This is a genomic window from Pseudomonas sp. JH-2, assembly GCF_036231725.1.
GTDB classification, from domain to species: Bacteria; Pseudomonadota; Gammaproteobacteria; order Pseudomonadales; family Pseudomonadaceae; genus Pseudomonas; species Pseudomonas delhiensis.
The window spans coordinates 1-54,699 of record NZ_JAZAQP010000015.1 but is presented as its reverse complement, the minus strand read 5'-3'; the positions used below and the strand labels follow the sequence as shown (position 1 = coordinate 54,699).

The 54,699-nt window shown below is 66.4% G+C and carries 53 protein-coding genes and 1 tRNA gene; 32 read left to right on the top strand and 22 right to left on the bottom strand.

All coding sequences use genetic code 11. The features are described from left to right. The first annotated feature begins 28 nt into the window (after nucleotides 1-28). The 4 genes from VV867_RS13090 to VV867_RS13075 all read left to right on the top strand — a co-directional run bounded on the left by VV867_RS13090 (nucleotide 29) and on the right by VV867_RS13075 (nucleotide 1,599). Nucleotides 29-283, top strand: coding sequence for a type II toxin-antitoxin system Phd/YefM family antitoxin (locus VV867_RS13090; protein WP_328566606.1), 255 nt, complete (start codon nucleotides 29-31; stop codon nucleotides 281-283). Further along, nucleotides 283-708 (top strand): type II toxin-antitoxin system VapC family toxin, encoded by a 426-nt coding sequence (locus VV867_RS13085; RefSeq protein WP_328566641.1) that lies wholly within the window; start codon nucleotides 283-285, stop codon nucleotides 706-708. Before VV867_RS13090 ends, VV867_RS13085 begins: the two co-directional genes overlap by 1 nt. Before the next feature lie 286 nt (nucleotides 709-994). Then, nucleotides 995-1,309: a hypothetical protein gene (locus VV867_RS13080; protein WP_328566605.1), complete on the top strand. Its 315-nt coding sequence runs from the start codon at nucleotides 995-997 to the stop codon at nucleotides 1,307-1,309. Continuing rightward, on the top strand, nucleotides 1,309-1,599 hold the full coding sequence (locus VV867_RS13075) for a helix-turn-helix domain-containing protein (RefSeq protein ID WP_089392953.1): 291 nt from the start codon (nucleotides 1,309-1,311) through the stop codon (nucleotides 1,597-1,599). Before VV867_RS13080 ends, VV867_RS13075 begins: the two co-directional genes overlap by 1 nt. Before the next feature lie 72 nt (nucleotides 1,600-1,671). On the opposite strand, the gene VV867_RS13070 is transcribed toward VV867_RS13075, so the two are convergent. From VV867_RS13070 to rpsU, 5 genes are all read right to left on the bottom strand, one after another. Beyond that, nucleotides 1,672-1,748, bottom strand: a tRNA-Ile gene (locus VV867_RS13070). A 16-nt stretch (nucleotides 1,749-1,764) separates the two neighbouring features. Further along, nucleotides 1,765-5,499 carry an EAL domain-containing protein gene (locus tag VV867_RS13065; protein WP_328566604.1) on the bottom strand — a complete coding sequence of 1,245 codons (3,735 nt, stop codon included), beginning with the start codon at nucleotides 5,497-5,499 and terminating at the stop codon, nucleotides 1,765-1,767. 119 nt (nucleotides 5,500-5,618) lie between these two features. After that, nucleotides 5,619-7,466, bottom strand: a complete 1,848-nt coding sequence (gene rpoD, locus VV867_RS13060) for an RNA polymerase sigma factor RpoD (protein ID WP_328566603.1) — start codon at nucleotides 7,464-7,466, stop codon at nucleotides 5,619-5,621. Between the two features lie 78 nt (nucleotides 7,467-7,544). After that, the gene (dnaG, locus tag VV867_RS13055; protein WP_328566602.1) at nucleotides 7,545-9,551 is read right to left on the bottom strand and encodes a DNA primase; all 2,007 of its coding nucleotides are present in this window, start codon (nucleotides 9,549-9,551) and stop codon (nucleotides 7,545-7,547) included. A gap of 189 nt (nucleotides 9,552-9,740) precedes the next feature. Continuing rightward, nucleotides 9,741-9,956, bottom strand: a complete 216-nt coding sequence (gene rpsU / locus VV867_RS13050; protein ID WP_003085057.1) for a 30S ribosomal protein S21 — start codon at nucleotides 9,954-9,956, stop codon at nucleotides 9,741-9,743. 203 nt (nucleotides 9,957-10,159) lie between these two features. Between rpsU and tsaD the strand changes: the two genes are divergently transcribed. Beyond that, nucleotides 10,160-11,185, top strand: coding sequence for a tRNA (adenosine(37)-N6)-threonylcarbamoyltransferase complex transferase subunit TsaD (gene tsaD, locus VV867_RS13045; RefSeq protein WP_328566601.1), 1,026 nt, complete (start codon nucleotides 10,160-10,162; stop codon nucleotides 11,183-11,185). A gap of 95 nt (nucleotides 11,186-11,280) precedes the next feature. On the opposite strand, the gene plsY is transcribed toward tsaD, so the two are convergent. Next, the gene (gene plsY, locus VV867_RS13040; protein WP_089392958.1) at nucleotides 11,281-11,850 is read right to left on the bottom strand and encodes a glycerol-3-phosphate 1-O-acyltransferase PlsY; all 570 of its coding nucleotides are present in this window, start codon (nucleotides 11,848-11,850) and stop codon (nucleotides 11,281-11,283) included. 82 nt (nucleotides 11,851-11,932) lie between these two features. Here plsY and folB point away from each other — a divergent pair, with 82 nt between their 5' ends. After that, nucleotides 11,933-12,286: a dihydroneopterin aldolase gene (gene folB, locus VV867_RS13035; RefSeq protein ID WP_089392959.1), complete on the top strand. Its 354-nt coding sequence runs from the start codon at nucleotides 11,933-11,935 to the stop codon at nucleotides 12,284-12,286. Next, nucleotides 12,277-12,813: a 2-amino-4-hydroxy-6-hydroxymethyldihydropteridine diphosphokinase gene (gene folK / locus VV867_RS13030; RefSeq protein WP_328566600.1), complete on the top strand. Its 537-nt coding sequence runs from the start codon at nucleotides 12,277-12,279 to the stop codon at nucleotides 12,811-12,813. Before folB ends, folK begins: the two co-directional genes overlap by 10 nt. 172 nt (nucleotides 12,814-12,985) lie before the next feature. Here the strand turns inward: folK and VV867_RS13025 are convergent, their stop codons facing one another. From VV867_RS13025 to VV867_RS12970, 12 genes are all read right to left on the bottom strand, one after another. Beyond that, nucleotides 12,986-14,227, bottom strand: a complete 1,242-nt coding sequence (locus VV867_RS13025) for a multifunctional CCA addition/repair protein (RefSeq protein WP_089392961.1) — start codon at nucleotides 14,225-14,227, stop codon at nucleotides 12,986-12,988. Between the two features lie 189 nt (nucleotides 14,228-14,416). Next, the gene (locus tag VV867_RS13020; RefSeq protein WP_328566640.1) at nucleotides 14,417-14,926 is read right to left on the bottom strand and encodes a DUF4136 domain-containing protein; all 510 of its coding nucleotides are present in this window, start codon (nucleotides 14,924-14,926) and stop codon (nucleotides 14,417-14,419) included. Nucleotides 14,927-14,984: 58 nt separating this feature from the next. Then, entirely contained in the window at nucleotides 14,985-16,538 is a 1,554-nt protein-coding gene (locus tag VV867_RS13015; protein WP_009615572.1) for a SpoVR family protein, read from the bottom strand. After that, the gene (locus VV867_RS13010) at nucleotides 16,535-17,806 is read right to left on the bottom strand and encodes a YeaH/YhbH family protein (protein WP_058487628.1); all 1,272 of its coding nucleotides are present in this window, start codon (nucleotides 17,804-17,806) and stop codon (nucleotides 16,535-16,537) included. The genes VV867_RS13015 and VV867_RS13010 overlap by 4 nt, the downstream gene beginning before the upstream one ends. 93 nt (nucleotides 17,807-17,899) lie before the next feature. After that, entirely contained in the window at nucleotides 17,900-19,822 is a 1,923-nt protein-coding gene (locus VV867_RS13005) for a PrkA family serine protein kinase (protein WP_109931776.1), read from the bottom strand. Between the two features lie 275 nt (nucleotides 19,823-20,097). Continuing rightward, nucleotides 20,098-20,427: a thiosulfate sulfurtransferase GlpE gene (glpE, locus tag VV867_RS13000; RefSeq protein WP_275627842.1), complete on the bottom strand. Its 330-nt coding sequence runs from the start codon at nucleotides 20,425-20,427 to the stop codon at nucleotides 20,098-20,100. A gap of 13 nt (nucleotides 20,428-20,440) precedes the next feature. Then, the gene (locus VV867_RS12995) at nucleotides 20,441-21,265 is read right to left on the bottom strand and encodes a symmetrical bis(5'-nucleosyl)-tetraphosphatase (protein ID WP_109931780.1); all 825 of its coding nucleotides are present in this window, start codon (nucleotides 21,263-21,265) and stop codon (nucleotides 20,441-20,443) included. Beyond that, nucleotides 21,265-21,645, bottom strand: a complete 381-nt coding sequence (gene apaG / locus VV867_RS12990) for a Co2+/Mg2+ efflux protein ApaG (protein ID WP_089392966.1) — start codon at nucleotides 21,643-21,645, stop codon at nucleotides 21,265-21,267. The genes VV867_RS12995 and apaG overlap by 1 nt, the downstream gene beginning before the upstream one ends. A 28-nt stretch (nucleotides 21,646-21,673) precedes the next feature. Then, on the bottom strand, nucleotides 21,674-22,480 hold the full coding sequence (rsmA, locus tag VV867_RS12985) for a 16S rRNA (adenine(1518)-N(6)/adenine(1519)-N(6))-dimethyltransferase RsmA (RefSeq protein WP_328566599.1): 807 nt from the start codon (nucleotides 22,478-22,480) through the stop codon (nucleotides 21,674-21,676). A 163-nt stretch (nucleotides 22,481-22,643) separates the two neighbouring features. Then, nucleotides 22,644-23,645, bottom strand: coding sequence for a 4-hydroxythreonine-4-phosphate dehydrogenase PdxA (gene pdxA / locus VV867_RS12980; RefSeq protein WP_328566598.1), 1,002 nt, complete (start codon nucleotides 23,643-23,645; stop codon nucleotides 22,644-22,646). Between the two features lie 132 nt (nucleotides 23,646-23,777). Next, entirely contained in the window at nucleotides 23,778-25,070 is a 1,293-nt protein-coding gene (locus VV867_RS12975; protein ID WP_275627839.1) for a peptidylprolyl isomerase, read from the bottom strand. Next, complete coding sequence (locus VV867_RS12970) at nucleotides 25,051-27,855, bottom strand: LPS-assembly protein LptD (RefSeq protein WP_275627838.1); 2,805 nt, start codon at nucleotides 27,853-27,855, stop codon at nucleotides 25,051-25,053. The genes VV867_RS12975 and VV867_RS12970 overlap by 20 nt, the downstream gene beginning before the upstream one ends. Before the next feature lie 126 nt (nucleotides 27,856-27,981). Here VV867_RS12970 and VV867_RS12965 point away from each other — a divergent pair, with 126 nt between their 5' ends. From VV867_RS12965 to VV867_RS12955, 3 genes are read left to right on the top strand one after another with little or no spacing between them, the layout of a single operon-like run. After that, nucleotides 27,982-28,998 carry an aminoglycoside phosphotransferase family protein gene (locus tag VV867_RS12965; RefSeq protein ID WP_328566597.1) on the top strand — a complete coding sequence of 339 codons (1,017 nt, stop codon included), beginning with the start codon at nucleotides 27,982-27,984 and terminating at the stop codon, nucleotides 28,996-28,998. Further along, the gene (murU, locus tag VV867_RS12960) at nucleotides 28,995-29,669 is read left to right on the top strand and encodes an N-acetylmuramate alpha-1-phosphate uridylyltransferase MurU (RefSeq protein WP_109931789.1); all 675 of its coding nucleotides are present in this window, start codon (nucleotides 28,995-28,997) and stop codon (nucleotides 29,667-29,669) included. Before VV867_RS12965 ends, murU begins: the two co-directional genes overlap by 4 nt. After that, complete coding sequence (locus VV867_RS12955) at nucleotides 29,670-30,428, top strand: DnaJ domain-containing protein (RefSeq protein ID WP_275627836.1); 759 nt, start codon at nucleotides 29,670-29,672, stop codon at nucleotides 30,426-30,428. Nucleotides 30,429-30,460: 32 nt separating this feature from the next. Here the strand turns inward: VV867_RS12955 and VV867_RS12950 are convergent, their stop codons facing one another. Next, complete coding sequence (locus VV867_RS12950) at nucleotides 30,461-31,501, bottom strand: alpha/beta hydrolase family protein (RefSeq protein ID WP_275627835.1); 1,041 nt, start codon at nucleotides 31,499-31,501, stop codon at nucleotides 30,461-30,463. A 142-nt stretch (nucleotides 31,502-31,643) separates the two neighbouring features. Between VV867_RS12950 and VV867_RS12945 the strand changes: the two genes are divergently transcribed. The 10 genes from VV867_RS12945 (at nucleotide 31,644) to trpE (ending at nucleotide 43,830) form a co-directional block, all read left to right on the top strand. After that, nucleotides 31,644-34,061, top strand: a complete 2,418-nt coding sequence (locus VV867_RS12945) for a PAS domain-containing sensor histidine kinase (RefSeq protein ID WP_328566596.1) — start codon at nucleotides 31,644-31,646, stop codon at nucleotides 34,059-34,061. Between the two features lie 37 nt (nucleotides 34,062-34,098). Beyond that, nucleotides 34,099-34,728 (top strand): response regulator, encoded by a 630-nt coding sequence (locus VV867_RS12940; RefSeq protein WP_109931797.1) that lies wholly within the window; start codon nucleotides 34,099-34,101, stop codon nucleotides 34,726-34,728. 143 nt (nucleotides 34,729-34,871) lie between these two features. Next, the gene (locus VV867_RS12935; RefSeq protein ID WP_328566639.1) at nucleotides 34,872-35,909 is read left to right on the top strand and encodes an ABC transporter substrate-binding protein; all 1,038 of its coding nucleotides are present in this window, start codon (nucleotides 34,872-34,874) and stop codon (nucleotides 35,907-35,909) included. A gap of 247 nt (nucleotides 35,910-36,156) precedes the next feature. Then, on the top strand, nucleotides 36,157-37,266 hold the full coding sequence (locus VV867_RS12930) for an ABC transporter ATP-binding protein (protein ID WP_089392976.1): 1,110 nt from the start codon (nucleotides 36,157-36,159) through the stop codon (nucleotides 37,264-37,266). 41 nt (nucleotides 37,267-37,307) lie between these two features. Beyond that, on the top strand, nucleotides 37,308-38,366 hold the full coding sequence (locus VV867_RS12925; RefSeq protein WP_275627834.1) for an ABC transporter substrate-binding protein: 1,059 nt from the start codon (nucleotides 37,308-37,310) through the stop codon (nucleotides 38,364-38,366). Nucleotides 38,367-38,540: 174 nt separating this feature from the next. Continuing rightward, entirely contained in the window at nucleotides 38,541-39,788 is a 1,248-nt protein-coding gene (locus VV867_RS12920; protein WP_074984324.1) for an ABC transporter permease, read from the top strand. 13 nt (nucleotides 39,789-39,801) lie between these two features. Beyond that, nucleotides 39,802-40,629, top strand: a complete 828-nt coding sequence (locus tag VV867_RS12915) for an ABC transporter permease (RefSeq protein WP_074984321.1) — start codon at nucleotides 39,802-39,804, stop codon at nucleotides 40,627-40,629. 145 nt (nucleotides 40,630-40,774) lie between these two features. After that, the gene (gene rpe / locus VV867_RS12910) at nucleotides 40,775-41,449 is read left to right on the top strand and encodes a ribulose-phosphate 3-epimerase (RefSeq protein ID WP_275627833.1); all 675 of its coding nucleotides are present in this window, start codon (nucleotides 40,775-40,777) and stop codon (nucleotides 41,447-41,449) included. After that, nucleotides 41,449-42,273, top strand: coding sequence for a phosphoglycolate phosphatase (locus VV867_RS12905; protein ID WP_328566595.1), 825 nt, complete (start codon nucleotides 41,449-41,451; stop codon nucleotides 42,271-42,273). The genes rpe and VV867_RS12905 overlap by 1 nt, the downstream gene beginning before the upstream one ends. Nucleotides 42,274-42,342: 69 nt before the next feature. Next, on the top strand, nucleotides 42,343-43,830 hold the full coding sequence (gene trpE / locus VV867_RS12900) for an anthranilate synthase component I (RefSeq protein WP_109931806.1): 1,488 nt from the start codon (nucleotides 42,343-42,345) through the stop codon (nucleotides 43,828-43,830). A gap of 279 nt (nucleotides 43,831-44,109) precedes the next feature. On the opposite strand, the gene VV867_RS12895 is transcribed toward trpE, so the two are convergent. Both VV867_RS12895 and VV867_RS12890 read right to left on the bottom strand, forming a co-directional pair. Beyond that, a complete protein-coding gene (locus tag VV867_RS12895; protein ID WP_109931810.1) occupies nucleotides 44,110-44,418 on the bottom strand; it encodes a pyocin activator PrtN family protein in 309 nt (102 codons plus the stop codon). 129 nt (nucleotides 44,419-44,547) lie between these two features. After that, a complete protein-coding gene (locus VV867_RS12890; RefSeq protein ID WP_043269263.1) occupies nucleotides 44,548-45,306 on the bottom strand; it encodes an XRE family transcriptional regulator in 759 nt (252 codons plus the stop codon). Between the two features lie 394 nt (nucleotides 45,307-45,700). Between VV867_RS12890 and VV867_RS12885 the strand changes: the two genes are divergently transcribed. The 10 genes from VV867_RS12885 to trpC all read left to right on the top strand — a co-directional run bounded on the left by VV867_RS12885 (nucleotide 45,701) and on the right by trpC (nucleotide 51,919). After that, nucleotides 45,701-45,910 (top strand): TraR/DksA C4-type zinc finger protein, encoded by a 210-nt coding sequence (locus tag VV867_RS12885; RefSeq protein ID WP_009615610.1) that lies wholly within the window; start codon nucleotides 45,701-45,703, stop codon nucleotides 45,908-45,910. A 17-nt stretch (nucleotides 45,911-45,927) separates the two neighbouring features. Next, nucleotides 45,928-46,287: a PA0613 family protein gene (locus VV867_RS12880; RefSeq protein ID WP_109932925.1), complete on the top strand. Its 360-nt coding sequence runs from the start codon at nucleotides 45,928-45,930 to the stop codon at nucleotides 46,285-46,287. 60 nt (nucleotides 46,288-46,347) lie between these two features. Then, nucleotides 46,348-46,827: a GNAT family N-acetyltransferase gene (locus tag VV867_RS12875; protein ID WP_328566594.1), complete on the top strand. Its 480-nt coding sequence runs from the start codon at nucleotides 46,348-46,350 to the stop codon at nucleotides 46,825-46,827. Between the two features lie 280 nt (nucleotides 46,828-47,107). Then, on the top strand, nucleotides 47,108-47,440 hold the full coding sequence (locus VV867_RS12870) for a phage holin family protein (RefSeq protein WP_109931818.1): 333 nt from the start codon (nucleotides 47,108-47,110) through the stop codon (nucleotides 47,438-47,440). A 312-nt stretch (nucleotides 47,441-47,752) separates the two neighbouring features. Next, entirely contained in the window at nucleotides 47,753-47,926 is a 174-nt protein-coding gene (locus tag VV867_RS12865; protein ID WP_089392989.1) for a Com family DNA-binding transcriptional regulator, read from the top strand. Nucleotides 47,927-47,944: 18 nt separating this feature from the next. Continuing rightward, nucleotides 47,945-48,289, top strand: coding sequence for a hypothetical protein (locus tag VV867_RS12860; RefSeq protein ID WP_328566593.1), 345 nt, complete (start codon nucleotides 47,945-47,947; stop codon nucleotides 48,287-48,289). Nucleotides 48,290-48,636: 347 nt separating this feature from the next. Beyond that, nucleotides 48,637-49,002, top strand: coding sequence for a hypothetical protein (locus tag VV867_RS12855; protein WP_328566592.1), 366 nt, complete (start codon nucleotides 48,637-48,639; stop codon nucleotides 49,000-49,002). A gap of 441 nt (nucleotides 49,003-49,443) precedes the next feature. Beyond that, nucleotides 49,444-50,040, top strand: coding sequence for an aminodeoxychorismate/anthranilate synthase component II (locus VV867_RS12850; protein WP_328566591.1), 597 nt, complete (start codon nucleotides 49,444-49,446; stop codon nucleotides 50,038-50,040). Continuing rightward, on the top strand, nucleotides 50,037-51,086 hold the full coding sequence (gene trpD / locus VV867_RS12845) for an anthranilate phosphoribosyltransferase (protein WP_089392992.1): 1,050 nt from the start codon (nucleotides 50,037-50,039) through the stop codon (nucleotides 51,084-51,086). The genes VV867_RS12850 and trpD overlap by 4 nt, the downstream gene beginning before the upstream one ends. Then, the gene (gene trpC / locus VV867_RS12840; protein WP_109931826.1) at nucleotides 51,083-51,919 is read left to right on the top strand and encodes an indole-3-glycerol phosphate synthase TrpC; all 837 of its coding nucleotides are present in this window, start codon (nucleotides 51,083-51,085) and stop codon (nucleotides 51,917-51,919) included. Before trpD ends, trpC begins: the two co-directional genes overlap by 4 nt. Before the next feature lie 221 nt (nucleotides 51,920-52,140). On the opposite strand, the gene crp is transcribed toward trpC, so the two are convergent. After that, nucleotides 52,141-52,788: a cAMP-activated global transcriptional regulator CRP gene (gene crp, locus VV867_RS12835; RefSeq protein WP_043269230.1), complete on the bottom strand. Its 648-nt coding sequence runs from the start codon at nucleotides 52,786-52,788 to the stop codon at nucleotides 52,141-52,143. Nucleotides 52,789-53,147: 359 nt separating this feature from the next. Here crp and VV867_RS12830 point away from each other — a divergent pair, with 359 nt between their 5' ends. Together VV867_RS12830 and speD are read left to right on the top strand one after the other, a co-directional pair. After that, complete coding sequence (locus tag VV867_RS12830) at nucleotides 53,148-53,570, top strand: OsmC family protein (protein ID WP_109934860.1); 423 nt, start codon at nucleotides 53,148-53,150, stop codon at nucleotides 53,568-53,570. Nucleotides 53,571-53,790: 220 nt separating this feature from the next. Then, nucleotides 53,791-54,585, top strand: a complete 795-nt coding sequence (gene speD, locus VV867_RS12825; protein WP_109934859.1) for an adenosylmethionine decarboxylase — start codon at nucleotides 53,791-53,793, stop codon at nucleotides 54,583-54,585. The last annotated feature ends 114 nt before the right edge of the window (nucleotides 54,586-54,699 follow it).

Genomic DNA, 54,699 nt, shown 5'->3' with positions numbered 1-54,699 from the left:
ATTGGTGATTCATGTGGGAGGTGCCGCCATGACCATCACGACCCTATCCAGTCGAGAACTTAACCAGGATGTTACCCGTGCAAAGAAGGCGGCCAAATATGGTCCGGTGTTCATCACGGATCGCGGTAAGCCCGCCCATGTATTGTTGAGCATCGAGGAATACCAGCGGCTTACGAAGCAGCGCCGCAATATTGCCGATTCTCTAGCTATGCCGGACGTTGCGGACATCGAGTTTGAAGCACCGCGTGTGACCATCGGTACCCAGCCGGCTGACTTCTCATGATGTTCGTTCTCGACACCAACGTGGTGTCCGAACTGCGAAAGGTTCGGGCCGGCAAAGCTGACCCGAACGTTGCGGCATGGAGTGAAAGCGTCGATGCCGCCGAGCTTTTCGTGTCCGCCATCACCATCATGGAGCTGGAGCTCGGTGTTCTGTCGATTGAGCGAAAAGACGCCACCCAAGGGGCCTTGCTGCGCTCGTGGCTGGAGCAACATGTGTTGCCGGAGTTCTCTGGGCGAACATTGCCAATCGATACAGCAGTGGCGCAACGCTGCGCCCGGCTGCACGTGCCCGACAAGCGAGGCGAGCGTGACGCGCTCATTGCAGCAACGGCCCTTGTTCATGGCATGACGGTAGTCACCCGCAATGTGGCTGATTTCGAAGCGACAGGAGTGCCTATCCTCAATCCGTGGGAAGCGATGCAATAGAGGCTTATTTTCTTACAGGCAAGGATGAGGCAGGCCAATTGACCTGGTAGCGGGTGCTGCGCCCGCCACTCTCCAGGCCCAGCCGCCGCGCCAGGGAGGCGCGCACCGACTCGACATTTCTTCCAAGGTCGGTGAGCCGAATAAGTGGATCATTCGGCTCATTGGATTAGCCGATTGTGCGAGCTATTCGGCTCAGCGTGCAGGCGGGGCGATGAGTCTTGAAGTCATAGGTATCCGAGTCTATAGTTTCAATGCGCCAATGGCGTACATAAGGGCAAGGGATTGCATGATCTTCATCGAAACGCCGATCTTCACCGAAGACCTTCGGGAGTTGCTCAGCGACGACGAATACAAGCACTTCCAGCAGTACCTGGCAGAGAATCCCCAGGCTGGTGATGTGATCCAGCACACCGGCGGGCTCCGGAAGGTACGCTGGAAGGCGAATGGGAAAGGGCAGTGCGGTGGTGTTCGGGTGATCTACTACCACATGATGGCGGCCCATCAGATTCGGCTGCTATTGATCTATAGGAAAGGTGTGAAGGACGACCTGTCCGAGGATGAAAAGAAAGTGCTCCGCGATCTCAACAAAGGGTGGCAGTGATGGAAAAGAATCTCTTCAGCCGGCTCGTTCAAAGCATGGAGCAGATGAACGAGATCGACCGCGGCGAGCGTCAACCTTCACGCGAGTTCCATGTGGATGCGCTACAGGTCAAAAGCATCCGCCAGGCCACGGGGCTGTCGCAGGCGGCGTTTGCCAAGGCGATCGACGTCGCCCTGGGCACACTGCGGAATTGGGAGCAGGGAAGGCGGGAGCCGGAAGGTCCGGCCAAGGCCTTGTTGAGGGCGATACACAACGATCCCGAGCATGTTATCGCCGCCCTGAAACGCTGAATCTCGTTCCAGGAAACCCGGGCTCGAAAACGTGAAAGCCGCGCAGTGCGCGGCTTTCATGCTTTCGAAGAGTGGTGGGCCCACACGGATTCGAACCGTGGACCAAAGGATTATGAGTCCTCTGCTCTAACCGACTGAGCTATAGGCCCCCAGAAGGCCGGCGGATTATACCGGCGTCCCTTGCGCAGTGCCAATCGGCTGCAGCGGGGTGAGGAAACGGGCTGCGAATTGTTCGGCAGGCAGGGGTGGGCTGAGGGCGTAGCCCTGGACCTGGTCGCAGCCTTCTTCGGCGAGGAAGCGTTCCTGTTCCTCGCGTTCCACGCCTTCGGCGATGATGGTGAGGTTCATGCTGCGGCCCAGGGCGATCACGGCGCGGGCGATGGCGGCGTCGTGGGGGTCGTCGGGCAGGCCGTGGACGAAGGACTGGTCGATCTTGAGGATGTCCAGCGGCAGTTGCTTGAGGTAGCTGAGCGAGGAGTAGCCGGTGCCGAAGTCGTCGATGGCCAGTTGTACGCCCAGGCCCTTGAGGGCGTGTAGGGTGTCCAGGGCCTCGTCGGTCTGGTGCATCAGGAAGTTCTCGGTGATTTCCAGTTGCAGCCTGGGGGCGTGCAGGTTGTAGCGCTGCAGCAGCTCGCGCACCTGGTCGACCACGTCGTGCTGGTACAGCTGGGCGCCGGCCAGGTTCACCGACAGCGGGCCGAAGGCGGCGTGGCTCTGTTGCCAGCGGCTCATCTGCCGGCAGGCTTCTTCCAGCACCCAGGTGCCCAACGGCAGGATCAGCCCGGTTTCCTCGGCCAGGGGGATGAAGCGGTCCGGCGGGATGGCGCCGTACTTGGGGTGGCTCCAGCGGATCAGCGCTTCGGCGCCCACCAGCGCACCGCTGTCCAGGGCCTGCTTGGGCTGGTAGTAGAGCTGCAGCTGGTGGGTTTCCAGGGCGCGGCGCAGTTCGTGCTCCAGGGCCACGCGTTCGTTGGCCTGGAAGGTCAGCTCGCGGGTGTAGAACTCGACGCGGTTGCGGCCCTGGGCCTTGGCCCGGTACATGGCGGCGTCGGCGTTCTTCACCAGGGTGGCGACGTCCTTGCCGTCCACCGGGAACAGGCTGATGCCGATGCTGGCGCTGACGAAGAATTCCTTGTCGTCGGCGACGAAGGCGTGGCTGAAGCAGTTCAGCAGCTTCTTCGCCACGTGCTCGGCATCGCTGGCCTGGTGCAGGCCGGGCAGCAGGATGATGAATTCGTCGCCGCCCTGGCGCGCCACTGTGTCGATGTCGCGCAGCTGTTCGCGCAGGCGCCGGGCGATGGATTTCAGCAACTGGTCGCCGACCGGGTGGCCGAGGCTGTCGTTGATGTGCTTGAAGCGGTCCAGGTCGAGGAACAGCACGGCGCCCAGCTGCTGTTCTTCCTGGCTTTCCTTCAGCGCGGTGGTCAGCCGGGTCTCGAACAGCAGGCGGTTGGGCAGGCCGGTGAGCGGGTCGTGGTGGGCCTGGTAGTCGAGGCGGGCCTGGGCGTACTTGAGCGTGGAGATGTCGGCGAAAACGCCGACGAAGTGGCTGGTTTCGCCGTTGTTGCCCCGCACCGCGCTGATGGTCAGCCATTCCGGGTAGAGCTCGCCGCTCTTGCGCCGGTTCCAGATCTCGCCCTGCCAGTGGCCTTCGGCGTTGAGGTGGTGCCACATGGCGACGTAGAAGCTGCTGTCGTGCTGCCCCGAAGCGAGCAGGCGCGGCGACTGGCCGAGCACTTCGTCCTCGCCGTAGCCGGTGATTTCGCTGAAGGCGCGGTTGACCGCGATCATGCGCTGGCTGGCGTCGGTGATCATCACGCCTTCGGCGGTGCTTTCGAACACGGTGGCGGCCAGGGTGAGCTTTTCCTGCATCTGTTGGCGTTCGGTGATGTCGCGGGCGATGGTCAGCAGGCAGTCTTCGCCGCTGATGACGATATGGTGCGCCGAGAGTTCGCAGAGCCGGGCGGCGCCTTCGCGGGTGCGGATGAAGGCGGTGAAGTCCTGCACCGTCGAGCGTTCGCGGATCATCTGCAGCAGGCGCTCGCGGTCCTGCGGGTCGGCCCACAGGCCTAGCTCCAGGGTCGAGCGCTCGCTGGCGCTCTCGCGGCCATAGCCGGTGATGCGGGTGAAGCCTTCGTTGGCCTCCAGCAGCAGGCCGTCGCGGATGCGGGTGATGAGCATGCCGTCGGGGGAGGCATGGAAGGCCTTGGCGAATTTTTCCTCGGAGGCGCGCAGTTGCTCCTGGGTCTGCTTGAGCTGGGAGATGTTGCGCGCCACCACCACCAGGGCGGGCGTGTCGTCCAGGGCCACGCGCTGGGCCGAGAGCAGGGCGGTGAAGCGGCCGCCGTCGCGGCGATGCAGGCTGATCTCGATGTTGTTGAGGTTCTCGCCCTGCAGGCGTTCGAGCATGCGCGGGCCCATGCCCGGTTCGCTCCAGATGTTCAGCTCGGTGGCGGTCTTGCCCAGGGCCTCGCTGGCGGGGATGCCGACCTGTTGTTCGAAGGTGCTGTTCACCGCCAGCAGGCGCCCGTCGATGCGCCGGGCCAGGACGATGATGTCCGGGCAATGGTGGAACACCGAGGCGAATTTCTGTTCGGACAGGCGCAGCGCCTGTTCGGTGCGCTTGGCCTCGGTGATGTCGATCATCAGGCCGCGCAGGATGAGTTCGTCGCCGTGGTGGATGAGGGTGACGATGTCGCGGATCCACACCACGCGGCCGTCGGCGGCGAGCATCCGGTAGTCCAGGCTGTGGTTGCGCCCGGCGCGGCTCTCGGAGAAGCAGTAGCTCATCGCCTGTTCGGCGTCGGCCGGGTGCAGGGTGCGTTGCCAGAAGCCCGGCGTCAGCCACTCGTGCTGCGGGTAGCCCAGCAGCTCCTGGGCGTGGGGCGAGACGTAGGTGAAGCGGTTTTCCGACAGGCGCATCTCCCAGGCGATGGCGGCCATGCTCTCGACCAGGCCGCGGAAGTGCTGCTCGCTGTCGCGCAGTGCCTGTTCGAGTTTCACCCGTCGCGCCATTTCGCCGCGCAGGCGGCGGTTCATCGCCACCAGGGCGGCGACTATCGCCAGGCTCGCCAGCAGCACCGGCAGGCCGATGGTCAGCAGGTGCCGCGACCAGGCCGGCCGGTTATCCAGCAGGCCGCCGACCCAGGGCGCCTGCAGGGCTTCGACCTCGTCGCCGGTGAGTTCGGCGAAGAGTTTGTCGAGGATGCCGGCGAGCATCGCGTCGTTGCGCGGCACGGCCATGGCCAGTTGGTAGCGGTAGGGCGTCTCGCCGCTGATCTGGATGCCTTCGAGGCGGAGCTGGCGCAGGCTCCAGACGCTGGAGGCGAAGTCGCCGACGAAGGCGTCGACCTGCCCGGTGGCCAGTGCCTGCAGGGCTGCCGCGACGCTGGGCAGGGGCAGCAGGTTGAGGTCCGGGTGCTTGGCGATCAGCAGTTCATGGGGCGCGTAGTGGTCGACCACGCCGACCTTCAGGCCGTACAGCGCCCTCAGGTTTTCCGGGTTGGGGCCATCCCTGCGGGCGAGGATGACGATGGGGAAGTCCAGGTAGGGGCGGGTGAAGGTCAGGTATTCGCTGCGTTCCGGCGTCGCCATGATGCCCGGCAGCAGGTCGACCTGGCCGTCGCGCGCCTGCTGCAGGACCTCGCTCCAGCTGCTCGGCTCGCTGGGCTGCATGCCGACCTGCAGGCGTTCGCTGATCAGTTGCACGTAGCTGGCGGCGAGCCCCTGGTAGTGGCCCTGGTCGTCGCGGAACTCGAAGGGTGGCCAGGAGGCATCCACGCCCAGGCGCAGCTGCGGGTGCTGGCGCAGCCAGGTCTGCTCCTCGGGGGTTAGGGTGAGCGCGCTCGCCTGGGAAGCCCAGAATGCCAGGCACAACAGAACAACCTGCAGACGCGGCATGGAGGGCCTCGATCCGGGGGAGGGATACGCCGAAGTGTAGTCGGGCCCTCGCCGCTCCAGTAGCCCCCTGCCAGTATCCCTGAAAGAAAAACCCCCGGGCTGTGCCGGGGGTTCTTCGATCACTCGTCGAGGAAGGAGCGCAGGTGTTCGCTTCGCGACGGGTGGCGCAGCTTGCGCAGCGCCTTGGCTTCGATCTGGCGGATACGTTCGCGGGTCACATCGAACTGCTTGCCGACTTCCTCGAGGGTGTGGTCGGTGTTCATGTCGATGCCGAAGCGCATGCGCAGCACCTTGGCTTCCCGGGCGGTGAGGCCGGCGAGGACTTCGCGGGTGGCTTCCTTGAGGCTCTCGCTGGTCGCCACTTCGATGGGCGACTGCATGGTGGAGTCCTCGATGAAGTCGCCCAGGTGCGAGTCTTCGTCGTCACCGATCGGGGTTTCCATGGAGATCGGTTCCTTGGCGATCTTCAGGACCTTGCGGATCTTGTCTTCCGGCATGTCCATGCGTTCGCCCAGCTCTTCCGGGGTCGGTTCGCGGCCCATTTCCTGGAGCATCTGCCGGGAAATGCGGTTGAGCTTGTTGATGGTCTCGATCATGTGCACCGGAATACGGATGGTGCGCGCCTGGTCGGCGATCGAGCGGGTGATCGCCTGGCGGATCCACCAGGTGGCGTAGGTCGAGAACTTGTAGCCGCGGCGGTATTCGAACTTGTCCACCGCCTTCATCAGGCCGATGTTGCCTTCCTGGATCAGGTCGAGGAACTGCAGGCCACGGTTGGTGTACTTCTTGGCGATGGAGATCACCAGACGCAGGTTGGCCTCGACCATTTCCTTCTTGGCGCGGCGGGCCTTGGCCTCGCCGATGGACATGGCGCGGTTGACGTCCTTGATCTCGGAGACCTTGAGGTCGACGTTGCTTTCCAGCGCGGAGAGCTTCTGCTGGTTGCGGATGACGTCGTCCTTCACGCGCTCCAGGGCTTCGGCGTATTTCGGCTTGGCCTTGAGCACGCCGTTGATCCAGGATTCGTCGGTTTCCTGGCCGGGGAACAGGCGCAGGAAGTCGGCGCGCGGCATGCGCGCGTCACGCACGCACAGCTGCATGATGGCGCGTTCCTGGCGGCGCACCTGGTCCAAGGCATCGCGGACGCGGGCGACCAGGACGTCGAACTGCTTGGGCACCAGCTTGATCGGCATGAACAGCTCGGCCAGGGCGAGCATTTCCGCGTCGGCCTGCTTGCTGCCACGACCGTGCTTCTTCAGTGCCTTCTTGGTCTTGTCCAGCTGATCGGCGACCAGGCCGAAGCGGCGCGCGGCCTCTTCCGGGTCCGGACCGCCGTCGCCTTCGTCTTCGCTGTCGTCTTCGGACTCCTCGTCCTCTTCCTCGTCATCCTTGGCCTTGGCGCCAGCGCTGTCCTTGAGGTCGAGTTCCACTTCCTCGGCGGGCACCGAACCGTCGTCCGGGTCGATGTAGCCGCTGAGGATGTCGGACAGGCGGCCGCCTTCGCTGACCACCCGCTGGTATTCGGCGAGGATGCCGTCCACCGCGCCAGGGAACTGGGCGATGGCGCTCATGACCTCGCGGATGCCTTCCTCGATGCGTTTGGCGATCTCGATCTCGCCTTCGCGGGTCAGCAGCTCCACGGTACCCATCTCGCGCATGTACATGCGCACCGGGTCGGTGGTGCGGCCGACGTCGCTCTCCACCGCGGCCAGCGCGGCGGCGGCTTCCTCGGCGGCGGCTTCGTCGGTATCGGTTTCGGCCAGCAACAGGGCATCCGCATCCGGGGCTGTCTCGAATACGTTGATCCCCATGTCGTTGATCATGCGGATGATGTCTTCCACCTGTTCCGGATCGGAAATATCCTCCGGCAGGTGGTCGTTGACCTCCGCGTAAGTCAGGTAGCCCTGCTCACGACCACGGCTGATCAACTCTTTGAGACGAGATTGCTGTTGCGCTTTTCCGGACATAACACCCTATCCACTGAAGGTCTTGGCGGGCTGAAATAAGCCGAGGATTATACCAGATTCGAGGCTTCAGGCGCCAGTTCAGCTCTGGGGGCCTGGTGAAGAGGCGTTGCTGAAGTGCTCCCTCAATAGAGCTTTCTCTTCGTCAGTCAGTTCACTGGGGCTCTTCTGCATCACGCTGCGCAGCCGCGCTTCGCGGCTGTTGTGCAGCTGACTGTGTGCAAGTGTAGTAATGGTGTCGCAGAACTGCTTTTCAAGATTGCCCTGGTCGATCAGCCATTCCTTTTCCGCCAGGGCCTGCAGCAGGCGCCCTTGCGGAGTGCCGTGCCAGCGCGCGATCAACTGCATCGAGCGCTGCTTCGGGTTCTTCTGCAGCGCTTCGACGAGCGCCGCCAGCAGTTGCGAGTAGGTCTGCCCTTCGTTGGCGAAATGGCTGGCGTCCTCGACCTTCTGCGCCAGTTGCGGGTGGTGCAGCAGGGTGCGCAGCGCGGTCAGGGTGGGGGATTCGACGCTGATCTCGGTGCGCGGCTGGCGCGGGGCGAAGTCGCCGCGCTTGCCGCCCTTGCCTCCTTTGCCGTCCCATTTGCGCTCGCCTTTCCAGGGCTTCTTGCCCGGTTTGCCACCGGCGAAATCCGACGGCGCCTCGAAATAGCTGGCGCTGTCCTGGTAGCTGGGCTCGCCGTGATCGGCGAAGTGGCCTACATCGTAGTCGCTGTATTCGTGCGCGTGGCTGTCCGCAGCGGCGTTCGGCGTGGCCTGGCCGTGCCCCTGGCCGCCGCTGGCGCGCGGCGCGTTCAACTGGTTCAGCGCCTCGCCGCTCAGGCCGGTGATCTGGCCCAGGCGCTGGCGCATCAGCAGGCGCAGGGTGTTGCCGGGTATCTTCTCCAGCAGCGGGCCGGCCAGGGTCGCCAGGTGCGCCTTGCCTTCCAGGGTGCTGGGGTCGGCTTCCTGCGTCAGCTGCTGGAAGAAGTAGTCGGCCAGCGGCTGGGCCTGGTGGGTCAGGCGCGCGCGGAAGGCGTCGGGGCCTTCGGCGCGGACCAGGCTGTCCGGGTCCTCGCCCTCGGGGAGGAACAGGAAGCGGATCTTGCGGCCGTCCTGCAGGTTCGGCAGGGCCGATTCCAGGGCGCGCCAGGCGGCCTTGCGCCCGGCCTGGTCGCCATCGAAGCAGAACAGGATGTTCGGCACCAGGCGGAACAGGCGTTTGATGTGCTCCTCGCTGGTGGCGGTGCCGAGGGTGGCCACGGCGTTGCGGATGCCCTGTTGCGCCAGGGCGATCACGTCCATGTAGCCTTCCACCACCATGATCTCGTCGAGATCGCGATTGTTCTTGCGCGCCTCGAACAGCCCGTAGAGCTCCTGGCCCTTGTGGAACACCGGGGTTTCCGGGGAGTTCAGGTACTTGGGCTTGTCGTCGCCCAGCACCCGGCCGCCGAAGGCGATCACCCGCCCGCGGCTGTCGCGGATGGGGAAGATCACTCGGTCGCGGAAGCGGTCGTAGCGCTTGCCGCTGTCGGGGTTCTCCACCAGCAGGCCGGCGTCGAGCATGGCCTTGAGCTGCAGGTTGTCGCCGCCCAGGTGCTTGAACAGGTTGTCCCAGCCCGGCGGGGCGAAGCCCAGGCCGAAGTCGCGGGCGATCTCGCCGGTCAGGCCGCGGCCCTTGAGGTATTCCACCGCGGCCTTGCGCGCCGGGTGGCTCTTCAGCGCCTGGCGGTAGTAGTCGGCGGCGGCGCTCAGCAGCGGGTACAGCGGCGAGTCGGTCGGCTGCCGCGGCTTGCCGCGCCGGCCTTCCTCGCGGGGCACGTCCATGCCGGCGCGCTTGGCCAGGTCCTCGACGGCCTGGATGAAGTCCAGATTGTCGTGGTCCATGATGAAGCCCAGCGCATTGCCGCCGGCGCCGCAGCCGAAGCAGTAGTAGAACTGCTTGTCGGGGCTGACCGTGAAGGAGGGTGTCTTCTCCTTGTGGAACGGGCAACAGGCGCTGTAGTTCTTGCCGGTCTTCTTCAACTGGATGCGCGAACTCACCACATCGAGGATGTCGGTGCGGTTGAGCAGGTCATCGATGAAGGATTGCGGAATCAGGCCGGCCATAGACTCGTCGGGACGCAGGATGGACCCAGGCATACACCCAAGGCTGGCTTGGAGTATGGCATTTCATGGGGCGTGAAAAGCAAAAAACTCCGAGCTTCGCCAGGCGCGAATCGGAGTGCGGTGTAGCCTTTCAGGCACTCGCCCGGCGAGTGGGCCGGGCGATGTGCAGAGCGTGCGGCTGAGTCGAACTCAGTACAGGCGCTCGCGGCGGCGCTGTTCGCGCTGCACTTTCTTGGCGTGACGCTTGACAGCGGCAGCGGCCTTGCGCTTGCGCTCGGCGGTGGGCTTTTCGTAGAACTCGCGGCTACGGACTTCAGCCAGTACACCGGCTTTTTCGCAGGAGCGCTTGAAACGACGCAGGGCTACGTCGAAGGGTTCGTTCTCTTTAACTTTGACGGCGGGCATCCAGGTCGTACCTTCAATGATTACCGGGGATTTATCGCGCTCCTGGCAGTAGGCACTGGAGACGGCGGTTTTCAAGGGTTGCGGATATTAACGGTTCGGGCTCAGGAATGCAAAGCCTCCGATCGAAAAACGCTGGTCGGCGTCCGCAGCGGGCGATTATCATCCGCCGCTTCTCATTTGCCCAGAACTGAAGGCTCGAACCCATGCGTGTGCTGGGGTTGGAAACCTCTTGCGACGAAACCGGCGTCGCCCTCTACGACAGCGAACGCGGCCTGCTGGCCGACGCGCTGTTCAGTCAGATCGACCTGCATCGCGTCTACGGCGGCGTGGTCCCCGAGCTGGCCTCGCGCGACCACGTCAAGCGCATGCTGCCGCTGATCCGCCAGGTGCTCGACGAGGCCGGCTGTCCGCCGAGCGGGATCGACGCCATCGCCTACACCGCCGGCCCCGGCCTGGTGGGCGCGTTGCTGGTCGGCGCGTCCTGCGCCCAGGCCCTGGCGTTCGCCTGGGGCATACCGGCCGTCGGCGTGCACCACATGGAAGGCCACCTGCTGGCGCCCATGCTGGAAGAGCAGCCGCCGCGATTCCCGTTCGTCGCCTTGCTGGTTTCCGGTGGCCACACCCAACTGGTGCGGGTGGATGGTATCGGCCGCTACCAACTGCTGGGCGAATCCCTGGACGACGCCGCCGGCGAGGCCTTCGACAAGACCGCCAAGCTGCTCGGCCTGGGCTACCCCGGCGGCCCGGAGATCGCCCGGCTGGCCGAGCGGGGCGCCCCGGGGCGCTTCGTGTTTCCCCGGCCGATGACCGACCGGCCCGGCCTGGATTTCAGCTTCAGCGGCCTCAAGACCTTCGCCCTGAACACCTGGCAGCGCTGCCGCGAGGCGGGCGACGACGGCGAGCAGACGCGCTGCGACATCGCCCTGGCCTTCCAGCAGGCGGTGGTCGAGACGCTGACCATCAAGTGCCGCCGCGCCCTCAAGCAGACCGGCCTGAAGAACCTGGTGATCGCCGGTGGGGTCAGCGCCAACCGCGCCCTGCGCGAGCACCTGCAGAAGATGCTCGGCGAACTCCGTGGCCAGGTGTTCTACGCCCGTCCACGGTTCTGCACCGACAACGGCGCGATGATCGCCTACGCCGGTTGCCAGCGCCTGCTGGCCGGCCAGCACGACGGCCCGGCCATCGACGTGCGCGCGCGCTGGCCGATGGAGTCGTTGCCAGCCGTCTGACGACGGTGAGCCGAAAGCGACGAGCTGTAAGCTGCAAGCGGCGTGGTGCCACTTTTCGCTTGCAGCTTACAGCTTGTCGCTTGAAGCTCTACGCCCTAGAAATGTCTCTCGCGCCCGGCCAGCAGGTCGCGCAGGTTGCCGCGGTGGCGCCAGACGATGAGCCCGGTGAGGAAGGTCATCGGCAGCAGCGCCGCCGGCAGTTGCCAGGCCAGCAGTGGCAGGGTGAGCGGGGTGGCGACCAGCGAGGCCAGCGAGCTGGTGCGGGAGAGCTTGAAGGTGAGCAGCCAGGCCACTGCAGCGAGCAGCGCGGCCGGCGGGTAGAGCGCCAGGAGCATGCCGGCGGCGGTGGCCACGCCCTTGCCGCCACGGAAGTTGAAGTACAGCGGGTAGAGGTGGCCGATCACCGCCGCCACGCCGACCCAGGCCTCCTGCATCGCGCCCAGGCCGAACAGGCGGGCGACGAGCACCGGCACCAGGCCCTTGGCCAGGTCGCCGACGAGGGTGAGGATGGCGGCCTTTTTCCCGGCCAGGCGCAGCATGTTGGTGGCGCCGGGGTTGCCGGAGCCGCCGGCGCGCGGGTCGGCGGTGCCGAACAGGCGACTGAGGAGTACCGCGAAGGACAGCGAGCCGAGCAGGTAGGCGAGGATCGCCAAGAGCCAGACCATGGTTTCCACCGGGGACGAGACTGTCCCCGATTCTAGCGGGGTGGCGTACGCTTGTCGTGCACTGGCCTTGGAGCAGCAGTAAGTGGACAGAGTTTTTATCGAGGGCCTGGAAGTCGACACCGTGATCGGCGTCTACGACTGGGAGCGGGGGATACGCCAGTGCCTGCGCCTGGACCTGGACCTGGGCTGGGACATCCGCCCGGCGGCGGCCGATGACGACATCGCCAAGGCGCTGGACTACGCAGTGCTTTCCGAGCGCATCGGCGAGTTCGCCCGCGATGCGCATTTCCAGCTGGTGGAAACCTTCGCCGAGCGCCTGGCCGCGCTGCTGATGGCCGAATTCGGCATCCAGTGGCTGCGCCTGCGGGTGACCAAGCCGGGAGCGGTCGCCGCTGCTGCCGGCGTTGGCGTGGAGATCGAACGCGGATGCCGCTGACCACCGTCTTCCTCGGCCTGGGGAGCAACATCGAGCGCGAGCGCCATCTGCACGCTGGGCTCGAGGCGCTCACCGGCTTCGTCCACGACCTGCGCTGCTCGCCGGTGTTCGAAAGCGAGCCGGTGGGCATCCGCAGCGGTCCCTTCATCAACCTGGTGGTGAGCGGCGAGACCGAGCTGCCGCTGGCCGAGCTGAGCCTGCGGCTGAAGCACATCGAGGCCGACAACGGCCGCTATGCGCCGGAACGCAAGGGCCTGCCGCTGGACATCGACGTGCTGCTCTACGGCGACCTGCACGGCGAGTTCGACGGCCTGGTGCTGCCGCGCGCCGAGGTGCTGAAGAACGCCTTCGTGCTCTGGCCCCTGGCATTGCTGGCGCCGCAGGTGCTGCACCCGGGGGCCGGCCGTGACTTCGCCAGCCTCTGGGCCGAGGCGGACATCGACCAGCGCCTGTGGCCGGTGCCTTTCCAGTGGCGCGGCACCGAGTTGACGCCGGCGGCGCTGATCGCGGCGCATCCGGCGGTCTGATCCGTAGGGTGGATAACCGTTCGCGGTTATCCGCCGATTGCCCCTGCGCCGATGGTTGGCGGCGGATAACGCTTCGCGTTATTCGCCCTACGGGATCGCGGCCATCCGGTGGTCTGGGGCCGCCTGCTTTTCGTAGGAGCGAGCTTGCTCGCGAACCCTGGGCATATCTGTTCTACAGGTCTGCCTGCGGGGCGTGTGCGGTCTTGTAGGCCTTGAGCGCCTTCAGACGCTCGCGCTTGAGCGCTTCGCCCAGTTCCGCGCCTTTGAAACCTTTCTCCAGCAGCGGTTGCACCGCCACTTCGCGGGCCGCCTTGGCTGCGCCGCGCAGGTAGTCGGCCTGTGGATAAGCGCGCTTTTCCAGGCCGTGGCGGCCGCGGGCGTCCATTTCGCTGGCGGCGATGAATTCCTCGAAGCGCTGTGGCCGGCGGTAGACGTCGAAGGCCTGCAGCAGCTCCAGCAGGGTGTTCGGCCGCAGTTCCAGGGCGCGGTGGGCGTGGGTGTGGTACTCGCCGACCAGGCGCGCCAGTTCCTGGCAGTCGCGCGGCACCTTGAAGCGGGCATTGACCGCGTCGATCAGCGGCAGGCCCAGGTGTTCGTGGGCGATGTGCCGCGGCCAGTCCTCCTGGCGGGTTCGCGCCTTGCCCAGGTCGTGGAGCAGGCAGGCCCAGCGCACCGTCAGTGGCTGGCGGTGCCCGGCGCACTGGCGCAGCACGGCCAGCAGGTGCTCGCCGGTATCGATTTCCGGGTGGTGCTGCGCGGGCTGCGGCACGCCGAACAGGGCGTCGACCTCGGGCATCAGCACGGCCAGGGCGCCGCAGTCGCGCAGCACCTGGACGAATACGTCGGGGCGGGCTTCCATCAGGGCGCGGGAGATTTCCTTCCAGCTGCGTTCGGGCGTCAGCGCTTGCAGCTCGCCGGATTCGGACAGCTCGCGCATTAGCGCCAGGGTCTCGTCGGCGACCCTGAAGCCCAGCGGCGCGAAGCGCGCGGCGAAGCGGGCCACGCGCAGCACCCGCAGCGGGTCCTCGACGAAGGCCGGGGAGACGTGGCGCAGCAGGCGGGCCTCGAGGTCGCGCTGGCCGCCGTAGGGGTCGACCAGCCGGCCGTTATCGTCCTCGGCCATGGCGTTGATGGTGAGGTCACGGCGTACCAGGTCTTCTTCCAGAGTCACGTCGGGGCTGGCGTAGAAGGTGAAGCCGCCGTAGCCGCGGCCGCTCTTGCGCTCGGTGCGAGCCAGGGCGTATTCCTCGCCGGTCTGCGGGTGGAGGAACACCGGGAAGTCGGCGCCCACCGGGCGGTAGCCCTTCTCGAGCATGTCTTCGGCGCTGGCGCCGACCACGACCCAGTCGGTATCGCTGACCGGCTGGCCGAGCAGACGGTCACGCACGGCGCCGCCTACCTTGTAGATCTGCATGAAGCTTTCTCCTGTCAGGGGGATAGCTTCGGGCTTCGTAACGCAGGGGGCAAGCCTGTAGGAGCGCGCCCTGCGCGCGAATCGCGGGCAGGGCCCGCTCCTACAGGGAATTGCGTGGGTGGGGCGGCCGCGCGGATCTCATCCGCGAATCGCGCCGGAACCTCCGGCTATCGCGGACAAGGTCCGCTCCTACGGGGTGGCTTGGGGAGTCTGGCTTATCAGCGCCTCCACCGCGTGGCGCAGCAGTTCGCTGCTGGCATGCGCCGGGCTCAGGCCGGTGCTGACGGTGCCTTCCCAGAGCACCTGGTCCTGCAGGTCGGTCAGGCGCACGCGCAGGGTGCCGGTTTCGTCGCGCAGGCGGTGGATGGCGAGGTAGGGCCCCAGGGCCTGGGGCGGCGGCACGTCGACCTTGAATTCCAGCGGTGCATCGCGCAGGGCCAGCCAGTAGTAGACGCGCAGTTGCGGGGTGCCGGCCTCGCGGTAGCCGCGCTGCTCCAGGCCCTGGCGCAGCCAGGCGTTGATCAGCGGGTAGCGGCTGGCGTAGGGCAGGGCGTCGACGGCGTTTTCCGGGGGCATCAGCTGGAAGGCCTGCAGGCCGGCCAGGCGGCTGTCCGCCGCCTGGGTCACCCGGGCCTGGGGGATCTGCGTGGTGCAGGTCGCGAGAGCGAGGCAGAGCAGGAGGATGGCGAAGAGACGCATGGCGACCTCGGCTGGGCTTGGCGCCATGCTCGGTCCTGCCCCGGGGGCGGTCAACCGATCAAATGGGCGGGATGATCAGGTCCAGCCGCGGGTAGCCGTCCTCGTTCTCGCGTTCACCCTTTGGGGGCATGTGGTGGGTCTGCACGACCTGCTCGCCGTTGAGGGTTTCCAGGTGGATGTCGAAGCCCCACAGGCGGTGCAGGTGCTTCATCACGTCTTCGGTGGACTCGCCCAGCGGCTGGCGGTCGTGCTGCTGGTGGCGCAGGGTCAGGGAGCGGTCGCCGCGGCGGTCGACGTTCCAGATCTGCACGTTGGGCTCGCGGTTGCCCAGGTTGTACTGCGCCGCGAGGGTCTCGCGGATCTTGCGGTAGCCGTCGTCGTCGTGGATGGCGTCGACCAGCAGGTCGTCCTTCTGGTCGTCGTCGAGGATGCTGAACAGCTTGAACTCGCGGATCACCTTGGGCGAGAGGAACTGCAGCACGAAGCTCTCGTCCTTGAAGCTCTTCATGGCAAACTTCAGGGTGGCCAGCCAGTCGCTGCCGGCGATGTCCGGGAACCAGCGGCGGTCTTCCTCGGTGGGTTCCTCGCAGATGCGGCGGATGTCGCGGTACATGGCGAAGCCCAGGGCATAGGGGTTGATGCCGCTGTAGTAGGGGCTGTCGAAGCCGGGCTGGTAGACCACGCTGGTGTGGTACTGGAGGAACTCCATCATGAAGCCGTCGGTGACCAGGCCCTCGTCGTAGAGGTCGTTGATCAGGGTGTAGTGCCAGAAGGTCGCCCAGCCCTCGTTCATCACCTGGGTCTGGCGCTGCGGGTAGAAGTACTGCGCCACCTTGCGCACGATGCGCACCACCTCGCGCTGCCAGGGCTCCAGCAGCGGGGCGTTCTTCTCGATGAAGTAGAGGATGTTCTCCTGCGGCTCGCTGGGGTAGCGCGCCAGTTCCTGTTCCTTGTCCTTGCCGGCGGCGCGCGGAATGGTCCGCCACAGGTCGTTGACCTGGCGCTGGATGAGTTCCTCGCGTTCCTTCTGGCGCTGCCGCTCTTCCTCTGCGGAGATGGGGTAGGGCCGCTTGTAGCGGTCGACGCCGTAGTTCATCAGGGCGTGGCAGGAGTCCAGCAGGTCTTCCACCGCGTCGATGCCGTAGCGCTCCTCGCACTGCATGATGTACTGCTTGGCGAACACCAGGTAGTCGATGATGGAGCTGGCGTCGGTCCAGGTGCGGAACAGGTAGTTGCCCTTGAAGAAGCTGTTGTGCCCGTAGCAGGCGTGGGCGATCACCAGCGCCTGCATGCACTGGGTGTTCTCCTCCATCAGGTAGGCGATGCAGGGGTCGGAGTTGATGACGATCTCGTAGGCCAGGCCCATCTGCCCGCGCTTGTAGTTCTTTTCCGTGCTGAGGAAATGCTTGCCATAGGACCAGTGGTTATAGCCGATGGGCATGCCGACCGAGGCGTAGGCGTCCATCATCTGCTCGGCGGTGATCACTTCGATCTGGTTCGGGTAGGTGTCCAGCGCGTAGCGCTCGGCGATGCGGCTGATCTCCCGGTCGTACTGGCGGATCAGGTCGAAGGTCCATTCCGACCCGGTGGCGATGGGCTGGCGCTTGCTCATGCGACTAGCCTCCTCTGGAACAGTTCGCGGAACACCGGGTAGATGTCCGCGGCGGAGACGATCTGCTGCTGGGCGAAGCTGTCTTCGAAGGCTTCGCGCACCCGTTCGTACTCGAACCACAGCGCCTGGTGCTCGCGCGGGGTGATCTCGACGTAGGTGTAGTACTGCACGAACGGCATGATCTGCTTCATCAGGATATCGCGGCAGACGGGCGAGTCGTCGTTCCAGTTGTCGCCGTCCGAGGCCTGGGCCGCGTAGATGTTCCACTCGTGGGTGGGGTAACGCTCGGCCATGATCTCCTGCATCATCTTCAGCGCGCTGGAGACGATGGTGCCGCCGGTTTCCCGGGAATAGAAGAACTCTTCCTCGTCCACTTCGCGGGCGCTGGTGTGGTGGCGGATGAACACCACCTCGATCTTCTCGTAGTTCCGCTTGAGGAACAGGTACAGGAGGATGAAGAAGCGCTTGGCGATGTCCTTGGTCGCCTGGGTCATGGAGCCGGACACGTCCATCAGGCAGAACATCACCGCCTGCGAGGTGGGGTTGGGCTGCTTGATCAGCAGGTTGTACTTGAGGTCGAAGGTGTCCAGGAAGGGCACGCGGTCGATGCGCGCGCGCATCCGGGTGATTTCCTGCTCCAGCGCCTGGATGTCGCCGAGGTTGTCCGGCTCCTCGCGCTTGAGCCGTTCCAGCTCGGCCACGGCGGCGCGCAGCTTGCCGCGGGTGGAGCCGGTCAGGGCGATGCGCCGGGCGTGGGCCGAGCGCAGGGTGCGGACGATGTTGATGCGCGAGGGGTTGCCGTCGTTGCTGATGCCGGCGCGCACGGTCTTGAAGGTGTCGCTGCCGGTGATGTGGCGCTTGACCAGGTTGGGTAGCTCCAGGTCCTCGAACATGAAATCGAGGAATTCCTCCTGGGTGATCTGGAAGACGAAGTCGTCCATCCCCTCGCCCTGGTTGCTGGCCTTGCCGCCGCCACGGCCACCGCCGCCGCCCTGGGGCCGGGCGATGTGCTCGCCGGTGGTGAATTCCTTGTTGCCCGGGTGGACGATGGTCTGCCGCCCGCCACGGCCATGGTGCAGGATGGGTTCGTCGATGTCGCGGCCGGGGATGCTGATCTGCTCGCCGTGCTCCATGTCGGTGATGGAACGCCGGCTGACGGCCTCCTCGACCGCCTTCTTGATGTGCTCACGGTAACGCCGCAGGAAGCGCTGGCGGTTCACCGTGCTCTTGTTCTTGCCGTTCAGACGCCGGTCGATGACATAGCTCATAGGGCCCTCCGGGCCAGCTTCAAGCTTTGAGCTGCAAGCCACAAGCGATACTTGCTCTGGCTTGCAGCTTATTGCTTATAGCTTGGGGCTGCTTTATTGCGACTTACGTACCCGCAGATACCATTCCGACAGCAGGCGTACCTGTTTCTCGGTGTAGCCGCGCTCGACCATGCGCCGGACGAAGTCGTTGTGTTTCTGCTGGTCCTCCTTGCTGGCCTTGGCGTTGAAGCTGATGACCGGCAGCAGGTCCTCGGTGTTGGAGAACATTTTCTTCTCGATCACCACGCGCAGCTTCTCGTAGGACAGCCAGCTGGGGTTCTTGCCGTTGTTGCCGGCGCGGGCGCGCAGCACGAAGTTGACGATTTCGTTGCGGAAATCCTTCGGGTTGCTGATGCCGGCGGGTTTCTCGATCTTCTCCAGCTCCTCGTTGAGGGCGGCGCGGTTGAGGATTTCGCCGGTTTCCGGGTCGCGGTATTCCTGGTCCTGGATCCAGAAGTCGGCGTAGAGCACGTAGCGGTCGAAGATGTTCTGGCCGTATTCGCTGTAGGACTCAAGGTACGCGGTCTGGATTTCCTTGCCGATGAACTCCACGTAGCGCGGCGCCAGGTATTCCTTGATGAAGCGCAGGTAGCGCTCGCGGGTTTCCGGCGGGAACTGTTCCTGCTCGATCTGCTGCTCCAGCACGTAGAGCAGGTGCACCGGGTTGGCCGCCACCTCGTGGGGGTCGAAGTTGAACACCTTGGAGAGGATCTTGAAGGCGAAGCGGGTGGAAAGCCCGGCCATGCCCTCGTCGACCCCGGCGGCGTCGCGGTATTCCTGGATCGACTTGGCCTTGGGATCGGTGTCCTTGAGGTTCTCGCCGTCGTAGACGCGCATCTTCGAGTAGATGTTGGAGTTGTCCGGCTCCTTCAGGCGCGACAGCACGGAGAACTGCGAGAGCATCTTCAGGGTGTCCGGGGCGCAGTGCGCGTGGGCCAGCGAGCTGTTGATCAGCAGCTTGTCGTAGATCTTGATCTCGTCGGTGACGCGCAGGCAGTACGGGACCTTGACGATGTAGATACGGTCGATGAAGGCCTCGTTGTTCTTGTTGTTGCGGAAGCTGTGCCACTCCGATTCGTTGGAGTGGGCGAGGATGATGCCGCTGTAGGGCAGCCCGCCCAGGCCCTCGGTGCTGTTGTAGTTGCCCTCCTGGGTGGCGGTCAGCAGCGGGTGCAGGACCTTGATCGGCGCCTTGAACATCTCGACGAATTCCATCAGGCCCTGGTTGGCCCGGCACAGCGCGCCCGAGTAGCTGTAGGCGTCGGCGTCGTTCTGCGGGAATTCCTCCAGCTTGCGGATATCCACCTTGCCCACCAGGGCGGAGATGTCCTGGTTGTTCTCGTCCCCCGGCTCGGTCTTGGCGATGGCGATCTGGTTGAGGATCGAGGGGTACAGCTTGACCACGCGGAACTGGCTGATGTCGCCGCCGAACTCGTTGAGCCGCTTGGTCGCCCACGGCGACATGATCGAGCGCAGGTAGCGCCGCGGGATGCCGTAGTCTTCCTCGAGGATGGCGCCGTCCTCATCGGGGTTGAACAGCCCCAGGGGCGATTCGAACACCGGCGAGCCCTTGATGGCGTAGAAGGGCACCTTCTCCATCAGTTGCTTGAGCTTTTCCGCCAGGGACGACTTGCCGCCGCCCACGGGGCCCAGCAGGTAGATGATCTGTTTCTTCTCTTCCAGGCCCTGGGCCGCATGACGGAAGAAGGCGACGATCTGGTCGATGCATTCTTCCATGCCGTGGAAGTCGGCGAACGCCGGGTAGCGGCGGATCACCTTGTTGGAAAAGATGCGCGACAGCCGTGGGTCGGTGGAGGTATCCAGCAGTTCCGGCTCGCCGATGGCCATCAGCATGCGCTCGGCCGCGGTGGCATAGGCGGTCTTGTCCTGCTTGCAGATATCCAGGTACTCCTGGAGGGAGTATTCCTCCTGGCGGGTCGCTTCGAAGCGTTCCTGGAAGTGACTGAAAATACTCATGACGTCTCCTCGCTCGATGCATGGAGCCGGCACGGGATCGGTGTGAGTGGGTGCGGACGGGCTGCCAGCGTGGCCGGCGAATTTCCCCCAGAACTCCAACGGTACCTGGCTTGCGCCCTGAACCGCCCCGAATGGTCACTGCCGATTCCCGGAAGCCGGTGGGCCGGCTCTCCCCTTTTGGATGGCCTGAGGAAAAGGATAGTTCGTTATCCGGCCTGTAAAGGGGAATCGAGTGAGAAGTTACAGATTTATTTGTGGAACCTCGGCCAGGCCCCTCAGTCCGCCTGGCCGCTGCTGGTATCCGCGGGATAGACGCTGCGCCACAGCTCGAAGCCGCCGTCGACGCTGTACACGTCGGTGAAGCCCTGCTGGATGAAGTAGGCGGCTGCGCTCTGGCTGGAATTGCCGTGGTAGCAGAACACCAGCAGCGGGGCGTCGAGGTCGGCCTGGCGGATGAAATCGGCCACCGAGTAGTTGTCGATGTGGCGGGAGCCGCTCACGTGGCCCATGGCGTAGCTCTGCGGGTCGCGGATGTCCACCACCTGGGCGCCGGCCTGGCGCAGCTGCTGGGCCTGTTCGGGGGCTATGCGCTTGAATTCGCTCATGTTCTCTACTCTCTTACGCGGCGTTGCCGGCGCAATTGCAGGTGATACGTTCGCCACTGTCGACGTTCAGCAGGGTCATGCTACCGCCCCACACGCAGCCGGTGTCCAGTGCGTAGAGGCCGGGCACGTCGCACTGGCCTTCCAGCGCCGCCCAGTGGCCGAAGATGATCTTGCGCCCGGCGGCCTTGCGCTCGGGGTAGCTGAACCAGGGGGCGTAGCCTTCCGGCGCGGTGCCCAGGCCTTCCTTGCTCTTGAGGTCGAGCTTGCCGTCGGGGGTGCAGAAGCGCATGCGGGTGAAGTAGTTGGTGATCACCCGCAGGCGGTCGATGCCGTGCAGCTTCTTGTCCCACTTGGCCGGTTCGTTGCCGTACATGCCTTCGAGGAACAGCGGCAGGCGCTGGTCGTCGCGCAGGGCCTCCTCCACCTCGGCGGCGCGCTGCAGGGACTTCTCGATGCTCCACTGCGGCGGGATGCCGGCGTGCACCAGGGTGATGTCGCGCTCGGCGTCGTGGTGCACCAGGGGCATGTTGCGCAGCCAGTCGAGCAGGTCGTCGCGCTCCGGCGCCTCGAGGATCTCGCGCAGGGTGTCGGCCTTCTTCAGGCGCTCGGCGTTGCAGGCCACCGCCAGCAGGTGCAGGTCGTGGTTGCCCAGCACGCAGACCACGGCGTCGCGCATGGCGTAGAGGAAGCGCAGGGTCTCCAGCGACTGCGGGCCGCGGTTGACCAGGTCGCCGACCAGCCACAGCTTGTCGCGGGCGGGGTCGAAGGCCACGCGCTGCAGCAGTTGCTTGAGCGGTTCCAGGCAACCCTGCAGGTCGCCCACGGCGTAGGTGGCCATCAGTGCAGCGCCCCCGGGACGGCGAGGCGGAACACGGGGATATCGGCGTCGAAATGATGGCCATCTGCCGCGACCATCTGGTAACTGCCGGACATGCTGCCCACCTTGGTGGCCAGCACGGTGCCGCTGGTGTAGGTATGGCTGGCGCCCGGCTCGATCAGCGGCTTCTCGCCCACCACGCCGGCACCGCGCACTTCCTGCACGTGGCCGTCACCGTCGGTGATGATCCAGTGGCGGCTGAGCAGCTTGGCCGCCTGCTCGCCCTGGTTGTGGATGGTCACCGTGTAGGCGAAGACGTAGCGCTGCTGCTCCGGCTGCGATTGCTCGGGCAGGTGGCGGGTGGTGACGCTGACGCAAATCTGGTATCGGGGATCGCTCATGCTCGGCTCGGGCGTCTCGTCGAGGGTTTCACTGCTCGGGGGCCAGTTCCGCCAGGCGGTTGGCCAGGCGCACGAAGTCGGCCACGTCCAGCTGCTCCGGGCGCAGGCTGGGGTCGACGCCGGCGGCTTCGATGTCTTCGATGGACATCAGGCTGCGCAGGGTGTTGCGCAGGGTCTTGCGGCGCTGGTTGAAGGCTTCGCGGACGATGCGTTCGAGCAGGCGGTGGTCCTTGGCCGGGTGCGGCAGCTCGGCGTACGGCGCCAGGTGGACGATGGCCGATTCCACCTTGGGCGGCGGGTTGAAGGCGCCCGGACCGACGGTGAACAGGTAGTCCACCTTGCAGAAGTACTGGACCATGATCGACAGCCGGCCCCAGTCGCCGCCGCCGGGCTCGGCCGCCAGGCGCTCGACCACTTCCTTCTGCAGCATGAAGTGCATGTCCTGGATGATCCCGGCGTGCTCCAGCAGGTGGAAGATCAGCGGCGTGGAGATGTTGTAGGGCAGGTTGCCCACCACCCGCAGCTTCTCGCCGGCCTGGGGCAGGGTGGCGAAGTCGAACTTCAGGGCGTCGCCCTGGTGCAGGCGGAAGTTCGGCTTGAGGCCGAAGCGCCACTTCAGCTGCGGGATCAGGTCGAGGTCGAGCTCGATCACGTCGAGCTGCGCGCCGCTGTCCACCAGGCCCTCGGTGAGGGCGCCCTGGCCCGGGCCGATCTCCAGCAGGTGCTGGCCTTCCTTGGGCGCGATGGCGCGCAGGATGCGGTGGATCACCCCGGCGTCATGCAGGAAGTTCTGGCCGAAGCGCTTGCGCGCGCGATGTTGGAAAAGCTCGGACATAAAGGCGGCTCCAGGCTTCAAGCTGCAAGCGACAGGCTAGAGCCAAAGCGGGTCAAAGGGGGAAATTTTACCAGTTGTACCGTCCGCGGGCATCCTTGCCTGCCGCCTGCCGCCTGCCGCCTGCCGCCTGCCGCCTGCCGCCTGCCGCCTGCCGCCTGCCGCCTTAACGACGGGCTCCGCCCGCCTCGGCCATCTGGTAGGCCGTCTCCAGCGCCACCTGCAGGCTGCCGCCGTCGATGCGGGCGGTGCCGGCCAGGTCCAGGGCGGTGCCGTGGTCCACCGAGGTGCGGATGATCGGCAGGCCCAGGGTGACGTTCACCGCCGCGCCGAAGCCCTTGTACTTGAGCACCGGCAGGCCCTGGTCGTGGTACATGGCCAGCACGGCGTCGCAGTGTTCCAGGTGCTTGGGGGTGAACAGGGTGTCGGCCGGCAGCGGGCCGACCAGTTGCATGCCCTCGGCGCGCAGGCGCTCCAGGGTGGGCTCGATGACGTCGATTTCCTCGTGGCCCAGGTGGCCGCCCTCGCCGGCGTGGGGGTTGAGGCCGCAGACCAGGATGCGCGGCTCGGCCAGGCCGAACTTGTCGTGCAGGTCGGCGTGGAGGATGCGGGCGACGCGCTCCAGGCGTTCCGGGGTGATGGCGTCCGCCACCTCGCGCAGCGGCAGGTGGGTGGTCACCAGCGCCACGCGCAGGCCACGGGTGGCGAGCATCATCACCACCTGCGGGGTGTGCGTCAGCTCGGCAAGGAACTCGGTGTGCCCGGAGAAGGCCACGCCGCCTTCATTGATCACGCCCTTGTGCACCGGCGCGGTGATCATCCCGGCGAAGGTGCCGTCCAGGCAGCCCTGGCCGGCGCGCGTCAGGGTTTGCAGCACATAGCCGGCGTTGGCCGGGTCGAGTTGGCCGGCCTGCACCGGCGCCCCCAGCGGGGTGTCCCAGACGTAGAGCGCTCCGGCCGGGGCGGGCGCCTGTGGCCACTGGCCGGGGCCGGTGTCCAGCAACTGGATGTCCAGGCCCATCAGGGCGGCGCGCTCGGCCAGCATCTGCCGGCTGGCGATGGCCACCAGCGGGTGCGGCTGGGCCTCGCGGGACAGCAGCAGGCACAGGTCCGGGCCGATGCCGGCCGGCTCTCCGGGGGTCAGGGCGAATGGCTTGGGGGCTTGCATGGCGGTGTCTCTGGGGCATCGGCCGCACCGGGCGGCCGGGGTTGTTCGGTATGGGCCCACTCTACGCCGAAGCGTGGCGCGGGCAAAAAGAAACCCGGCCTTGGGGCCGGGTTCCTGTGTCGCTTGCGGGGCTTACAGCTTGATCTCGACGTAGGCTTCGTCGCGGATCTGCCGCAGCCAGGCCTGCAGTTCCTCGTCGTACTTGCGGTTGCGCAGGACCTGGGCGGCCTGCTGCTCGCGGAACTTGTCGCTGCTGTCGGTGGCGCGGCGACCGAGGACTTCCAGGATGTGCCAGCCGAACGGCGAGCGGAACGGCTTGGACAGCTGGTTCTGCGGGATGCTGTTCATCACGTCGCGGAATTCCGGAACCAGGGACTCCGGGTCTACCCAGTTGAGGTCGCCGCCGTGCAGCGCCGAGCCCGGGTCTTCGGAGAACTGCTTGGCCAGCTTGCCGAAGTCCTCGCCACCCTGGATGCGCTCGTAGAGCTTCTGCGCCAGCTTCTGGGTTTCTTCGTCGCTGCGGATTTCGCTGGGCTTGAGCAGGATATGGCGGACATGCACCTCGTCACGCACCATCTTGCTGCCGCCGCGCTTCTCTTCCAGCTTGAGGATGATGAAGCCGCCAGGGGTGCGCACCGGCTCGGTGACGTCGCCCACGGCCAGGCTGCCGACCATGCCGTCGAACGGCGAGGGCAGCTGGGCGGCCTTGCGCCAGCCGATCTCGCCGCCTTCCAGGGCGTTGTCGCCGGCCGAGCGGGAAATTGCCAGCTGGTTGAAGTCGGCGCCCTGCTTGAGCTGCTGGTAGACCTCCTGGGCCTGCCTGCCGGCGGCCTGGAGGGTTTCCGGCGAAGCGCCGTCCGGCACCGGGATGAGGATGTTGGCCAGGCGGTATTCTTCGGAGAGCTGGATCTTGCCCAGGTCCGAGGCCAGGAAGTTCTGCACTTCCTGGTCGCTGACCTGGATGCGCTCGGCCACGCGGCGCTGGCGCACGCGGCTGATGATCATCTCGCGACGCACCTGCTCGCGGGCGTCGTCGTAGGACAGGCCGTCGCGGGAGAGGGCGGCGCGGAACTGGTCCAGGCTCAGGTTGTTGCGCTGGGCGATGGTGCCCATGGCCTGGTTCAGCTCCTCGTCGGTGATGCGGATGCCGGAGCGCTCGCCGATCTGCAGCTGGATGTCCTCGATGATCAGGCGCTCGAGCACCTGCTGGGTCAGCACATGCTCGGGCGGCAGCGGCGCGCCGCGTTTCTCGATGGTCTGGCGGACTTCGCGCAGGCGCTGGTCGAGCTGGCTCTGCATGACCACGTCGTTGTCGACGATGGCCACGACGCGGTCCAGCGGGGTGACTTCGGCGTGGGCTGCGGAGCAGGCCAGCAGGGCGCCCAGCATCAGCGGGCGCAGGGCATTACATAGAGCTGTCTTCACGTTGACGATAACCTTGGATGCCTTGGTCGAGGAAGCCTTCGACTTGGTTGCCTACAACGCCGCCAAGGCCCTTCAGGATGATTTGCAGGAAGATGCCGCGGTCGGCTTTCGATTCGGCGGTGACGAACTCGTTGTCGTCGTACTTCAGCCAGTAGCGGTTGACCAGTCGCAGCTTCCAGCAGCAGCTGTCGTATTCGAAGCCGCCGAGGGCCTCGAGGGTGCGGCTCTGGTTGTAGTCGTACTGCCAGCGGGCGATGGCGCTCCACTGCGGAACGATCGGCCAGATGACCGAGAAGTCGTGCTGCTCGATCTTGTACTCGTCGCTGTTGTAGCTGAAGCGGCCGAGGTTCGGGTCGAACGACTTGCTGTCCGCGCGGTAGCGGTAGCCGGCGTTGAACACCTTCTGCGGCTCGGCTTCGGGCTGGTAGTGGAACATCACGCTGCCGTTGTCGGTGTGGTGGGTGTTCGGGTTCCAGTTGAAGTCGGAGCTGACGCGCCAGTCGTGGTCGAAGCGGTAGACGCCTTGCAGCGCGTACGGCGAGCGCCAGGTGTCCGCATCGGGGTTGTCGATCGTGCTGTTCGGGTGGGCCAGGTTGTAGTTGCGGATGTACTTCTCGGTCAGGCCTGGCAGTTGCACGCGGCGGTCGGAGAAGTAGTAGATCTGGCCGGCGCTGACCGAGGCGCGCTCGAAACCGTTGTCCTCGATGAAGCGCGAGGTGGCGCCCAGGGACAGCTGGTTGGCATCGCCGATGCGGTCCTTGCCGGTGAAGCGGTTCTCGCGCCACAGCGAGTCGTAGCTGAAGTTGAACTCGCCGGTGTCGAAGGTCGGCAGGTTGTCCTGGTTGCGGTACGGCACGTACAGGTACATGGCGCGCGGCTCCAGGGTCTGGCGGAACTTGGTGCCGCCGAAGCTGGTGTCGCGGTCGAAGTACAGGCCGCCGTCGAGCTTGGCCAGCGGCAGCGAGCGGTCGGGGCTGCTGTCGTAGCTGACTTCGCCGTAGTTGGTCGAGCTGTTCAGCTGTGTCTTGCCCTGGCTATCCAGGTCCAGGTCGTACTTGGTATACAGGCCTTTCACTGTCGGCGTCAGGAAGCCCCAGCTGCTGGCCAGCGGCAGACTGATACCGGGCTCGAAGTGCGCACGGTCGCCAGTGGCCCGGGCCAGGCCGGAGATGTTCACGTCCGGGCGTTGACCGAGCTTGTTGCCGTCGGCGTCGAAGTAGACGTCTTCGTCCAGGTTGCGGTCGAAGCGCACCAGTTCGCTGCCGTAGGTGAAGTCCAGGCCACCCGGGTTGAACGGCAGGCGGCCGTCGAGGGTCAGCTGCGGCAGGCGGTCGTAGGGGGTGACGTCGGTCACGGTGGCCAGCTGGTAGGCCTGGGCGTTGAGGCGCGCGGTGAAGTCGTCGCCGCGGTAGGTCAGGGCGCCCTGCTGGTTCACGTAGGTCGGCGAGCCCAGGCCCAGGGAGGTGTCCAGGTCCTGGAAGTAGTACGGGTCGCTGATCTTGGTGTAGTCGACCTGCGCCAGCCAGCGCGAATCCAGGCCGCTGGTGTTCTTCCAGCCGTACATCCAGCGCTGGTCGGTGAAGTGCGGTTGGCCCTCGCGGTCGTCGTCCTTGTCGTTCAGATAGGCGGCGGTGACCTGGCCCTCGCTGCTGTGGGTCAGGTAGCGGAACTCGCCTTCCATCATCAGGCCGCGCTTGGCCATGTAGCGCGGGAACAGCGTGGCGTCGTAGTTCGGCGCCAGGTTGAAGTAGTACGGGGTGACCACGAACATGCCGGTGTCGCTGGTGCTGCCCAGGGTAGGCGGCAGGAAGCCGGACTGGCGGCGGTCGTCGATCGGGAAATAGATGTAGGGAGTGTAGAACACCGGAATGTCCTTCACCCGCAGGGTCGCGTTGGTCGCGGTGCCGAAGCCGGTGGCCGGGTTCAGCTTGATGTTGTTGCCCTTGACGTACCAGGAGTTGCTGCCCGGCTCGCAACGGGTGTAGGTCCCGTCCTTGAGCTGGATGATCGCGTCTTCCTGGCGCTTGGCGTAGAGCGCGCTGCCGCGGACCTGGGCCTGGTGCATGACGTACTCGGCGTTGTCGATCTTCGCCTCGCCGTTGTCCAGCTGCAGGTCGGCGTGGTCGCCGACGATGAGCGCGCCGTTGTCGCGCAGGCGCACGTTGCCGGCCAGCTCGCCGCGGTTCTCCGCCTGGTGCAGGTTGGCCTCGTCGGCCTCCACCTGCATGCTGCCCTGGCGCAGGACCACGTTGCCGGCCAGGGTGGCGACCTGGCTTTCCTGCTCGTAGCGCGAGACCTTCGCCGAGACGTAGGTCGGAGCCTCGTCACGCGGGGTCTTGTCGTTCATGCCCGGGCGGGTGGGTTCGATGTAGGCGCCGCTGCAGTACGGGCCGACCTCCGCCAACTGGGCGGCGGTGAGCTTCTCCCGCGGGACCCAGTCTAGGTGGCTGTAGTCGGCGCTGCGCGACTTGAGGCCCTTGCCGCCGCTCTCGGTGACCAGCTTCTGCTTGGGCTCTTCGGCGCCGGCAGCCGCACCGGCGGCGACGGCAGCACCTTCGCCGCTGGCGCTGGAAGGGGTGCTGACCGAGCTTTCGGTATGCTCCGGGCGCGGCGGCAGGGCACTGGCCGGCTGCTGCGAGGCGCAGTCCCAGCTACCGCCGGAGGGGGTGCAGTTGAACTGTTCGGCCGCCGTGGCGGTCGAGGAAGCGAGCGGCTGCATAGCCAGCAGGCCACCGGTCACCAGTAAGGGGAACTTTCTACGGAACACGGGGAGAATCACTGCCATCTTGTTAATCCGGGCTTCCTGCGAGCCATCGGCCAGATCGGCCATAGCCACTCGATGGGCTCAAAAAGATGCTGGATAATAAAGCATGACCCGCGCAACGGCTAGGGCCGTGGAGAACCCCAAAAGATGTCTGAGGATGCCCGTTACCAGCTTCTGAATCGCTGGTTGGACTCTTGTTTACCCGTAGTGTTCAGTGCCGAGGGATGGGGGGCGGTGCCGCCCGCCGAGCTCACCCCGGCCAGCAGCGACGCCAGCTTCCGCCGCTATTTCCGCTGGCAGGGCGGGGGCCGCACGCTGATCGTCATGGACGCGCCGCCGCCCCAGGAAGACTGCCGCCCCTTCGTCAAGGTGGCCGGCATGCTCGCCGAGGCCGGGGTGCACGTGCCGCGGATTCTCGCCCAGGACCTGGAGCAGGGCCTGCTGCTGCTCGACGACCTGGGCCGCCAGACCTACCTGGACGTGCTCAACCCGCAGAATGCCGAGGAACTCTTCGAGGACGCCCTGGACGCCCTGGTGGCCTTCCAGCGGGTGCCGGCCGAAGGCCGCCTGCCGGCCTACGACGAGGCGCTGCTGCGCCGCGAGCTGGGCCTGTTCCCCGAGTGGTACCTGGGCCGTCACCTGAGCATCGAGCTGGAGGGCGAGCAACTGGCGCGCTGGCAGCGCACCTGCGACCGCCTGGTGGCCAGCGCGCTGGAGCAGCCGCGGGTGCTGGTGCACCGTGACTACATGCCGCGCAACCTGATGCTCAGCGAGCCGAACCCCGGCATCCTGGATTTTCAGGATGCCGTCTACGGGCCGGTGACCTATGACGTCACCTGCCTGTACAAGGACGCCTTCCTCAGCTGGCCCGAGCCGCGCGTGCACGACGGCCTCAGCCGCTACTGGCGCAAGGCCCAGGCCGCCGGCATTCCGCTGCCGCCGACCTTCGAGGAATTCTTCCGCGCCAGCGACCTGATGGGCGTGCAGCGCCACCTGAAGGTGATCGGCATCTTCGCGCGCATCTGCCACCGCGACGGCAAGCCGCGCTACCTGGGAGACGTGCCGCGTTTCTTCCGCTACCTCGACAGCGTCGTCGCCCGCCGGCCCGAGCTGACCGACCTGGGTGCGCTGCTCGCCGAGCTGCCGCAACCGGTGGTGCCATGAAGGCGATGCTCCTCGCCGCCGGCAAGGGCGAGCGCCTGCGCCCGCTGACCCTGCACACGCCCAAGCCGCTGGTGCCGGCCGGCGGCCGGCCGCTGATCGAGCACCAGTTGCTGGCCCTGCGCCGCGCCGGTTTCCACGACCTGGTGATCAACCATGCCTGGCTGGGGCAGCAGATCGAGGACTACCTCGGCGATGGCTCGGGCTTCGGCGTCGGCATCCGCTATTCCGCCGAGGGCGAGCCGCTGGAGACCGGCGGCGGCATCTTCCGTGCCCTGCCGCTGCTCGGCGAGGCGCCTTTCGCTCTGGTCAACGGCGACATCTGGACCGACTTCGACTACGCGCGCCTGCAGGGCGCGCTGGCCGAGGGCGACCTGGCGCACCTGGTGCTGGTGGACAACCCGGGGCACAACGCCCGGGGTGACTTCCGCCTGGAGGGCGGGCGCGCCAGCGACTACCGCGAGGGCGAGCCCAGCTACACCTACAGCGGCATCGCCGTGCTGCACCCGGCGCTGTTCGACGGCTGCACGGGCGGCGCCTTCAAGCTGGCGCCGCTGCTGCGCGAGGCCATGGCGGCCGGGCGTGTCAGTGGCGAGCTGCACCGCGGGCGCTGGGTGGACGTCGGCACCCACGAGCGCCTGGCCGAAGTCGAACGTCTGCTGGCGGCCGGCTGAATGTTCTGGCCGGGCACCCTGATAGGCATAGTCGCCGGCTGGGCGCTGGCGAGCATCCCCGGGGCCATGCTCGGCGGCCTGCTCGGGCAGGTGCTCGACCGTCGCCTGCGCCGGCGCGGCTGGCGCGAGTTCCTCGACGAGCTGCGTGGCGGCGCACGGGTGTCGGAGGAGGAGCTGCTGTTCCTCCTGCTCGGCCGCCTGGCCAAGAGCCGTGGCCGCGTGCTGGACGCGCATATCCAGCAGGCCCGCGCGGAGATGCTGCGCATGGGCCTGGACGAGCCCGGGCGGCTGCGTGCCATCGACGCCTTCGGGCGCGGCAAGCAGGGCGGGCCGCGCCTGGAGGAGGGCATCAGCCAGTACCGTGGCCAGCGGCCGAGCGTCGACGGCCTGCTGCAGGCCTGCTGGCGCATGGCCTGGGCGGCCGGCGCGCCGAGCGCGGCGGAGAAGGCACTGATCCTGCGCTGGGGCGAGGGCTTCGGCCTGCCGCGCGCCACTGTGCTGTCCCTGGCCGCCGGCGTCGAGGCCCTGCGCGCGTCGCCGAGCCGTGCGGAAAGCTATCGCCAGGCTCTGCGCCTGCTGGGGGTGGAGGACGACAGCCCGGTGGAGGAGATCAAGCGCGCCTACCGCCGCCTGATCAGCCAGCACCACCCGGACAAGCTGGCCGGCGCCGGCGAGGCGCGCATCGCCGCCGCCACCGAGAAGACCCGCGAGATCCAGCAGGCCTATGCCGTGGTGCGCGAGCGTCGCGGTTTCCGCTGACGCCCGTTGCCGTTTCGTCGCGGCGGGCCCGCCTACTCGGCCGACGCCTGCTTGATGTGCAGCGACAGCCAGCCGCGGATCCGCCGGTAGAGCTGGTCCTGCTCGGTGGCGCGGTCGGCCGGCAGGGCGTTCATGCCGACCTGCACGTAGGTCTTGCCGGTTTCGCGCCGGCTCGCCTGCAGGCGGGCCTTGGCGGCGTCGCGGTCGGTGCGCCTGTCCTTGTAATAGAAGTCGCCGGTGGCCAGTTGCAGGCGCGGCACCATGTCCTCCAGCGGCGGGCGGAAGTCCCGCGGCACCTCGGCGTCGACGATCAGCAGGTTGTGCACCTCGCCGGGCTCGCGCTCGGCCAGGTAGCGCGCCGCCCAGTAGGCGCCGGTGCCGTGGCCGAGGAGGACGATGCTCTTGGGCTTGTCCTGCAGGGCGAAGTCGAGGCCGGCCTGGATGCGTGCCATGACCCGGTCGGCATAGGCCTTGCGCCGCTCGATGGCCGGGTCCGGCGCCGGTGGCGCCTCGCTGCTGGCCTGGGCCGGCTCACCGCTGCCGGCCTCGGCGGTGCTTTCCGGGGTGGGCGTGGCGGCGCCGGCTTCGCCCTGGACGTCCTTGCTGCTGGCACCGGCATCGCTGTCGGCGGCGGCCTTGTCCGGGCTTTCCTTGCGCGGCACCGGCTGGCTGTCCTGCGGGTCGGGCAGGCTGAGGGCGAGGGTCTGCCAGCCGGCATCGGGCAGCTTGCGCCGCAGTGGACTCACGGCCACCGGCCAGTCGGGGTTCTCGCCATCGCCGGGGACGATGATCACCACGCCCTCGGCCTGGGGCGCGTTGGCCGGCAGCCACAGGGCGAGGAAGCTTTCCTCGCCGGCCTGCAAGGTCTGTTGCTGCTTCTGCGGCAGGCGCTGCTGCAGGGCGCTGGCTTCGTCCTGGCTGCGCTCCTCCAGGGCCGGGCGAGCGGGCGTTGCCGGCGCCACTGCCGGGCCGGGCGGGCTGGCCGGTGCGTCTTCGGCCCAGCCCGGAACCAGGGGCGCCAGGCTCAGGGCCAGGCAGAGGGCGAGGCGGGTAGGCTGTGCGGGACGGGGCATGGGGCGGGTTCCTTGCGTGGCTCGGGCAGGCCTGGCAAAACGGCCAGACTAATCCCTTGTTCCTGGTTTGTCAGGCGCCGGCCTTACCGGGTTCCCCTCGCCATGGGGTAATGTAGCTGCGCTTTTTTCTCGGGGAGCGGGCATGGGACGACTGTGGTGGAGCGCCGTGGCGGCGTTCCTGTTGTGCATTCCATTGTGGGGCGCGGCGCAGGAGGTGCCGGCCGGCGTGCCCCTGGATGCCGCCCAGCGCGCCTGGCTGCAGGCGCACCCGCAGCTGCGCGTCGGCGTGGTCCTGGATGCGCCCTACGCCCAGCAGGACCGGCGCCTGCAGCAGCTCTCCGGCGCCCACGTCGAGCTGCTCGACTGGATCGCCGGCGCGCTGCAGGTGAGCCTGCAGTGGCGTGTCTATGCCGACCAGGACGAACTGGAGCGTGCCGCGCGCGCCGGAGAAGTCGACCTGGCGCCGGGGCTCGGCCAGACCCCCGGCAGCCTGCGCGACTGGCTGTTCTCCGACCCCTACCTGCGGGTGCCGCGCCTGCTCATCGGCTTCCGCGACGACCCCGGCTCCGTGGAGCTGGAGCGCCTGGGCGAGCTCGAACCCGTGGCGCTGCGCGGCCCGGGGCCGGTGTCCGACTACCTGCGCGGGACCTACCCGAGCCTCGCCCTGCAACTCACCGACAGCGACCGCGAAGCCCTGCGCCGGGTGCTCGGCCAGGATGCCGGCTACGCGGTGGTCGACGAGGCGCACCTGGCCCGCCTCAGCCGCGAGGTCGAGTTCTCCGGTTTCCGCGTGGTGGCCGACATCGGTTATCCACAGCTGCTGCGCCTGGCCACCCGCCGCGACCTGCCGGAACTGGCCGGCATCCTCGACGCCAGCCTGCGCGCCCTGCCGGCCAAACAACTGGACCAGTTGCACGAGCGCTGGCTGCAGCCGCAGTACCCGCGCCTGGGGCAGTCCCCCGGCTTCTGGCAGAACCTCTGCATCCTCCTCGGCCTGCTGCTGGTCCTGGCCCTGGCCACCGCGCTCTGGCTGCGCCGCCAGCGCAACGTGCTGGAGCAGCGCCTGCTCGCCGCGCGCCGCGACATGGAGCTGCGCCAGGCGGCCGAGGAAGCCCTGCGCCTGACCCAGTTCGCCATCGACAGCAGCACCGTGGGTATCCTCTGGGTCAACTGGGACAGCCACGTGCGCTATGCCAACCGCGCCGCCGAGGACATGCTCGGCTATGCCCCCGGCGAGGTGATCGAGCGCCCCCTGGCGGACTTCGAACCCAGCCTGGGCATGGACGCCTGGCTCGACCTCTGGCGCCGCGCGCGCAACAGCGAAGAGGGCCCGCTGAGCTTCGAAAGCCACCTGCGCCGCGCCGACGGCCAGTGGCTGCCGGCGGAGGTGTCGCTGAGTTTCCTGCGTTTCGGCGGCTCGGAATACCTGCTGGTGTTCCTCAACGATGCCACCGAGCGCCGCCGCGCCCGCGCCGCCCTGGAAGAGAGCGAAGCGCGCCTGCAGGGCATCGCCGCCAACGTCCCCGGCCTGGTGTTCCGCCTGGAGCCCAGCGCCCCGGGCGGCTCCGACTTCGCCCACCTCAGCTTCATCAGCGGCGGCAGCGAGGCCTCGCTGGGCTATTCCCCCGGCTACCTGCGCGAAAGCGGCCTGGGCATCCTCGGCCTGGTGCACCCGGGGGACCGCGACGGCTACCTGGCCAGCCAGCTGGAAGCGGTGGCCGGCGGCAAGAACTGGCACTGGCAGGGGCGCATCCTCACCCGTTCCGGCGAGCCGCGCTGGGTGGACATCAAGGCCACCGCCCGGCATCTGGAGGACGGCCGGCTGGCCTGGGACGGCGTGGTCTGGGACATCAGCGAGAACAAGCAGATCGAACTGGAGCTGGCGCAATCACGGGCGCAGCTGCGCGAGCTGTCGGCGCACCTGGAGAGCGTGCGCGAGGAAGAGAAGGCGCGCATCGCCCGGGAAGTGCACGACGAGCTGGGCCAGGTGCTGACCGTGCTCAAGCTGGAAACCTCCATGTGCGAGCTGGGCTACGGCGAGCTGGACCCGGGCCTGAGCGAACGCCTGGGCAACATGAAGAAGCTCATCGCGCAACTGTTCCAGCTGGTGCGCGACGTGGCCTCGGCCCTGCGCCCGCCGATCCTCGACGCCGGCATCGGCTCTGCGCTGGAGTGGCAGGCGCGGCGCTTCGAGACGCGCACCGGCATCCCCTGCCTGGTGGAGGTGCCGGAGAACCCGCCGCGCCTCGGCGACGCCAAGGCCATCGGGCTGTTCCGCATCCTCCAGGAGGCGCTGACCAATGTCATGCGCCACGCACAGGCGCATACTGTCGAACTGGCCCTGCGGGTGGAGGGCGACGAACTCTGCCTGAGCATCAGCGACGATGGCCGCGGCTTCGATACCGCGGCGGCCTGGGGCGGCAGCTCCTTCGGCCTGGTCGGCATGCGCGAGCGCGTACTGATGCTCGGCGGCGAGCTGGAGATCGACAGCCAGCCGGGGGAGGGCAGCAGCCTGCGGGTTCGCGTGCCGCTGGATGCGGGGGAGTTGCCGGAGGCGTGAAGGGCCGGCGCGGTTTTGTCTGTTCGGGGAGGGCAGCGTGATTCGAGTACTGGTGGCCGAAGACCACACCATCGTCCGCGAGGGCATCAAGCAACTGATCGGCATGGCCAAGGACCTGCAGGTGGTGGGCGAGGCCACCAACGGCGAGCAGTTGCTCGAAACCCTGCGCCAGGTGCCCTGCGAGGTGGTCCTGCTGGATATCTCCATGCCCGGCATGAACGGCCTGGAGGCCATCCCGCGGATTCGCGCGCTGAACGAGCCGCCGGCGATCCTCATGCTGTCCATGCACGACGAGGTGCAGATGGCCGCCCGCGCGCTGAAGATCGGCGCCGCCGGCTACGCCACCAAGGACAGCGACCCGGCGCTACTGCTCACCGCCATCCGCAAGGTCGCCAGCGGCGGCCGCTACATCGACCCCGAACTGGCCGACCGCATGGTCTTCGAGGTCGGCCTGACCGACTCGCGGCCGCCCCACGCGCTGCTGTCCGAGCGCGAGTTCTCGGTGTTCGAGCGCCTGGTCAAGGGCGAGGGCGTGAACGAGATCGCCCAGCACCTGGCGGTCAGCAGCAAGACCATCAGCACCCACAAGGCGCGGCTGATGCAGAAGCTCGGCGCGCACTCGGTGGCCGACCTGGTCAAGTATGCGGTGGAGCACAAGCTGGTCTGAGCCGGTGCGCGGCGGGGTGATTCCGCCAGCGCTTATGTGAGTCCCTTCCGGTTTTTGCAACGCCCGGCTACCTCGCCGGCTGGCGAAAGGGAATCATTGCCCGCTCAGTGGGGTATCTCATCAGAACAAGGAGAAAAGGGATGTTGTTGCGAGCGGTACGGGGCGGGCTGCTGGCCAGCCTGCTGGGGACTGTCGCCACGCCGGCGCTGGCGGACTACGTGACGGTGATTTCCTTCGGTGGGGCCAACAAGGCGGCCCAGGAGAAGGCCTTCTACGAACCTTTCAAGGCGGCCACCGGCACGGCGGTGGTGCACGGCTCCTATAATGGCGACCTGGACAAGCTCAGGCAGATGGTGGAGATCAGCCATGTGTCCTGGGACGTGGTCGAGGTGGAGGCGCCGGAACTGGCCCGCGGCTGCCAGGAAGGCCTGTTCCAGAAGCTCGACCAGCGCCTGATCGGCGACCCCGCCGACTACGTGCCCGGCGCGGTGCAGCCCTGCGGTGTTGGCGTCTTCGTCTGGACCACCCTGTTGGCCTACAACCAGGACAAGCTGCAGGGCAAGCCGCAGGGCTGGGCCGACTTCTGGGACCTGAAGAAGTACCCGGGCAAGCGCGGCCTGCGCTGGGGCGCCAAGTACAGCCTGGAATTCGCCCTGATGGCCGACGGCGTGGCGCCCAGGGACGTCTACCAGGTGCTCGGCACCCAGGGCGGCGTCGACCGCGCCTTCCGCAAGCTCGACGAGATCAAGCCCTACATCCACTGGTGGAAGTCCGGGCAGGACCCGGTGCGCGACCTGTCCGACGGCACCGTGGTCATGAGCTCCGCCTACAACGGCCGCATCGCCGCGGCCCAGCCCGAGCAGAAGGGCCTGCGCATGGCCTGGGCCGGCGGCATCTACGACTTCGACTTCTGGGCGTTGCCGTCCGGGGTGTGGAAGAAGGAGCTGGCGGAGAAGTTCATCGCCTTCGCCAGCCAGCCGGCGCAGCAGAAGGTCTACGCGCAGAGCATCGCCTACGGCCCGACCAACCGCAAGGCGGTGGAACAGCTCGACCCGCAGGTGGCCGCCAACCTGCCCACGGCGCCGGCCAACATGGCCGACGCGCTGGGCATGAACGTGGCTTTCTGGGCCGAGCATGGCGACGCCCTGGAGAAGCGCTTCCAGGACTGGGCCAAGCGCTGAGACGCTGCGCGATCTGCTTCGCTCCGCTCCGGAGCGGGCAAGCGGTCGCTATTGGATATGCCGGTGTCGCAACCAATGCGGCACCGGCTTCCTGCGACTGATAGCCACACTTTTCGTGTAGGGATCGCCCTACAGGCGATCCTCTTCTACCCTTATAACAACTTCTCTTCCCGCCCGATTTGCGCGCGCCGCAGGCTTCTCTAGTCTTGCTTCACGGCAATTTCTTACAAATACAAAAGGTGCGGTTATGGCCGAGACTCAGGCGAACGATGTGCTGGTCAGCTTCCGTGGCGTCCAGAAGAGCTACGACGGCGAGACACTCATCGTCAAAGACCTCAACCTGGATATTCGCAAGGGCGAATTCCTCACCCTGCTGGGCCCGTCCGGTTCCGGCAAGACCACCAGCCTGATGATGCTGGCCGGTTTCGAAACCCCCACCTCCGGCGAGATCCAGCTGGCCGGCCGCTCCATCAACAACGTCCCCCCGCACAAGCGCGACATCGGCATGGTGTTCCAGAACTATGCCCTGTTCCCGCACATGACCGTGGCCGAGAACCTGGCCTTCCCGCTGTCGGTGCGCGGCATGAGCAAGACCGACGTGGCCGAGCGCGTCAAGCGCGCGCTGTCCATGGTCCAGCTCGACGCCTTCGGCGGGCGCTACCCAGCGCAGCTCTCCGGCGGCCAGCAGCAGCGCGTGGCCCTGGCCCGGGCGCTGGTCTTCGAGCCGCAGCTGGTGCTGATGGACGAACCCCTGGGTGCGCTCGACAAGCAGTTGCGCGAGCACATGCAGATGGAGATCAAGCACATCCACCAGCGCCTGGGCGTGACCGTGGTCTACGTGACCCACGACCAGGGCGAGGCGCTGACCATGTCCGACCGCGTGGCGGTCTTCCACCAGGGCGAGATCCAGCAGATCGCACCGCCCCACGAACTCTACGAACACCCGCGCAACTCCTTCGTGGCCAACTTCATCGGCGAGAACAACCGTATCGCCGGGCAGTTGCACAGCCACGACGGTGAGCGCTGCGTGGTGACACTGGCGCGCGGCGAGAAGGTCGAGGCGCTGGCGGTCAACGTCGGCCAGCCCGGCGACGCCGTCAGCCTGTCGATCCGCCCCGAGCGGGTGCGCCTGAACGGGCACAGCGAGAGCTGCGTGAACCGCTTCTCCGGCCGTGTGGCCGAGTTCATCTACCTTGGCGACCACGTGCGCATCCGCCTGGAGGTTTGCGGCCGCACCGATTTCTTCGTCAAGCAGCCGATCGCCGAGCTCGACCCCGCGCTGGGCGTGGGTGATGTGGTACCGCTGGGCTGGGCCGTGGAGCACGTGCGTGCCCTCGACCCGCTCTCGGCGGCCTGATTCGAAGAAAAACAAACCAGCACACTGTGGAGAGAAGAATAATGTCGAAGTCCCCGTTCCACCCGTCGAAGACCGGCCTCAAGCTCGCCGCGCTGACCCTCGGCCTGGCCTGCGCCGCGCAGTCCATGGCGGCCACCGACCTGACCGTGATCTCCTTCGGCGGCGCCAACAAGGATGCCCAGGCCAAGGCCTTCTACCAGCCCTTCGAGAAAGCCACCGGCAACAAGATCGTCGCCGGCGAGTACAACGGCGAGATGGCCAAGGTGAAGGCCATGGTCGACACCAACAGCGTGACCTGGGACCTGGTCGAGGTGGAGTCGCCGGAACTGGCCCGCGGCTGTGACGAAGGCATGTTCGAGGAAATCGACCCGGCCATCCTCGGCAAGGCCGAGGACTACGTTCCGGGCGCCGTGAGCAACTGCGGCGTGGGCTTCTTCGTGTGGTCCACCGTGCTGGCCTACAACGCCGACAAGCTCAAGACCGCCCCCACCGGCTGGGCCGACTTCTGGGACCTGAAGAAGTACCCGGGCAAGCGCGGCCTGCGCAAGGGCGCCAAGTACACCCTGGAATTCGCCCTGATGGCCGACGGCGTCGCGCCCAAGGACGTGTACAAGGTGCTGGCCACCAAGGAAGGCCAGGACCGCGCCTTCAAGAAGCTCGACGAGATCAAGCCGAGCATCCAGTGGTGGGAAGCCGGCGCCCAGCCGCCGCAGTACCTCGCCTCCGGTGACGTGGTGATGAGCTCGGCCTACAACGGCCGCATCGCCTCGGTGCAGAAGGAAAGCAACCTGAAGGTCGTGTGGAACGGCGGCATCTACGACTTCGACGCCTGGGCCATCCCCAAAGGCGACAAGAAGAAGGAGGAGGCCCTGAAGTTCATCGCCTTCTCGGTCAAGCCCGAGCAGCAGAAGATCTACGCCGAGAACATCGCCTACGGCCCGGTGAACAAGAACACCGTGAGCCTGCTGGACAAGGGCGTGCAGGCCAACATGCCGACCACCCCGGAAAACATCGCCAACCAGGTGGGCATGGACGTGACCTTCTGGGCCGACTACGGCGAGCAGCTGGAACAGCGCTTCAACGCCTGGGCCGCCAAGTAAGGCAGGCCCCGCCGCCCGCACGGGCGGCAACCGCGGCGATGTCGCCACGGCCCGCAGGCCCTGCGGGCCGCTCCCGCCGGGGAAAGCGCCCGGTGCGGCGGCGCTCGCCGTGACACACCCGATACACCACACCTTGGCCGCCCTCGCGGGCGGCCCGTTTTACCGGAGTTCGCTATGGCCACCGCTGTGTCCTTGAACGAGGTCGCCGGCCCCACCCTGAAGCAGCGCCTGGCGCGTGCGGAGCGGATGAACCGCCTGAAGTCCCAGGCGCTGGTCCTGCCGCTGCTGCTGTTCCTCCTGCTGACCTTCCTGGTGCCGATCGCCGCGCTGCTCTACAAGAGCGTGTATAACCCCGAAGTGGTCGGCTCGCTGCCCAAGACGGTCAACGCCATCACCACCTGGGACGGCAAGTCGCTGCCGCCGGACGCGGTCTACCAGGCCCTGAGCGAAGACCTCTATGCCGCGCGCAAGAATCAGACCATCGGTGACCTCTCCAAGCGCCTGAACATGGAACTGGCCGGCTACCGCAGCCTGATGGCCAAGACCGCCCGCGCCCTGCCGTTCAAGGAGCAACCGGCTTCCTACAAGGACGCCATGGAGACCATCGACGAGCGCTGGGGCGATCCGGCCTACTGGCAGGTGATCCGCCGCAACGCCAGCAGCATCACCCCCTATTACCTGCTCGCGGCCCTCGACCACCGCATCGACGACCTCGGCGAACTGGCCCCGGCCACCCCGGACCAGTCCATCTACCTGGACATCTTCGCCCGCACCTTCTGGATGGGCGCGGTGATCACCGTCATCTGCCTGCTGCTGGCCTACCCGCTGGCCTACCTGCTGGCCAACCTGCCGACGCGCAAGAGCAACCTGCTGATGATCCTGGTGCTGCTGCCGTTCTGGACCTCCATCCTGGTGCGGGTGGCGGCCTGGATCGTGCTGCTGCAGTCCGGCGGGCTGATCAACGGCGCGCTGCTCAAGCTGGGCCTGATCGACCAGCCGCTGCAACTGGTGTTCAACCGTACCGGCGTATACATCGCCATGGTGCACATCATGCTGCCGTTCATGATCCTGCCGATCTTCAGCGTGATGAAGAGCATCTCGCCCAGCTACATGCGGGCGGCCATCTCCCTGGGCAGCCACCCGTTCGCCGCCTTCTGGAAGGTCTACTTCCCGCAGACCGTGGCCGGCGTCGGCGCCGGGTGCCTGCTGGTGTTCATCCTGTCGATCGGCTACTACATCACCCCGGCCCTGCTGGGCAGCCCGAACGACCAGATGGTCAGCTACTTCGTCGCCTTCTACACCAACACCACCATCAACTGGGGCATGGCCACGGCCCTGGGCGGCCTGCTGCTGTTCGCCACCCTGGTGCTGTACGTGATCTACGGCTGGCTGGTGGGCGCGAGCCGCCTGCGCCTGGGCTGAGGAGAAAAAGAAGATGCTGAGTCCCTACATGTCCCCGGTCGAGCGCGTGTGGTTCTACACCCTGCGCATCCTCTGCGGCCTGGTGCTGCTGTTCCTGGTGCTGCCGGTGCTGGTGATAGTGCCGCTGTCGTTCAACTCCGGCACCTTCCTGGTCTACCCGCTGCAGGGCTTCTCGCTGCGCTGGTACGCCGACTTCTTCCACAGCGCCGAATGGATGCGCTCGCTGACCAACAGCATGATCGTGGCCCCGGCGGCCACCCTGCTGGCGATGGTCTTCGGCACCCTTGCGTCGATCGGCCTGACCCGCGGCGAGTTCCGCGGCAAGGCCCTGGTGATGAGCCTGGTGATCTCGCCGATGGTGGTCCCGGTGGTGATCATCGGCGTGGCCGCCTACCTGTTCTTCGCCCCGCTGGGCCTGGGCAACAGCTACATCTCGCTGATAATCGTGCACGCGGTGCTGGGCGTGCCCTTCGTCATCATCACGGTGTCGGCGACCCTGCAGGGCTTCAACCAGAACCTGGTGCGCGCCGCCGCCAGCCTCGGCGCGCCGCCGGTGCTGACGTTCTTCAAGGTGACCTTGCCGCTGATCGCCCCGGGGGTGATCTCCGGCGCGCTCTTCGCCTTCGCCACCTCGTTCGACGAAGTGGTGGTGACGCTGTTCCTCGCCGGCCCCGAGCAGGCCACCCTGCCACGGCAGATGTTCAGCGGCATCCGCGAGAACCTCAGCCCGACCATCGCCGCCGCGGCGACCCTGCTGATCGGTTTCTCGGTCCTGCTCCTGCTGACCCTGGAATGGCTGCGCGGCCGCAGCGAGAAACTGCGCACCGCGCCCACCACCTGATCCTCTGCTCTTCGTAGGAGCGAGCTTGCTCGCGAACCAATGTTCGCTAGCAGGCTCGCTCCTACAACCATCGCCTCGATCCCCCTCGCTCGCTCCGAGCGGCTACAATGCGCGCCATCCGTGATTTCGCCCACAGAGGTGCGCCATGCAACCCTACGCCATCGCCCCGTCGATCCTCTCCGCCGACTTCGCCCGCCTGGGCGAGGACGTGGACAAGGTGCTCGCCGCCGGCGCCGACATCGTCCACTTCGACGTGATGGACAACCACTACGTGCCGAACCTGACCATCGGCCCGATGGTCTGCTCGGCGCTGCGCAAGTACGGCGTCACCGCGCCCATCGACGTGCACCTGATGGTGTCCCCGGTGGACCGCATCATCGGCGACTTCATCGAGGCCGGCGCCACCTACATCACCTTCCACCCCGAAGCCAGCCAGCACATCGACCGCTCCCTGCAACTGATCAAGGACGGCGGCTGCAAGGCCGGCCTGGTGTTCAACCCGGCCACCTCGCTGGACGCGCTCAAGTACGTGATGGACAAGATCGACATGGTCCTCTTGATGAGCGTGAACCCCGGCTTCGGCGGGCAGAAGTTCATCCCCGGCACCCTCGACAAGCTGCGCGAGGCCCGCGCGCTGATCGACGCCTCCGGCCGCGACATTCGCCTGGAGATCGACGGCGGGGTGAACGTGAAGAACATCCGCGAGATCGCTGCGGCGGGCGCCGACACCTTCGTCGCCGGTTCGGCCATCTTCAACGCCCCCGACTACGCCGAGGTCATCCGCGCCATGCATGCCGAGCTGGCGCAGGTCGGCAAGTGATGAGCGCCGCCCAAGCGCTGTTCGCCGGGCGCCTGCCGCGCCTGGTGATGTTCGACCTGGACGGCACCCTGGTGGACTCGGTGCCGGACCTCGCCGCCGCGGTGGACAAGGCCCTGGTCGCCATGGGCCGGGCCCCCGCCGGGCTGGCGCAGGTGCGCCACTGGGTCGGCAACGGCGCCCGGGTCCTGGTGCGCCGCGCCCTGGCCGGTGGCATCGAGCATGACGGCGTCGGCGAGGAAGACACCGAGCGCGCCCTGGCGCTGTTCATGGACGCCTACGCCGGCAGCCACGCGCTCACCGAGGTCTACCCGGGCGTGGTGGACACCCTGAAGTGGCTGAAGAAACAGGGCGTGGAGCTGGCGCTGATCACCAACAAGCCCGAGCGCTTCGTCGCCCCGCTGCTGGACGAGATGGGCCTGGGCAAGTTCTTCCGCTGGATCGTCGGCGGCGACACCCTGCCGCAGCAGAAGCCCGACCCGGCCGCGCTGCTGTTCGTGATGAAGGCCGCCGGCGTCGCGCCGGGCGAAGCGCTGTTCGTCGGCGATTCGCGCAACGACGTGCTGGCCGCCAAGGCCGCCGGCGTGCGCAGCGTCGGCCTGACCTACGGCTACAACCACGGCCGGCCGATCGCCGAGGAACAGCCGAGCCTGGTGCTGGATGACCTGCGCCAACTGCTGCCTTGCTTCGACCCGGGCAAAGCGATAGTGTTGCCGGACGACGGTTCCAACCCCGCCCATCGAGACCCCAACGTGCTGGATACGGCTCCCCGCAAACTCTGGATGAAAGTCATCAAGGCCCTGGCCCGCTGGCGCTGGCGCGCCTGACATTTCCCCGGCCGGACTTCCCGGCGCCCGTTTGCACCGCCCGATCCGAATCACTGCTCGAGACCGCTCATGAACCGCGACGCATTCCAGCGGCTGGCCGCCGAAGGCTACAACCGCATTCCCCTGACCTGCGAAACCCTCGCCGACTTCGACACCCCGCTGTCGATCTACCTGAAGCTCGCCGACGGCGCCAACAGCTACCTGCTGGAATCGGTGCAGGGCGGCGAGAAGTGGGGCCGCTATTCCATCATCGGCCTGCCGTGCCGCACCGTGCTGAGGGTATACGGCCACAGTGTGAGCGTCAGCGTCGACGGCGTGGAAAGCGAACGCTTCGACTGCGAGGACCCGCTGGCCTTCGTCGAGCAGTTCAAGGAGCGCTACCGCGTGCCGACCCTGCCGGGCCTGCCGCGCTTCAATGGCGGGCTGGTCGGCTACTTCGGCTACGACTGCGTGCGCTACGTCGAGCCGCGCCTGGCGCAGTGCCCGAACCCGGACCCGCTGGGCAACCCGGACATCCTGCTGATGGTTTCCGACGCCGTGGTCGTCTTCGACAACCTGGCCGGCAAGCTGCACGCCATCGTCCTCGCCGACCCGGCCGAGGCGGACGCCTACGACAAGGGCCTGGCGCGCCTGGAGCAATTGCTTGAGCGCCTGCGCCAGCCGATCACCCCGCGCAAGGGCCTGGACTTCGCCGCGGTCAACGCGCCCGAGCCGCAGTTCCGCGCCAGCTTCACCCGCGAGGACTACGAGCGCGCGGTGGACACCGTCAAGGAATACATCCTGGCCGGCGACTGCATGCAGGTGGTGCCGTCGCAGCGCATGTCCATCGATTTCAAGGCCGCGCCCATCGACCTGTACCGCGCGCTGCGCTGCTTCAACCCGACACCCTACATGTACTTCTTCAACTTCGGCGACTTCCACGTGGTGGGCAGCTCGCCGGAAGTGCTGGTGCGCGTGGAGGACGGCGAGGTCACCGTGCGCCCGATCGCCGGCACCCGCCCGCGCGGCGCCACCGAAGAAGCCGACCGCGCCCTGGAGCAGGACCTGCTGTCCGACGCCAAGGAGATCGCCGAGCACCTGATGCTCATCGACCTGGGCCGCAACGACGTCGGCCGCGTGTCGCAGACCGGTTCGGTGAAGGTCACCGAGCAGATGGTCATCGAGCGCTACTCCAACGTCATGCACATCGTTTCCAACGTCAACGGCCAGCTCAAGCCCGAGCTGAGCGCGATGGACGCCCTGCGCGCGATCCTCCCGGCCGGCACCCTGTCCGGCGCGCCGAAGATCCGCGCCATGGAAATCATCGACGAGCTGGAGCCGGTCAAGCGCGGCGTCTACGGCGGCGCCGTGGGCTACCTGGCGTGGAACGGCAACATGGACACCGCCATCGCCATCCGCACCGCGGTGATCAAGAACGGCGAACTGCACGTGCAGGCCGGCGGCGGCATCGTCGCCGACTCGGTGCCGGCGCTGGAGTGGGAAGAAACCATCAACAAGCGCCGCGCCATGTTCCGCGCGGTGGCCCTGGCTGAGCACACCGCGCGTCTCGAAGACTGAGCGCTGTCGTCGTGATGCGGAACGCCGTTTCCCCGGGAGGGGAGACGGCGTTTTCGTTTGTGCTCGCAGGTTTCCCCGTAGGAGCGGACCTTGTCCGCGATAGCCGTAACCACCGGCGCGATTCGCGGATGAGATCCGCTCCACAGTTCCTGGGAGGCGGGTGTACCGAGGAGCTCGCTCCTACGAAAAAACGTGCCGTGCTTCCCTGGAGCTGTAGGAGCGGGCCCTGCCCGCGAATCGCGCGCAGGGCGCGCTCCTACGTGGAGACGGCATATTCGCTTACGCCTGCTGCCCCGCGCGGCGCCGGGCCAGGGCGGCGTCGGCCAGGCTGGCGCGCTGCTCGACGTAGGCCGCCAGGTGGTCCACCGCCACGTACTGCATGGCCTTGTGGCTGTCGTCCAGGGTGGTCACCGGCAGGGCGATGCGCCCGCAGGCCAGGGCCTTGCCGAAGTTCTCCCGGTTGAGGTTGCGGAACCAGCGCTCGCGCACCTGTTCCAGGGGCACCAGCACGTCGCCGAAGATCTGGTAGACCAGCGCCACGGTCTCCTGGCGTGGCGCCGGTTGGGTGTCGGGGGTCGACAGCAGCATGGCTTCCTCCTGCTCGCGGTTGTCGTTCGATGGAGGAAATATAGCTTTTGTTGTTTTTCCTGGCAATCGCCACGGGCCGCCTTTCATCCGGGCAGAAGAAACCCCGCCGTGGCGGGGTTCTTCCGGGCTTCAGCGAACCAGCGTGGGCGCGCGGCGGTGGCGCACCGTCGACCACCAGAACACCCAGCCGATGATGCTCAGCTGGCTGGCCTGGATGGCCTGGGCGTCGTATTCCTCGTCGCCGTACTCGTCGCGGTTGAAGCTGCGCAGGCGGATGCCGCCGCCGGGCAGGCGGTAGAGGAACTTCACCCGCAGCATGCCCTCGTGCTCCAGGGCGTAGATCTCGCCGTCGGTGATGTGCGTGGTCGCCGTATCGATGCCGATGGTGGAGCCGTCCATGATCAGCGGCTCCATGCTGTTGCCGGTGAGCTGGGCGCAGATGGCCGCGTCCGGGTCGACCCCGGCGGCGCGCAGGGTGGCGTAGGAGAAGCGCAGCTTGCGCCCCTCGATCTGGCGCACCGCGGTGCGCCCGGCGCCCGCGGACATTTCCACTTCCTTGTACAAGGGCAGTTCCACCTCGTCTTCGTCCAGCGGCGTGCTGCTGTCCCAGGGGTGCAGCGGCTCCAGGCGCAGCGGGCTGCCGTCGGCCGGTGGCGTGGCGGCTTGCGGCGAGCCTTCGCCGGTCCCCAGCCAGACCGGCGAGACGCCCAGGGCCGCGGCGATCTCGATCAGCTTGCGGGTGCTCTGCGCCTTGCCGGCGGTCAGCTTGTGGATGGTGTTCTGCGAGACCCCTGCCGCTTCGGCGAGGCTCTCCTGCTTGAGGTTGCGCGCGGCCATGGCCTGCTTGAGGCGCTCGGCGAGCGTGGAGGGGCGGGCTGTGCTGTTCATGGCGGCACTCTACCGCCCGTCCTGGGGAAGTGTAAATAGCTTTGGTGTTGACGATAAATAGCTTTGGTTGTAGTTTTCTCTTCGCCGGCCTTCTGAAGGTTGTTTCCGAGCCGGCGGCGGACGCGGTCCGACACGAGGGTGCCGGCGCCTCCGTCTTCCACGGCAGGGAAGCCGTGGGTTGCCTGCGGCCCGTGCGTCACGGGGCAGGTTGCCGGCGGAGGCGGGCGAGGAGCGCACCGCCTCCGCATGACGAGTGGCGCCACCTGGGCGCCACATATCGACAAACAGCACGCGAATGACCTGGCATCGCGGCCGCGGGGCGGCACGCGCAGGGCGGGTCGTCGCCCGGAGAAAAGCATGAACGCACCAGCGCAACACCACGGGGAGGCCGCCCATGGCTGACCTCGCCGACTACGCCAACGACCTGGCCCTGGAACGCCTAGACGCACTGCTGGCGGCACGGCGCGGCAGCGAGCCGGAGCCCGCCGCCGCCGACTGCCAGGTCTGCGGCGAGCCCATCCCCGAGGCCCGCCGCCTGGCGGTGCCCGGCTGCAACCGCTGCCTGGACTGTCAGGCCCTGGATGAACTGGAACGGCGCCGCTGAAGGCGCGGGAGGTGGACGTGATCAAGCCGATCGATGAAATGCTCAGGCTCTGGGCCGAGGAAATGCACAGCCCGGGCGTGGCCGGTGGCGGCTATGCCGGTGGTAACCTGCTGGCGCTGATGATCGCCAACAAGGGCGAGATGATCCGCGGCACCCGTGGCAGCCGGGTGCTGCTCGACCGCGTCGCCGAGCTGGACCTGGTCGTCAACGGCCTGCCCGAGCAGCAGAAGCAGGTGGTCAGCGAGCACTACCTGAACCGCGACAGCGCGCCCGAGCAGAAGTACCGCCACTGCCGCTGCAGCCGCAACACCTTCTACTTGCGCCTGCACGTGGCGCACCAGAGCATCCAGGCCCGCCTGCTGCGCCGCGTGGCCTGACCCCTACGGGCCCGGCCCTGCGCCGGGCTTTCCATGCGCCGCTGCGCTATGCTCGCGGCCATGCACAGCCCCTCCCTCACCCTGCGCCCCGCGAGCCCGGCCGATGCCGAGGCGATCCTGCGGATCCTCGGCGAAACCTACGAAATCACCTGGAAACCCCAACTGACCGCCGAGGCGCGAGCGCGCTTCGAAGCGGCGGGGAGTACCCGCGCCTACGTCCAGGAGCGCCTCGGGCATTTCCACCTGGCCTGCCTGGGCGGCGAGGTCATCGGCCTGGTCGACTGGCGCGACGATTTCATCGATGCCCTGCACGTCTCGCCCCGTGCCCAACGCGCCGGCGCCGGCAGCGCCCTGCTGCGCTTCGCCGAACGGCGGATGGCCGCGGCCGGCCACGCGCAGGCGCGCCTGGAGACCGACACCTTCAACACTCAGAGCCGCGCCTTCTACGCCAGGCACAGCTACGCGGAAATCGACTTCTACCCCGACGAGGAATGGCACAGCGGTTTCACCACGGTGCTGCTGAGCAAGCCCCTGGGCTGAATCGCAGTGCATCGCCGGTGCGTTGCCGGTGCATTGCCCACCTATTGCGGTGCCAGGGCGCAAATGCCTTGTCCGGCCGGGAATCGGGGGGTACAAAGTCATCAATCTTGCAAAGGTGCGTCCCCAGGGAGCACCGCTGAAAACCTCGTCGAGCCCGGCCCTAGCGCCGGGCTTTTTCGTTTCCGCCGTCCGCTTTCGCGGCCTGCGACCGTAATCCCCGGCTGGCTGATAGCCGCCGGTTCCGCCCGCCGGCGCGGGCGTTTGTCTTCAAGGTGAGCCCATGGGCAATGAACCCGAGATGCCGCTGTGGGTATCGATCCTGCTGGCCGCCGTGGGCGGCGTCAGCGGCGAGATGTGGCGGGCCGACAAGGCCGGCCTGGGCGGCTGGGGGCTGCTGCGGCGCCTGGCGCTGCGCTCCGGCGCCTCGATCGTCTGCGGCGTGGCGGTGATGTTCCTGGCCCTGGCCTGCGGCGCCTCGCTGCTGCTCAGCGCCGCTGTCGGCAGCCTGACCGCGGCGGCCGGTGCCGAGATCGCCGTCGGCCTCTACGAGCGCTGGGCCGCCCGCCGCCTCGGCATCTGCCGGTTGCCGGACGACGAGCGCGAACGCCGCTGAATGCATCAACACAAGGAAAGGGAGGCGCCATGCCTGACCAAGAACTGACACTTGAAAGCCTGCTGGCTGCCATCGAGCAGCGGCTGCGCACCGCATTGCCGAGTTCGGTGCAGATAAGCCGCGGCCCGCTGGGAACGGCCACCCCGGACCATTACCGGCCTTTGTGTGCGGGAGGAAGAGAGGGCGGCCGTGGTTGGTGGCGCAACACCTTCCATGGTCACCAATCTTCAGTTCTTGCCTGCAAGCCAGCCAAGGCCCACTGCTCACGCGCGAGCAGGACGGGCTCTGGCAAAAGTCGATGAGGTTCTGCAGATGCTAAGAGATTTCCGTTGCGGTAATTGCAAAAAGCTTCTCGCCCGTGTGGGCGACCCCGTGAACATCCAGGTCAAGTGCCCACGTTGCCGGGTTTTGAATCATGAGAAGGCCAAGAGTCTCGATGCCCCGCCTTTGAGCGACACCATGCGGCATGTGCCGCACAACTGTTGATCATACGAGGAAAACATCATGGCTCTTACCAATGACGAGATTGCTGGACTGAAAGCGATTGTCACCCAAATATGGGGTGCTAGCGTCGCTAACAGCATTAATTACAACGATGAAGTCGCAGAGGTAGTACGAACTGCCGTAGAGCAGATTTCCATATGTTCTGCGGCTATCAAGGGACTTTTTGAGCTACTTGCCGATGCCGCCCTGGGTAAGCTGTTTAGTCTGCCCTGGCTGCTCGGGAAGAGTGTGTCTATCGCCGCAACGCTTGCGAATGCCGCGAACAATGCGCCAAATCGTGCATGCATCAACTCTACGGCAGCGGCCTATCGCACTTCTCTGGAAATGGCCTCTTTGGGGCTGTAACCTGATTCGCAGAGGGCCCAGAGCCCCGTTCTGACTCGCCATATTTATGGAGGGATGGTGGTTAAGCATGGTGCTTTTTTCATAGTCATCTTTTTGTTTTCGTTTTCCGCACGAGGGGTGGAGTACGATCCTGAGAAAGTGAAGGCCTTCGTTCTTGCTAACCTCAGCAATCCGGATACTGCGCAGTTTCGGTTGGTTTCAGGTCAGTGTGGGGAGGTCAAATATCGAGACTTCTATGGCTTGGACTCGGGGTTTAAAAGGTTTATCGCGAAGAGTGGGAGCGAAGTTATAATAGAGCAACCTTGGACAAGGCGCTCGTTTGAGCGTGAATGGAGAAGGGTCTGTAAGTGATGAAGCATGAGAGGAGCGTGCCAGGACCAAAGGTTAATTTTTTAATTGTCTTGCTGGTGCTTGTTGGCATCTCTTTCTTCATTTACTGCCTTGTGCTTTATCAGTCGCCAGCCGAAAGACATGATCAGTTGACCAATGAGTCACAGCTCAAGACGCTCGTCTTGGCTCAGCTCAGCAAGCCTGAGAGTGCAGTTTTTCGTAATGTCAGAGGTGCTTGTGGAGAGGTACGCTACACAGCATTCAATGGGATTGAAGTCGGATTCAAGCGGTTTGTCATGACCTCCGAGGGTCACGTGATCATCGAACAGGCGGACTCTGAGGCGCCCTTTGGCCTCATATGGCAAGGGACGTGTGGTTCCTGATTTCTTTTCAGATCTATATCCGTAAGGCGAACGGTAAATACGTGTGGTACACGTCTGTGAAGGGCGGCTGGGCTTACGCCGGGCAGCGAGCTGCCAGCGGATCGGCTACGGACTGCTGCCGGTAGCCGCGATGCGCTCGTGCCGGTAGGTGGTGTCACACGATGCGGCGATATTGCACCGTGCATGGGTGGTGGGCTACTGTTCCGCCCATAGCGACAGAGACGGCTACAGTGATCCACCTCCGCAGTATCATCACCTCCCTGATCAAGGCTTTCGCCCGTTGGCGCTGGCGCGCCTGACATTTTCTTTCCCGGCCTCCGCCGGGCCCTCCTCGCCGTCCTGCCCCGTCAATCCCAGTCTCAAAAATAGCGGGTACAAATGCGGGTATAAAGCAAGTCGGATTGCAGCGAAAGCTTTAAGAATCAAGAGGTTACAGCAAAAATGCTGCTGATGATCGACAACTACGACTCCTTCACCTACAACCTGGTGCAGTACTTCGCCGAGTTGAAGGCCGATATCCACGTCATTCGCAACGACGAGCTGAGCGTCGAGCAGATCGCCGCGCTGAACCCCGAGCGCATCGTGCTCTCCCCCGGGCCCTGCACCCCCAACGAGGCGGGCGTGTCCCTGGAGGTGATCCGGCGTTTCTCCGGCAAGCTGCCGCTGCTGGGCGTGTGCCTGGGGCACCAGTCCATCGGCCAGGCCTTCGGCGGCGACGTGGTGCGCGCGCGCCAGGTCATGCACGGCAAGACCAGCCCGGTGTTCCACAACGACCAGGGCGTGTTCGCCGGCCTGAACAACCCGCTGACGCAGACGCGCTACCACTCCCTGGTGGTCAAGCGCGAGACGCTCCCCGAGTGCCTGGAGATCACCGCCTGGACCGCCCATGACGACGGTTCCGTGGACGAGATCATGGGCCTGCGCCACAAGACGCTGAACGTCGAGGGGGTGCAGTTCCACCCCGAGTCCATACTTTCCGAGCAGGGCCACGAGATGCTGGCCAACTTCCTCAAGCAACAGGGCGGGGTGCGCGCATGAACATCAGGGAAGCCCTCGACCGCGTGGTCAACCAGCTCGACCTCTCCACCGAGGAAATGCAGGCGGTCATGCGCGAGATCATGACCGGCCAGTGCACCGACGCGCAGATCGGCGCCTTCCTCATGGGCATGCGCATGAAGAGCGAGACCATCGACGAGATCGTCGGCGCGGTCTCGGTGATGCGCGAGCTGGCCGACGGCGTGAAGCTGCAGAGCCTGGACCGCGTGGTCGACGTGGTCGGCACCGGCGGCGACGGCGCCAACATCTTCAACGTGTCCTCGGCCTCGGCCTTCGTGGTCGCCGCCGCCGGGGGCAAGGTGGCCAAGCACGGCAACCGCGCCGTGTCCGGCAAGAGCGGCAGCGCCGACCTGCTGGAGGCCGCCGGCATCTACCTGGACCTGAAGTCCGAGCAGGTGGCCCGCTGCATCGAGAGCGTCGGCGTGGGTTTCATGTTCGCCCAGGTCCACCACAAGGCCATGCGCTACGCCGCGGGCCCGCGGCGTGAGCTGGGCCTGCGCACCCTGTTCAACATGCTCGGCCCGCTGACCAACCCGGCGGGCGTGCGCCACCAGGTGGTCGGCGTGTTCAACCAGGCCCTGTGCCGGCCGCTGGCCGAGGTGCTCAAGCGCCTGGGCAGCGAGCACGTGCTGGTGGTGCATTCGCGCGACGGCCTGGACGAGTTCAGCCTGGCCGCCGCCACCCACGTCGCCGAACTCAAGGACGGCGAGGTGCGCGAGTACGAAGTGAAGCCGGAAGACTTCGGCATCCGCAGCCAGACGCTGATCGGCCTCACCGTCGACAGCCCGCAGCAGTCCCTGGAGCTGATCCGCGACGCCCTCGGCCGGCGCAGGACCGAGGCCGGGCAGAAGGCCGCGGAGCTGATCGTGCTCAACGCCGGCGCCGCGCTCTACGCCGCCGACCTCGCCAGTTCGCTGCACGAGGGCATGCACCTGGCCCACGATGCCCTGCACACCGGCCTGGCCCGGGAGAAAATGGACGAACTGGCCGCCTTTACCGCCGTTTACCGAGAGGAGAATGCACAGTGACTGTGCCCACGGTTCTGCAGAAGATTCTGGCCCGCAAGGCCGAGGAAGTCGCCGAGCGCCGCGCGCATGTCTCCTTCGCCGAGCTGGAGCAGCGCGCCCGCGCCGCCGACGCCCCGCGCGGTTTTGCCGCGGCGCTGCTGGCGCAGGCCCAGCGCAAGCAGCCGGCGGTGATTGCCGAGGTGAAGAAGGCCTCGCCGAGCAAGGGCGTGCTGCGCGAGAACTTCTCGCCCGCGGACATCGCCCGCAGCTACCAGGAGGGCGGTGCCACCTGCCTCTCGGTGCTGACCGATATCGACTACTTCATGGGCAGCGACGCCTACCTGCAGGAGGCCCGCGCCGCCTGCGCGCTGCCGGTGATCCGCAAGGACTTCATGATCGACCCCTACCAGGTGGTCGAGGCCCGCGCCATCGGCGCCGACTGCATCCTGCTGATCGTCTCCGCGCTGGACGACGCGCGCATGGCCGAACTGGCCGCGGTGGCCAGGGAGCAGCAGCTCGACGTACTGGTCGAGGTGCACGACGGCGATGAGCTGGAGCGCGCGCTGAAGACCCTGGACACCCCGCTGATCGGCATCAACAACCGCAACCTGCACACCTTCGAGGTCAGCCTGGACACCACCCTCGATCTGCTGCCGGAGATCCCCCGCGATCGCCTGGTGGTGACCGAGAGCGGCATCCTCAACCGCGCCGACATCGAGCTGATGGAGGTCAATGAGGTCTACGCCTTCCTGGTCGGCGAGGCCTTCATGCGTGCCGACGACCCGGGCGTCGAGCTCAAGCGCCTGTTCTTCCCCGAGCGCCGCAGCGTGGTGCTGGGCGCCGACCCGGACTGAGCCCGCGCGCCGCGCAATGAAAAAGGCCGGCATTCCAGGCTGTGTGAAAACCTCAGGATCGGTCCCGCTGGTTAAAAAACAACCTGGATTTCGCGTTTCTACGTGGATTCTGGATTGGCTGAATAGCCAAGCCTCTTCAGATTTCACGTAGGAACGCGCTCTTCGAAGAGCCGCTCGGTTTTTCACACAGCCTGATTCGCCGGCCTTTTCGCACCTGGTGTTCAGCGGGTGCCGAACACCACCATGGTCTTGCCCTTCACGTGCACCAGGCCCTGTTCCTCCAGGCTCTTCAGCACGCGGCCGACCATCTCCCGCGAGCAGCCGACGATACGGCCGATCTCCTGGCGGGTGATCTTGATCTGCATGCCGTCGGGGTGGGTCATGGCGTCCGGCTGCTGGCACAGGTCCAGCAGGGTGCGGGCGACGCGCCCGGTGACGTCGAGGAAGGCCAGGTCGCCGACCTTGCGCGTGGTCTTGCGCAGGCGCTCGGCCATCTGGCTGCCGAGGGTGAGGAGAATCTCCGGGTCCTGCAGGCAGAGTTCGCGGAACTTGGTGTAGCTGATTTCCGCCACCTCGCACTCGCCCTTGGCGCGAACCCAGGCGCTGCGTTCCTGGGCGGCGCTGCCGTCCTTCTCGAACAGCCCCATCTCGCCGAAGAAGTCCCCGCTGTTGAGGTAGCCGATGATCATTTCCCGGCCGTCGTCGTCCTCGATCAGGACGGTGACCGAGCCCTTGATGATGAAGAACAGGCTTTCGCAACGATCCCCGGCGTAGATGATGGTGCTCTTGGGGGTGTAGCGGCGGCGGTGACAGTGTGCGAGCAACTTGTCGAGGTTTTTGTGTTTGGGTGTAAGGGTAATAGCTACCATGCCCGAGTCCCGAAATTATAAGAATGGCCCTGTGCACGACAGGCGCTTTGTCGAGTTGTTATGTGTCGTCCTTGGCTGGATTACCGTGACTTTACGATGCTCTCCCCCGAGCATCGGTGCCGCCGCTACAATGGCCGGCGGTCTTTTTAATGGCAAGAGCTTAAACAGACGCCCTGGCGCCGACAATCGAAAGCTGGTCGGGCCGTCAATTTAACCTCAGGAGTGTGCCAGTAAAATGACGCCAGCATAATAGAACGTTAGGGTATCAGGGCTCGAATTGAGACCTGGTCAACATCGCCTGAGCATTCCAGGCCTTGTGGTAAGCTGGCGCCCCCTTTTTTTCCGGCGGAAGCCTTTGCATGAAAGCGAGAATCCAGTGGGCCGGCGAGGCCATGTTCCTCGGTGAATCCGGCAGCGGTCATGTGGTGGTGATGGACGGTCCGCCCGATGCCGGTGGCCGCAACCTGGGCGTGCGCCCGATGGAAATGCTGCTGCTCGGCCTGGGCGGCTGCACCAACTTCGACGTGGTAAGCATCCTCAGGAAGGGCCGCCAGCCGGTGGAGAGCTGCGAGGCCTTCCTCGAGGCCGAGCGCGCCGACGAGGACCCGAAGGTGTTCACGAAGATCCATGTGCATTTCGTGGTCAAGGGCCGTGGCCTGAAGGAAGCCCAGGTCAAGCGCGCCGTCGAGCTGTCGGCGGAGAAGTACTGCTCGGCCTCGATCATGCTCGGCCGCGCGGGCGTGGCGATCACCCACGACTACGAGATCGTCGAGCTCGGCTGATTCCCCTCGTCACGTGATCGTCATGGCGGTGGCGTAAAGGCTGGCAGAGGTCGCCCGACCTCTGCATAATGCGCCACCTTTTTTCGGGGCCAGGCCCCAAACCAAGCAACCACAATCGCCAACGCGAAGAGGTGTAAACCGTCCTACGCAGGTGCGCCGTATGCATCTGACGGGCATGCTCAACCACGCGGCAGAGCCGCATTGAAGAGAGTTCCCCACGGTGAAAAGCAAACTCAAGCTCCACGGGTTCAACAACCTGACGAAGACCTTGAGCTTCAACATCTACGACATCTGCTACGCCGAGACGCCGGAAGACCAGCAGGCCTACGTGCAGTACATCGACGAAGAGTACGATGCCGAGCGTCTGACGCAGATCCTCACGGATGTCGTCGACATCATCGGCGCCAACATCCTGAACATCGCCCGTCAGGACTACGACCCCCAAGGCGCCAGCGTTACCATCCTGATCTCCGAGCAGCCGGTCACCCCGACCGACAGCCAGATCGAGGAGTCCCCCGGGCCGCTACCGGAAACCATACTGGCGCACCTGGACAAGAGCCACATCACCGTGCACACCTACCCGGAGATCCATCCGGTGGAAGGCATCGCGACCTTCCGGGTGGACATCGACGTTTCCACCTGCGGGGTGATCTCGCCGCTGAAGGCGCTCAACTACCTGATCCACCAGTTCGACTCGGACATCGTCACCGTGGACTACCGCGTGCGCGGCTTCACCCGCGACGTGGAGGGCAAGAAGCACTTCATCGACCACGAGATCAACTCGATCCAGAACTACCTCTCCGACGACACGTACGAGGCCTACCAGATGACCGACGTGAACGTGTACCAGGAGAACCTGTTCCACACCAAGATGCTGCTCAAGCAGTTCGACCTGGACAACTACCTGTTCGGCGACGCTACCAGCAACCTCTCGGCGGAGCAGCGCAAGCAGGTGGAAGAGCGCGTCCGCCACGAGATGCTGGAGATCTTCTACGGCCGCAATATGCCGCACTGAGGCGGCTGCAGGCTGCAGGCTGCAGGCTGTAGGCGGGAGGCAAGAGCGAGCGAACCGGGCTCCGGCGCGGAATCGTTCGCGAGCAAGCTCGCTCCTGCGAAGGGCGCCCCTCGC

Coding starts and splice junctions, on each gene's coding strand:
- VV867_RS13020 (WP_328566640.1), bottom strand. CDS start 14,926: ATGCGTCTCTTCGCCATCCTCCTGCTCTGCCTCGCTCTCGCGACCTGC.
- VV867_RS12860 (WP_328566593.1), top strand. CDS start 47,945: ATGGCTCTTACCAATGACGAGATTGCTGGACTGAAAGCGATTGTCACC.
- pdxA (WP_328566598.1), bottom strand. CDS start 23,645: ATGCAAGCCCCCAAGCCATTCGCCCTGACCCCCGGAGAGCCGGCCGGC.
- VV867_RS12995 (WP_109931780.1), bottom strand. CDS start 21,265: ATGGCCACCTACGCCGTGGGCGACCTGCAGGGTTGCCTGGAACCGCTC.
- VV867_RS12875 (WP_328566594.1), top strand. CDS start 46,348: ATGCACAGCCCCTCCCTCACCCTGCGCCCCGCGAGCCCGGCCGATGCC.
- VV867_RS13085 (WP_328566641.1), top strand. CDS start 283: ATGTTCGTTCTCGACACCAACGTGGTGTCCGAACTGCGAAAGGTTCGG.
- VV867_RS13065 (WP_328566604.1), bottom strand. CDS start 5,499: ATGCCGCGTCTGCAGGTTGTTCTGTTGTGCCTGGCATTCTGGGCTTCC.
- glpE (WP_275627842.1), bottom strand. CDS start 20,427: ATGAGCGAATTCAAGCGCATAGCCCCCGAACAGGCCCAGCAGCTGCGC.
- rpoD (WP_328566603.1), bottom strand. CDS start 7,466: ATGTCCGGAAAAGCGCAACAGCAATCTCGTCTCAAAGAGTTGATCAGC.
- VV867_RS12895 (WP_109931810.1), bottom strand. CDS start 44,418: ATGCTGCTGTCGACCCCCGACACCCAACCGGCGCCACGCCAGGAGACC.
- VV867_RS12965 (WP_328566597.1), top strand. CDS start 27,982: ATGTCTGAGGATGCCCGTTACCAGCTTCTGAATCGCTGGTTGGACTCT.
- rpe (WP_275627833.1), top strand. CDS start 40,775: ATGCAACCCTACGCCATCGCCCCGTCGATCCTCTCCGCCGACTTCGCC.
- crp (WP_043269230.1), bottom strand. CDS start 52,788: ATGGTAGCTATTACCCTTACACCCAAACACAAAAACCTCGACAAGTTG.
- VV867_RS12905 (WP_328566595.1), top strand. CDS start 41,449: ATGAGCGCCGCCCAAGCGCTGTTCGCCGGGCGCCTGCCGCGCCTGGTG.
- VV867_RS12915 (WP_074984321.1), top strand. CDS start 39,802: ATGCTGAGTCCCTACATGTCCCCGGTCGAGCGCGTGTGGTTCTACACC.
- VV867_RS13005 (WP_109931776.1), bottom strand. CDS start 19,822: ATGAGTATTTTCAGTCACTTCCAGGAACGCTTCGAAGCGACCCGCCAG.
- VV867_RS12950 (WP_275627835.1), bottom strand. CDS start 31,501: ATGCCCCGTCCCGCACAGCCTACCCGCCTCGCCCTCTGCCTGGCCCTG.
- VV867_RS12850 (WP_328566591.1), top strand. CDS start 49,444: ATGCTGCTGATGATCGACAACTACGACTCCTTCACCTACAACCTGGTG.
- folK (WP_328566600.1), top strand. CDS start 12,277: ATGCCGCTGACCACCGTCTTCCTCGGCCTGGGGAGCAACATCGAGCGC.
- VV867_RS12955 (WP_275627836.1), top strand. CDS start 29,670: ATGTTCTGGCCGGGCACCCTGATAGGCATAGTCGCCGGCTGGGCGCTG.
- VV867_RS12970 (WP_275627838.1), bottom strand. CDS start 27,855: ATGGCAGTGATTCTCCCCGTGTTCCGTAGAAAGTTCCCCTTACTGGTG.
- VV867_RS13080 (WP_328566605.1), top strand. CDS start 995: ATGATCTTCATCGAAACGCCGATCTTCACCGAAGACCTTCGGGAGTTG.
- trpD (WP_089392992.1), top strand. CDS start 50,037: ATGAACATCAGGGAAGCCCTCGACCGCGTGGTCAACCAGCTCGACCTC.
- VV867_RS12870 (WP_109931818.1), top strand. CDS start 47,108: ATGGGCAATGAACCCGAGATGCCGCTGTGGGTATCGATCCTGCTGGCC.
- VV867_RS12830 (WP_109934860.1), top strand. CDS start 53,148: ATGAAAGCGAGAATCCAGTGGGCCGGCGAGGCCATGTTCCTCGGTGAA.
- rpsU (WP_003085057.1), bottom strand. CDS start 9,956: ATGCCCGCCGTCAAAGTTAAAGAGAACGAACCCTTCGACGTAGCCCTG.
- VV867_RS13090 (WP_328566606.1), top strand. CDS start 29: ATGACCATCACGACCCTATCCAGTCGAGAACTTAACCAGGATGTTACC.
- dnaG (WP_328566602.1), bottom strand. CDS start 9,551: ATGGCCGGCCTGATTCCGCAATCCTTCATCGATGACCTGCTCAACCGC.
- VV867_RS13025 (WP_089392961.1), bottom strand. CDS start 14,227: ATGCAGATCTACAAGGTAGGCGGCGCCGTGCGTGACCGTCTGCTCGGC.
- VV867_RS12890 (WP_043269263.1), bottom strand. CDS start 45,306: ATGAACAGCACAGCCCGCCCCTCCACGCTCGCCGAGCGCCTCAAGCAG.
- VV867_RS13075 (WP_089392953.1), top strand. CDS start 1,309: ATGGAAAAGAATCTCTTCAGCCGGCTCGTTCAAAGCATGGAGCAGATG.
- VV867_RS12945 (WP_328566596.1), top strand. CDS start 31,644: ATGGGACGACTGTGGTGGAGCGCCGTGGCGGCGTTCCTGTTGTGCATT.
- apaG (WP_089392966.1), bottom strand. CDS start 21,645: ATGAGCGATCCCCGATACCAGATTTGCGTCAGCGTCACCACCCGCCAC.
- VV867_RS13015 (WP_009615572.1), bottom strand. CDS start 16,538: ATGAGCAAGCGCCAGCCCATCGCCACCGGGTCGGAATGGACCTTCGAC.
- VV867_RS12925 (WP_275627834.1), top strand. CDS start 37,308: ATGTCGAAGTCCCCGTTCCACCCGTCGAAGACCGGCCTCAAGCTCGCC.
- VV867_RS13010 (WP_058487628.1), bottom strand. CDS start 17,806: ATGAGCTATGTCATCGACCGGCGTCTGAACGGCAAGAACAAGAGCACG.
- tsaD (WP_328566601.1), top strand. CDS start 10,160: ATGCGTGTGCTGGGGTTGGAAACCTCTTGCGACGAAACCGGCGTCGCC.
- VV867_RS12865 (WP_089392989.1), top strand. CDS start 47,753: ATGCTAAGAGATTTCCGTTGCGGTAATTGCAAAAAGCTTCTCGCCCGT.
- VV867_RS12920 (WP_074984324.1), top strand. CDS start 38,541: ATGGCCACCGCTGTGTCCTTGAACGAGGTCGCCGGCCCCACCCTGAAG.
- VV867_RS12885 (WP_009615610.1), top strand. CDS start 45,701: ATGGCTGACCTCGCCGACTACGCCAACGACCTGGCCCTGGAACGCCTA.
- VV867_RS12930 (WP_089392976.1), top strand. CDS start 36,157: ATGGCCGAGACTCAGGCGAACGATGTGCTGGTCAGCTTCCGTGGCGTC.
- trpE (WP_109931806.1), top strand. CDS start 42,343: ATGAACCGCGACGCATTCCAGCGGCTGGCCGCCGAAGGCTACAACCGC.
- rsmA (WP_328566599.1), bottom strand. CDS start 22,480: ATGTCCGAGCTTTTCCAACATCGCGCGCGCAAGCGCTTCGGCCAGAAC.
- plsY (WP_089392958.1), bottom strand. CDS start 11,850: ATGGTCTGGCTCTTGGCGATCCTCGCCTACCTGCTCGGCTCGCTGTCC.
- murU (WP_109931789.1), top strand. CDS start 28,995: ATGAAGGCGATGCTCCTCGCCGCCGGCAAGGGCGAGCGCCTGCGCCCG.